Here is a 57,671-nt window from a genome sequence, read left to right as displayed (position 1 = left end):
AATGAAGACGTACTGCAAGGACGCAGTACTATTACCATCCGCGAAGGAGGTCTTGGTATTTCGCTCCGTAGCAAGGCACCGATTTTTGACGATGGTGGACAGGTGATCGGTATTGTCTCGGTCGGTTATCTGACTCGCCACCTCGATGTCATCACCCTGGACAAAGTGCTCAATATCTCTATTGTCATCATATTATTACTGGCGGCGCTGTTTATCTTTTCCTGGTTTTTCACTCGCAGCATTAAAAAGCAGATTTTTTCGCTGGAACCTCGCGAAATTGGTCTGCTGGTACGACAGCAAAAAGCCATGATGGAGTCCATTTATGAAGGGGTGATAGCTCTCGACAGCGAACGGCGTATTGAAGTGATCAACCAGGCGGCACGCCATTTGCTGGACTTAAGCCAATCCACCGAGGCCCTGTGCGGACAGACCATCGGCGAGGTGATTGCTCCGGTCACGTTTTTCACCCGGAAAGTGATGCTGAAAAACGATACGCATGACGAAATCTGCCACTTCAATCAGCTAACGGTGATCGCCAGCAGGGTACGCATTATGCTGGAGGACAAGTTGCAGGGATGGGTTATCACCTTTCGTGATCGTAATGAAATCGACACGCTGAGCGTTCAGCTCAGTCAGGTAAAACGCTATGTTGATAATCTGCGCATTATGCGCCACGAGTCACTAAACCGCATGACGACACTTTCCGGTCTGTTGCATATGGAACGCTATGATGAAGCGCTACATTACATTCAGTCGCAGTCGGAACACGCGCAGGCACTGTTGGACTTTGTCTCTGCACGCTTTAGCTCACCGACATTATGCGGGTTGCTACTTGGTAAAGCCGCACACGCACAAGAAAAAGGCATTGCACTGATCTTTGACCCACTGTGCAGTATGGAAAAGGCTTGCCATTCTCTTGGCGAAGCCGAGCTGATTTCGATCATTGGTAATTTGCTGGATAACGCTATCGAGGCCACTCAGCGCGCTATTCCGCCCCATGCTCCGGTGGAAGTGTTGATCCTGCTTAATCGTCGGGAACTGATTATTGAGGTAATGGATCACGGTATCGGTATCGACCCGGCGATACGTGAACGGATTTTTGAACGCGGGATAACCACCAAACGCAGTGGCGATCATGGTATTGGTCTGTATCTCATCGCCAGTTATGTCACTCACGCGGGTGGTTCGATCGATATCTCCGCTAACCTGCCATGCGGCACCACTTTCTCTGTGTTTATTCCTGAAACGAGCAATGCCGCCCCTCACCCCGTTCTCTTCATGGAAGATCAAAATTATGTATCATGAACTGATAGATGTGCTGATAGTAGAAGATGAAAATGTACTGGCTCAACTTTATGCCGAGCTGATCAACAAACATCCGCGTTTGAGACTGGCGGGAATGGCCTCTTCCCTTGCTGAAGCGCGGGTGTTGCTGAACAGGACTTCATCGCGGCTGATTCTGCTCGATAACTTTCTTCCGGATGGCAAAGGCATTACGCTTATCAGTGATCCACTGATTATTCGCGCCAACTGTTCGGTGATTTTCATCACCGCCGCCAGTGATATGGACACCTGTAGCCAGGCTATCCGCAATGGCGCGTTTGATTACATTCTTAAACCCGTCTCCTGGAAACGTTTAAATCAGTCGCTGGCGCGTTTTGTGCAATTCACCGAACAGCAGCAAACATGGAAGATTGTCGACCAGCACAATGTTGACTCACTCTATCAACTGCAGGCGAAAAATTACCGCAAAGATAACAGCAGTAAAGGTATTGAAGAGAGTACCCTGGCGCGGGTGCAAAAATTGTTTGAGCATCAGGCCACGCGCTGTTTTTCAGTGGATGAGGTGATGAACGAAACCGGACTGAGTAAAACCACCACCCGTCGCTATCTGGAACATTGCGTGGAAATCGGCTTCCTGACCGTGGAATGCAAGTACGGCAAAATTGGCCATCCGCGGCGAATATACCGGCGTGTCCACGTGACAGCGTGATCTCCTCATGCCGATGTATGAGAACCACGACATCCAGTGAGCAGGCATAACGGGGAAAATTTGGTAATGCAATCCCCGTCAGTCTCGCTGAATGGGAGTAACATTCGTGCCAACCTTTGTGTTCCTGGTGCCCAAAAAAACAGCCCGATATCGTCAACGATCATGCACCAGGTTGCTCACGGGCGGAAGGCATATTTATCTTATGTTACTGCTGGAATCGGATTTAAAGGCCTGATGCTGATAATCTCTAAAATAGCTCCGTCTGGATTTCATCGTTAGAGATCCGAGAACTCATCTGACTGGGTTAGACTAAACAAAATAAGTTGTTAACAGGAATAGAAAGACTGAAAAATAAAAGAATACCTTACTTTTTTTATCTATCACATTCCAACTTTTCGGTGCTATAAGGCGAAAATTTCTCATGCGAAAGATATCTAATTTTTGTAAATACATAGTTAGGAATGTTGCTCAAACATGAGCAGAAGTAATGTTATTTACTCATAGCATTTCAATAAAAAACTTAGCATTTAACCAAAAAGAAATAAAAATATTTACATTGACAGCTAAAAACCATTTATTCACCCGGCAGGGCTATTCTCTCCGAGAGAGTAATCCATTGAATGTCGGTGATAGCGGTCTTCAAAAAATATTTTTTATTTTTTTAAATTATTCTTTAACTGATAAATATGTGGAAGGATTTGCATTTCAGCGGTGTTTTCACCATAAACAAAAATTCTTTATTTTTATATGTACAACTTTTCATACCATACTGTTTTTTGAGGCGGATCAATGATAGTTCTCGGCAGTATAAAGCATAAATTTCACCTTGCCGTCTTGCGCTGCCGGCACGACTCCCTTTTCAAGGTAACGCAGCAACATATCAACGGACAATTGAGCATGACGGCGGGTATTCTGGTCGAGGGTCAGCGCTAACGTACCTTTAGCAAACAGCGCCCGGGTCGTGGCATAAAGCTCGTGGGTTATCAGTATGCAGGAGTCGGTCAACCGGTGGCGTGCCAGCGCCTCGCTTACCTGGGTATTGCCCAGCCCGGTGTTGTAGACCCCCACCACCGTTTTCGACTGCACCAGCTGTTTTTCCAGCAGTTTACTGATCGTGTTCCGGCTCTCCTGCCCGGCCAGCGCTTCCTTTAATACAAGGTGTGGAAAACGTTCATGCAACACATCACGAAACCCCTGGATCCGTTGCTGGTGCGCGCTGTACTCAAATCGCCCGCTGACCATAATCACCTCACCTTCCCGCTTTAGAAAATTCCCCATCATCAGTCCCGCCGTTCGGCCCGCCTGCAACTGATTAATCCCCACATGACAAAGCCGCTCAGCACCAGGTAAATCTGTCACCAGAGTGACCACCGGCACGCCTCGCCGTTTGCATACGCTCAGTGCGTCATAAATCGCCGGATGTTCATGGGCAAAAACGATCAGACCGTCACACCGCTGGCTACTGGCAATAATGTGGGCGGCGAGCTTATCCGGGCGAGATTCTGGAATGAAAGTACGATGCAAAACAATGCGCCGGTAGCCGAGAGCGGTCGCTACTGTGGCAAAGTCACTGGCCAGTTGCTTAAAGAAGAACGAATCATTGCCGCTCAGCATCACCTCAATTTGCCATGGCTGGCGATGCTCCTCCGGCAGAATGCGCTTCAGCCCGGCTTCTCGTGCTGCCTGGAGTACTTTTTTCGTCGTCCGTGGCGAGACGCCGCCGCGTTCATTCAGTACGCGATCCACCGTTGCCACACTGACGCCCGACACGCGCGCCAGTTCGTCAAGAGTCATGGTTTTCATTGGTTATCTGTTGAGGGAAATCCGTCAAAACTGCCCTGTTTCAGGGTAAGCAAACGCGCTAATTTGGCAATGACTTTATTGCTGAACGGTGATCTGACAGACAGGAATGGCTCATGACAGAGAAAAGAATTTGCCCTGGATGATCCTTTCCTCATGCGCCACAACGCGGCGTGACTAAAGTAAAATCCCCCAACGGGGTGGGTGTTCCGCCAGACGGTCAAACTCAGCGTTCTTCGTTAAAGACAATACCCAGTTGTCTGCGCACCTCATCCATCGTCGATACCGTGATTAACGACGTCGCCAGCGGACGAAGCGGAGAATCAGTACGCCCCTGGCCGATACACCAGGCGACGTGTTCCGCCTCATGATACAACTGCTGATAACGATTTAACGGCTCTTCCCAACGCAGGGTTTTATTGCCCTGACTGGAGGTCAGGACAAAACCGCCCGGTGCGTAAAACTGTCCGTCGAGCACTATGCTGGCGTCACGCCCGGCAATCACCGCTCCACCAGGCGTATTGCTGAACAATGTGGTGTGCAATACTGAATGCATGCCATTGGGGTGTTGCATCAGCATAGATACCTGCCCATTAACGCCCTGCTCTGCTGACTGTCCGCGAGCAATAATTTCTGCGGGTGCGCCGCCGCCCACCATCACGCTCAACGACACCAGGTAGCTGCCCAGATCGAGCATCGGCCCCCCCGCCAGGTCGGCGTTAAAAATGCGGTGATCCGCAGTAAAGAACTCGCCGTGATCGGCAATCAGCGTATGCAATTCGCCCAACGCGCCGTCAGCCAGCAACTGGCGCAATACGTCATATTTCGGCGTAAAATCGCACCACATCGCTTCCATACACAGCACGCCCTGCCGCTGCGCCTTCTGCTGTAATGCCGCCCCCTCGCGCGCATTCAGCGCCAGCGGCTTTTCAATCAATACATGTTTGCCCGCCCCCAGCGCTTTCATACCGTCGGGGAAGTGATGGTTATGCGGCGTGGCAATGTACACCACATCCAGATCTTTCAGCGCCAGCATCTCATCAGCATCGCCAAAGGCCTGCGGTATTGCCCACTGTTCAGCAAAGGCGCGGACTTTATCCAGATGGCGCCCCGCGACGGCAACCAGTCGCTGAGTGGTTTTTTCCTGCAATGCTTTGGCAAAATGCGCGGCAATCCAGCCAGGACCAATAATGCCCCAGCGCAGGACGGGAACCGCCTGCGGCGCCAGGCCCCGAGGTTTAGGTAATGAGGAAGGGAACATCGCAACTCCTTCTTAAATTGCGTATTTAGTGGCTTTTCGCCACGGTCACCCACTGCTGCGAAACCATCGACTGTTCAATAGCCGTGAGAATTTGCTGGTTGTGCAGGCCAAAGGCGAAATTGGGGAAACAATCCTCCTCGCTACAAATCCCCTTCACCAGGTCATGCACCTCAATCACCTTCACATCAAAATAACCCAGTCCCCCTCCGCCAAAATCAAAACCGAAGAAGCCGGAATAAGCAGGGATCTGACTGCCCGCGTACAGTGTCTTGAAACCGCGATCATGCCGGTCATCGTTAAAACGATAAACCTGCAACTCATTAAAACGCTCACCATCCATATACAGCGTACCTTTCGTGCCGGAGACCTCCCAGTAAACGCCAAAAATACGGCCCGCCGCGATGCGTGAGGCCTCAATTACACCGGAAGCGCCGCTGTCGAAATTCACCAGGCACTGGACCTGGTCGTCATTCTCCACCGCGCGCCATTCGGCGTGTTCATCCGTCTGACTGGCATAACCGGCATCCACTGCCGGTACCGGACGCTGGCGTAAGTAGGTTTGTGCGTTAGCGGTGACATTGCGGATCCCGCCCATCAGGAACTGCGCGACGGAAAGCGTATGCGCGCCTAAATCCCCCAGCGCCCCGCTGCCTCCCAAGGCTTTTGAACAGCGCCACGACCAGGGCAGTGTGGGATCGTTATAAAATCCCTGATCGAAAGTGCCGCGAAAACGCACCAGCGTACCGATTTCGCCACGCTCAATAATCTGTTTTGCCAGCAAGGTCGCCGGCGTTTTGATGTTGTTGAAGGCAACCATGGTTTTTACTCCCGCCTGACGGGCCGCCTCAACCATTTCTCTCGCCTGTTCCGCACTCACCGCCAGCGGTTTTTCACAATAGACATGCTTGCCTGCCGCCATGGCCGCCAGCGCCATGTCATAATGCAGATGGTTCGGCGAGGTAATATCGACAACGTCCACGCGAGGATCATTCACCAGGTCACGCCAATTACCATAGGCCTTTTCCGCACCAAAACGATCGGCATTTTGCTGTGCCAGTGGTTGATTCTGATCAGCCAGCGCATACAGACAAGGCCGTTTGGGCAAGTCGGGATACATCATCGCCACGCGGTGATAAGCATCGGCATGCGCCTGTCCCATAAAGCCCGATCCAATCAGGCCAATATTCAGCCTCGCTTTCATTTGGTGGTCTCCTCAGTCATGAAAGTCTGCTGTAGCCAACGGAAGGCGCGGCAAACGGTAGTGAATGGTTCAGCCTGTTGTGGGTCCTGCTCGGCTTCGATAATCAACCATCCCTGGTAACCCGAGTTTTCGACAAATTCAATCAATGGCGCATAGTCGATGGCCCCCTCGCCGGGAATGGTAAACAACCCCGCACGGACCGCCTCGTTAAAGCTCAGATCTTCATCATGAACCCGTTGCAGCACCTCGGGTCGCACATCTTTCAGGTGAATATGCACAATACGACGACCATATTCTTTTAGCAGCGTGGTAATCTCCACGCCACCGGCAAAGGCGTGCCCCGTGTCCAGTACCAGGCCGACGCAGTCATCGGTGTGCGCCAGAAAATCCTGTAATTCGCCGTGGCGCTCCACCAGCATCATCAGGTGGTGGTGATAGGCCAGTTGCAGCCCATACTCACGCTGCAACGCCGCAGAAAATGCATTCATTTTGCTGGCGTAATCACTCAGATCCAGCAAGCTTAATGGCGGAGACAACGACATGGGCTGATCCAGCGGCGCCTCACCAGGCATCCTGCCACACTCGCCGTAGACCATCACCTTCACGCCCAGCGCCTGCAATAAATGGGCATGAGGCGCCACCGCCTCCAGTTCCTCTTCTGTCGTACGTTGCGCCAGAAACCCGCTGTACCAGCCCGAGGCCAGCTGCAATCCCACCGCTTGTAATAACGGCGTCAACGCGGCAACCGTGCGGGGAAATTTACGTCCGAGCTCAATCCCCTGATACCCCGCCTGGGCCGCCTGCCGAAGACAGGTTTCCAGCGCAATATCCGCGCCAAAATCCTCCAGCACATCGTTGGTCCAACTCAGTGGGCTGACCCCTGCCCGCATACGTGAACTCATGAGTAACGCTCCTTTCACAGGACACCATGGCGTCACTATAGGAACAGCCGAATGACAGAAGTAACCGCTTCAATGATGGTAAACCCTCATTTGGCGGCCATGAGGTGAATGAATTGTTAAAATTGTGATCTATATAACATTCGCTGATGTTGTCGCCTGTGTGGCTCTCAATGCGCCGGGCTAACCTCCCCTGCCGAAGATGCCAAACAGAGGCGACAGAAGGTGCTCATTAATGAAAATGCTTCTTGTGCAATCAATGAGCTGGAGTTTGACCCCGCCTCAGCGTTGAGCGCAATCCATCCCCCCATATCTGACTGGCATTGAAAAAGATAAGACACAACAAGGGATCGAGGTCTGTCCGCAAGTATTAGCGCCAGCATAAAAAGAACCATCATTCAGCTATCTCTGCCATACTTCAAACTATCGGGGCACTGGCGATGCCAGCACATCCCAGTTAGCGACTGAGGGAGATAAATTATTTTTATATATATCATTATTAATATTTTTTGAACGACCACCATACCCGACATACAATATTCCTGCACTATTTCATGTGCTATTAACCCAGGCATAACGATGTTAAAAAATGCCAGCTTACTAATATTAACATTGAATAAATGGTCCTAAAAATGAGCGAACCGATGGTAGTAAAAAAAGCCAATATGCCTGATAGCAGCATGATTAATTTTAAAATAATCGTTAATTCCACTTGTCAATTCGTCAGTAACAGTACCTGCTATTCCTGGTAAATCACCCTGTTGACAGATACCCAACGGGAGCGCGCTGTCTCAGGGCTCGACGTGATTCATAAGCAAAAATTTAACACTTCACCTTAAAGGTGAAGCCCTCCTTATCATCGCCAGTAGGGGGAATCTGTAAAATAATTCTACAACGCTAAATCGTTTTATAATTGGTCTCACAACATAAAAATACCAATAAAACATTTTGTTTTAGTTTCTTATAGATGAGCCCTTTAACATGCCAGCAGAATATTATTATGTTACGAAGCAAACTGATCAGACCAACTTTCATTTACTGCACCGCAGGGGATGTATCAAACTACCGCCCCCAAATTCACTGGTCTTTATCGGTAGCCTTTATAACTCATTACAGGCATTGACCGTTGCCAAAGTTCGCTTTGGTGAAAATGTCAAAACCTGTTACTTCTGCTGTCTGTCGCATCCGCAAAAAAAACAGCGCTGACCACGGCAGTTTCGCCCTCAGTCAACCCGTCACCGCAATCCCCTGCCGGATTCGCGCCCGGGGATAAAATAGCGCGAACAGAGAGTCAGACGCATCGCCCAACCCGGTCGCGAAGAGGTCTTCGTTCGCCATATGATTCAGCCTGACAGTCTCATCCCGTCATCGACGCGCTGACACAGTTCAAAAAACACCCGGACGTTTTTTGGAACTGCAACTCGAATGAGCAGGGAAGATACAGCGGAGACTGAGTACATACAAAATCTGAACAATGCCTGGCCTCAGAATGCCAGGAGACAGAGTGACAGAAATTTAAAAATCCCCACCACACTCATTTTCGCGATATACATCACAAAGTTAAAAATAACTTTATTACCCCCTGGTATATCGGGATAATATGAGAGGATTCTTATTAACCACAACTCAAAAACATGATTCCCAGGCCGTTAACTATAAATTATTTTACAATCAAGAATTGTCCTGGTCTTTATTTTACAACCATTAACCTCCCGGATGACCTGAATGACTTAATCCAATAACAACCACTTAAGATAACCAGTTAATATTCAAGTAAAATAGATAATAATGATATCATCATCTCAAAATTAGTTAATGAAATCACCTTGGTGATTTTTAACATTATCAAAACAACACACCTCATTCACCCGATTAAATTCTGCAATCCCCCATAAAAAAAGCATGTCATCCTGATAAATTTATTAACTGTCAATTCAGTGAATAATTATATAAAAACAAGAAAAAAAGAAATATAAAACCATATCTCAATAAAAAACAAACCATAAAAACCAAATTACCCCTGAATTAATCACCATGCTAACTTTTGTCGTATGGTTGAGGTATTTCCATAAGAAAAGGTAATATGAATCGTGTTCATAAAAACGACAGGACAGCAGGACGCATCTGAAACATCGTCATAGATGGATGCACAATAATGGAGGCTGTAACATGGATCATCAACATAGTAGAAGGCTCTTTGGCTATGTGATAGAAAAGGATATTCAGGTCCATATCTTTCAAAATAAAGTAATCAATATCAAGCAGTTAACGAGGAATAACAACCAGTCTGTCGTACTCATGAGGGAAACGATGATGCGGCTTTTTATTTATCTGCTTGAAAATTCTAAAGGTAACATCATCCAGCACGAAGATATTTTATTGAACGTCTGGGACAAATATGGGCTCAGCTCATCATCTCAACGCTTGTGGCAAGTGATGAAAAGTTTGCGGAATAAACTGGCCAGATTAGGACTCTCCGAAGATTTTATTACTCGTGTAGAGAGCGGTCCACTCCGGGGATACCACATTGCCGAAAATAAAGTCAAAGCCATTTATTATTATGAATAATAAGGTGTTGTCGTCTGCCTGACCCCCTCGCATAGTTGGGAGGGAATACGGAGTCTGCTCAACGACTTCAGGGGGATGCGTGTAGTGGCTCCATTCTTCCCCTCTATACAACTGGGAGCCTGCGGTCTTGCTGCCTTCATCCCTCCCGAATTATTTAGGGTAAGGCGAGGACACCGTCATTTTTTTTGTGTTATACCTTAACGCATTCACTTTGCAGGAGAAAAATGCCAGGGTGTTTTTGAACGGCGTGCAAAATCAGTAACTGCATCAACCTGATGCCTGCGCAATACCACATCATCGACAGCACTAAGGGGTATTCTGGCGATGAAGATAGCAGAAGGGCTCCCGGAGTGGATATCCAACAGACCGGAGGGAGTGAAAAGTATCCGTCGCTACGGCAGGCGAAATTTTGGCGAAAGCCCACCATTCCCTTTGCCGGACGTCGGTTCTGCTCAACAGTCGTTAGCGCGACTGGCCCGCTATATCCAGTATCGTCATATCGAAAAAAGCGAGGCTACCCTCACTTTCATGATTACTGAAACAAGACCTGAAGCACGACCGCACTTTTAAGGATAATCAATCGCAGAGGGAATTATGTGCATCTATATTATTTCTGATGATATTTTTTTTGTCAGTGGACTAAAATATGTACTTTCCGCTAACGATGTGGAAATAAAAGAATTTAGTTATGCTGACGGATTAACGTTTCTTTATTGTGGTAAATTCAGACAAGATGATATTGTTGTTATCGATGTCAACTATACCAGCACCACCCCTACCCCCAGGATGACCCAGCCAACCGACTACTTTGGCGTAAACCTGGTTTTTGTTGTTGACTTGCCTTTACTGGGGGAATACAGCGGTTTTCATCCCTACTGGCTGGTATCCAAAAAATGCCCATTTAAGAAAATTATGCCACTGTTGAAACAGCTCACCACCCATGCTCATAAGCAGACGGACCATCTTTCCAAAAAAGAAAATATTGTACTCAGAGAACTGGCGGGAGGACGTTCAACTCATTTTATCTCAAGGAAACTCAACCTGTCGGTCAAGACCATCAGCTCTCATAAACAAAATGCTTTTCGTAAACTGGGCATGGCGAGGATGAACGACATGTCGCTGCTGTGCTACCGCCAAATCATCACGCTGTATGCCGAGTTTAACCGCTCGTCTGTCAGGCAGGCTGGAGGCCCCAGGTAAGCAAAAGTGACTCGCAGAGGTGATACTATGAGCAGGCCAGTTGGAGACCTGCTCTTACTCCACCCGGTATAAGCCGACTCACTCTGTTACATATTCAACAAATGTCACACTTTAACCGGCCAGAATGTATCTTTCGGGTCGTGATTTATTGCGTAATCTTTATCATTAGGCAAGCCAAATGAACACATAACGCGATTGCCTGGTAATGAAGCTTAGAGATTTTGACGAAGAAAAAAAACTGTTTGTTCGCAGGGCAATCATCGCCTTTGGGGTGGTCGCGGCAGGGTTCGTCACGCTGGTGGTGAACCTCTATCATCTGCAGATCGTGCAAAATCAGTATTATCAAACCCGTTCTAACCAGAATGACATCAAGATGATCCCTATCGCACCGACGCGCGGTATTATCTTTGACCGCAATGGCATTCCGCTGGTGAAGAATGTGACCTGGTATGATATCGAAATCCTGCCGTACAAAGTGCAGGACATGAAAACACTGCTGGCACAGTTGACCCCGATTGTTGACCTCACCCCGGATGATATTGATACCTTCACCCGCGCGCTGCACGCTAACAGCCGTTACAAACCTGTCGTGCTAAAAACTGAGCTCACCGATGAAGAAATCGCTCGCTTCTCGGTGAATCAGTACCGCTTCACCGGCGTGGTTATCAACAGCTACGAAGATCGCCAGTACCCTTACGGGCCGGACCTGGCTCATGTGATCGGCTACGTTTCCAAAATTAACGATAACGACTTCAAACGGCTGGATAAAGAAGGCATCAGTGAGAACTATGCCGCCGATCACAACATCGGGAAACAGGGTATTGAGGGCTATTACGAATCAGTACTCCACGGCAAAACAGGCTACCAGGAAGTCGAAGTGGATAACCATGGCCGGGTGATCCGCGTGCTGAAAGAAGTCCAGCCAGTCGCCGGTAAAGATATCTATCTGACCCTGGATCTGCATCTGCAACAATATGTTGAAAGCCAACTGGTCGGGCAACGTGCCGCGGTACTGATCGAAAATCCAAAAGATGGCGAAGTGCTGGCGATGGTGTCCAGCCCCAGTTACGATCCTAACCCGTTTGTGAAAGGTATCAGCTATAAAGCCTACAAAACGCTACTGGATAATAAAGACCTGCCACTGATCAACCGCGTCACCCAGGGTCTTTATCCGCCAGCTTCCACCGTTAAGCCGTATATGGCGATGTCGGCCTTGTTAACCCACGTCATCACTCCATCGACGACCTTCTTCGGCGCCCCCACCTGGACGCTGCCGGGTACCCAGCGTAAATATCGTGACTGGAAAAAAACCGGCCACGGTATACTGGATGTGACCCACGCCATTGAAGAGTCCGCCGATACCTTTTTCTACCAGGTGGCGTTTATGATGGGGATTGACCGGATCCACACCATGCTCAGCCAGTTCGGTTACGGCAAGCCCACCGGTATTGACCTGAATGAAGAATATAGCGGCCTGCTGCCAAGCCGCGAATGGAAACAAAAAGTACATAAAAAGGCCTGGTATCAAGGGGATACCGTCTCAGTCGGCATCGGTCAGGGTTACTGGATAGCCACGCCGATTCAGATGGTAAAAGCGCTTGATACGTTGATCAACAACGGGCGGGTCATCCAGCCCCATCTGATGTACGAAGAGAAACAGGGCAAAGAGGTCGTGCCATGGAAACAGACCCTCCCCAGCCAACAAATTGGCGATCCCAACTCGCCTTACTGGAACCTGGTCCGTCATGCGATGTTCGGCATGGCCAACGCGCCCAACGGCACCGGCTATAAGTATTTCCATACCGCGCCTTACGGCATCGCAGCCAAGAGTGGCACCTCACAGGTATTCGGGCTGAAACAGAATCAGGTCTATAACGCGAAAATGATCCCGCAACGCCTGCGCGATCATATCTTCTACACCGCTTTCGCCCCGTTCAATGATCCTAAAGTGGCGATGGCGTTGATCCTTGAAAACGGCGGGGTTAACGGGGTAACCGCAGCACCATTGGCAAGAAATATTCTCGATCATATCTTCCTTCCGCCGGATGTCGCACCAATGCCGGAGACCGCCGATCCCTCCAGCAATACCACCGCACAGTAGCCAGGGAATGGGGCGAGGTGCACAGCGGAATGAGCTGGCGCCCCCCTTCTCTCTTAACAGAGATGACCTTTTTATCGATCGAGGCCGCCCTCAGGCCTGGCTACTTTATTGCCTGAACCTGCCTCTAACGCCGCAACACAATTTGCGGTACGGCGTCCTGACTATAGTGATGTACTTGCAGATCAGCCTGATACCAACGGGCTAATGTCTCTTCGGTCATCACCTCTGCTGGGGAACCACTGGCAACCAATGCTCCCTGATGTAACAACAGCATTCTGTCCGCCCACAGCGCTGCCAGATTCAGGTCATGCAGCACACAACAGACCGTTAGTCGCCCCTGACGGGTGAGCTGGCGCAACAACCGCAAAACATGTTGCTGATGGTAAAGATCCAGCGCCGACGTCGGTTCATCAAGAAACAGCCAGCCTTGCGGGCCATCATCATGCCAGAGCTGCGCCAGTGCCCTCGCCAGTTGTACCCGCTGCTGTTCCCCACCGGAGAGCAAACGATAGTCGCGCTGCGCCAGATAGTCACATCCCGTCAGTTGTATGACCTGGTCAATCATCTGCTGGTCAAGTCGGCCCGGCCACGGCGATCGCCCCATCGCCACCACCTCTCTTACCGGTACCGCAAACTCAATGTGGCTTTGCTGACGCATCACTGCCCGACAGCGGGCCAACTGGTCGCGCGGACAGCATTCAATCCGTTGACTGTCAATCAGGCAATGACCCTGACTGGCGGACAAATAGCCGGTGAGTATCCGCAGCAGGGTGGATTTCCCGGCGCCGTTAGGGCCAATGAGCGCCACCATTTCCCCCGGTTGCAAGGTAAGTGAAACCCGGTCAAGTAGCAGACGTTTCCCCACCTGATAAGACACCCCAACAGCTTGTAAAACGTTACTCATAGCGACCCACCTGGCGACGCAGGATCAGCCATAAAAACCACGGCGCACCGAGTAAGCTGGTCAGCAATCCCACGGGCATTTCTGCCGGTGCCACCATCGTGCGGGCCAGCGTGTCGGCTATCAGCATTAACATCGCCCCTAACAATGCGGCACCGGGCAGCAACCCGCGATGATCGCCTCCCATCACTAAGCGGATCAAATGCGGCACCACCAGACCCACAAAACCAATCACCCCGCTGACCGCGACCGCCGCAGCGACCAGCAAAGCGCTGAGCGCCAGCAAAATACGTTGGGTACGCCGAACATCCACCCCCAGGTAATGAGCTTCTTCATCTCCCAGTTGCAACAAATTGAGTCGCTGAGCCTGCTTCTGAGTGGCCAGCATCGTCGGCAGGATCAGCACAGCGCAAACCGTGACCGTTGACCACTGTGCCTGGCCTAAAGACCCCATCCCCCATAACGAAAGCTGGCGTAGTTGTTGATCGTTACTGATCCAGGCAAGAACGCCCACCGCCGACGCACAGATAGCATTGATGGCAATGCCAGCCAGTAGTAACCTGGAGAGCGTGGTACTGCGATAACGGCTGAGGATAAAAATAATCACCGCGACCGCAATACTGCCAGCGAAGGCGGCCAGCATCGGCCACCATAAGGCCAGCGCGGCAGGGAGCGCGACAGGAATCACAATGGCAAAAGCCAGCATCAACGCAGCACCGCTGCTAATCCCCAACAAACCAGGATCAGCCAAAGGATTACGAAACAGCCCCTGCATCACCGCACCGGAGAGCGCCAGCGCCGCCCCGACCAACACCGCAAGAAGCACGCGTGGCAGACGGATATTCCACCAGACTTGCCAGATAATGCTGTCAGCTGGCGCATGCCAGAGGATCGGCAACGACAGGCGCATCGCGCCAATGTTAGCCGCCAGCAGCACCATCGCCACCATCAGCAACAACATCAGCAGCAGTCCGCGCCGCACCTTCACTGTTTTCATTGCATTATGGCTTCCGCGGCTTGACGTAATTTAACAATCGCACCCGGCGTCTGCAGGCCAAAACCCAACAACGCCATTTCATCCACCACCAACAGGTTATGATTCTTCCCGGCTGGCGTCAGCGACAGACCGGGCAGCTGCCAGATTTTATCCTCGCCCCCCATCGCTTTCAGGCCATCTTCGCCAATCACCACCAACTGCGGCGCGCTGGCGACAATACCCTCCTGGGTCAGTGCCTGATAATGCGCAATATTACCCATAGCATTCTGTAATCCTGCGCTACGGATAGCGCCATCGGCAGCGGTCCCTGTCCCGGCGGCCAGCGCCTTCATCCCTGAGTGATTCAGGATATAAAGCACTTTAACTGGCAGCGGTTTGTTCGACACACTGGCCAATTGCCTGTCAACCTTCGCTTCCAACATTTTTCCCTGCTCTTCACAATGCAGCACACGGGAAATCGTGGCAATTTTCTGATGGATAGCGCTCAGCGAAGCTTCACCTGTCACCGTCACCACCTTTACGCCCACCTGCCCGACTTGCTGTAAAGCAATCGAGGGCTTCGCCAGCGCACTGGCAATAACCAGCGTGGGCTTCATCGCCAGGATCCCTTCCGCATTCAGTTGGCGCATATAGCCCACATCCGGCAGTTTAGTGACCACCGCAGGCTGCTGACTGGTGGAGTCTCGCGCCACCAGGCTCTGCTGCGCATCCAGCGCGTAGATGATTTCCGTCACATCACCGCCAATCGACACCACCCGCTCTTCCGCCATTAACGAAAAAGGCAGCGCCAGCAACGCTATCAGCCAGGTTTTCATGCGGCGGCCCCAACACCATCAGTCAACAAGGCGATTTGCTCGCGCCAGCGAGTCTGTTCTGGCTCCCCTTCGGTACGCTGACCATACAACTGGGCAATCTGTGTACCGTCTGCAGCGAACAATTCCAGACTGGTCACCATGCCATTAGCCGTGGCTTTATGAGTGACCCAACTCTCAGCGATGGCGTCTTCTATCAAGTGCATAGTGAACGTTGGCGTGAAGATATTCAGCCAATTTTCCATCGGCATCAGCTTCTCCACAACGCCGGTGAAGATCTGCACACATCCCCGATTCCCAATGAAAATCATGATCTCGTTGCCGTCATTTTGCGCCAACTTCAACAACTCACCCAATGTACGGTTATCCACCTTTTTCGCCAAATCATGACTCACCGCGCGAAAAGCCTGCTGACGGGAGATATTATGCCGCTTTAACAGGCCAAAGAACTGGTGCACGTCAGTCATTGCCCGCCATTCCTGTTCGATCAACGCAGAGTCTGGATACGGGTTAAACGCCGCCGGTAGCACAGGGCTAATGACCAGTTTAGGGGCATTTTTAGCGGTGAAGTCAGTCACCAGCGCCTGCCAGGCCGTCATATTGGTTTCCGGCGTGGTGTAAATTTTCAAGATTGCGTCACCATACGCATCAAAAATCTGGATGCTGTGACGCTCGCCACGCGCGGTTTTCTCATGCAGCGCAAAGGCGCTTTTCCACTGCAAAGGGAATAAGCGTTGGTCAAGGGCGCGCGGGTTAAGGATCAGTCCAGCGTGTGCCCCCGCCTTCAGATGCAAGTTTTCGTAACGTCCCACCTGTTCATGCACAGCATATTCATTACGGGTAATGGACTTGGTTTCTCCTACGGCTTCCAGTGAGGACAACAATGCATGGAAATCAGGCTTCAGGACCACTGCGTCATCCTGAGTGCGGGCCTGGGTTAGCTCGGCTTCACTGACACCCAGCAACCCCGCCAGTTCACGGGCATATTTCTTCGGCTGCTCTGCTTTCAGCACCTGATAACGTTGATAAAGAGTACTCATTTCCATTTTGTTCTCCTTCGGGCCCCGCGCCAAACCGCTGGGCTCACATGGTCAATAAAAAAGCCAGACGATTAGAAATCGATATTAACACCCAGTTGGAAAGTACGACCTGGCATCACCGCCAGTGCTTTGTCGTAAGCGTCCTGAGACGTTGTTTCCGTCAGATTACGGCTACTGAGGTAATCCCAATATTTACGATCAGTCAGATTGTAGATCCCGCCGTTAATCTTCACGTTTTTCGCCACCTGCCAGTACGCGGTCATATCGACCATGCCGTAACCCGGCACACGCATATATTCACTGCTGGCCTCGGTGAGGACGCTACCACTGTTGCTGTAGCTTTCGCGGTTGGTATCCGTGGCACGTTTACCTTTCACAAAGGTCGCGGTCACCGCAGCGCCATAACGTTTAGCTGGGTCATCCCATGCCACCCCCACAATCGCTTTCATCGGCGCCACGCTGTCAAGGTCGACATAGCTGTCGCCGTTGTAATCAGACTTCGATTTCCCTTTGCTGTAACCCAGAGCAAAAGTGGCGCTCAGGCCGTTGACCTCCTCAAACCAACTGCCGAAATTCAGTTTAGTGCTGAGCTGACCGCCATAGATATAGGCTTTATCACGATTTTCAGCGGTATACGCGGTATAGATATTCGATGGTACGTTGGTAAACTGATCAGGATGACGTGCGCGGGTGTAACGCGTATACGCAATAAAGTTTTTATAGGTGTTGTAGAACATCGCCGCATTCAGCGACACCCCCTCCACCACCTGCCCTTTCAGGCCCCACTCGAGGTTATTGCTGGTTTCGGTCTTCAGGTCACTGTTACCAATGAGCGCATACTGTGCGGAACCGGCATAGCTGGAACCGAGGTTCCATGAACCATACAACTGGCTGGCGTTAGGGAACTGAGCGCCACGTCGGTACATCACGTAAGTCATCAGCGTCGGCGTCAGATCATAGTTAAAGCTCAGCGATGGCAGCAGTTGGGTATCGCGGTTCTTTTTACCGTACAACGAGTGCAACTGAGACTCGGTGAGCACACTGCTGCCGATGGTCAGACTATCGAGGTTCTCAGGCCTGGTGGACTGATGAGCCACGCGCACACCCGGCACAATGCTGAAGTCATGATCAGCAAGATTAAAATGAATCTGGTCTTGTACATATCCCCCCAGGATATAACTGTGGCTGTCGGCATCCGGTTGCATGATCACATTGTACTGGCTGGCGGCTGGATCCTGACGGAATGGGCGTTTAGTATCACTGATACTGCCATTCAGGCCGCCGCTCAACTCGTGACGTCCCAACATTTTTGCCATCTGGACTTCAAAGCCATAGGTGTCAACATCGTAATCAGAATATACCCGCTGCATCGCCGTCGCACTGGAAGGCATATACGTATTGTCATGGGCCTGGGTCTGTTGGTAGTAAACGCGCGAGGTCAGGCTGTCGACAAAGGCATTGGCTGGCGTCCATTCATCTTTCAGACTGAGCCCCCAGCGACGTGTATTGCTCTGCTGCCGGGCGGTTCCCCAGATAGTATCGCCGCTGTTATTCCAGGTGTCGTAATGGGTATGGTTAGTCTTATCGTAATAATCCACAGTACCGGTCAGTTTGTGCTGATCATTAGGTTGCCAGATAGCGGAGCCCAGCAATGCATTGGAATGCCAGTTGGCCGGATAAGCATCAATCGTCCCACTGTTGTTTCGGGTTTCCTGGCCGTCACGACGACTGTAAACCAAGACGCCGCGCAGCGTTTCGTCTCCGGCTGCGGCAGTGATGCCATTATGCCAACTGCGGTTGGCGGAGTCGTAATCCGACTGATAGCCAAAGTAGGTTGACTTATACGGCGTCAGATAATCATCCGCCGATTTCGCCATGAAAGAGACTGCGCCGCCAATGGCATTATTCGCCTGAGAAGAGGAAGTCGCCCCAGCGTCGATCTCAACCCGGCCATAGATATAAGGATCGATGTAATCGCGCCCGATACCAAACGTGTTCAGCCCGGCACGACTGGCGTAGCTACGACCGGTCGCCGCGGGTTGCGGAATACCATCAATATCCAGCCCGACACGGTTGCTTTCCAGACCACGAATGTTGTAACCGGTGTAGCCGCCGCGGTCGAACCCACTCTTGCCTGCCGAAGAACCGCCGCTTACGCCAGTAGCGCTGATCAACGGTTGGTAACGCATGATGGAACCAAAATCATTGGTGCCTTTTTTCTGCATTTCTTCGGCAGTAATGGTGGTCTTACTGCCCGCTTCTTTCACCTGTCCTGGAGAAACCACCACCATCTGCGGCTCAGATGGAAGATGTTTTTTGTTGTCGATCTCCAGTGACTGACCAGATGTCGTGCCCACTAAGGGCGTCTCCGTGGCAGTCTCTGCCCCGATGGAAATACCGGAAGCCGCGAGTGTGCCAAACAAGACAGAGGTGTGGATAATTCCCTGAGAGGAGAAATATTTACGCATAATTTAGTCAGCCTTTATTAATTATTAGTATCGACTCATACATTGCTGCCGCAGGCGTAAACCGCAAAAAGAGCAGGCACTTGCTGCGCGTTATATCATGTCGATCCTTGACCTATAGTTACGAATGAGAATGATAATCATATAGATTACATATAGCAATAATCTCCATACTTAATTCACAATTCCCCAAAAAACGCTGTTGACAGCCTTATCCAGCCGCCAGAAGATGTGAGTTCTGTTCTCTGAGGGAAGACACCATGAAAACCGCTCCCGCCGTGGCTATCCACTACTGTTCCCAGTGCAACTGGTTATTGCGCGCAAGCTGGATGGCGCAGGAACTCCTGCACACTTTCAGTACCGATCTGGCCTCGGTCACCCTGGTGCCAGGCACTGGCGGCATTTATCAGATAACGCTCGACGGGCAGTTGATTTGGGATCGCAAAACGGATGGCGGGTTTCCACAAGTGAAAGAACTGAAGCAACGGGTACGGGATTGCTGTTTCCCAACGCGGGATTTAGGGCACATTGATAAGGCATAACAGCTTAATTTAAAACAATAAAGGCAAATATGACCAACCACACATGGCACGTAGGCGAACTGAAAATAACCAAACTGTTCGAGCAGATCTTCAGCCTGCCTGCGGTAAAACTCTACCCAGAGGTGACAGAAGAACAGCTGCAACATTTTGCTGACGGCATGACGCGGGAAAGTCCGCTGGCAATGAGTGTGCACAGCTGGCTGGTGGAATCACCGCAGGGACGCTTTCTGATTGATACCGCCACCGGTAATGGTAAATCGCGCCCTTTCAGCCCAATGTTCGATCAACTGAACAGTCCGTGGATGGATAACTTCCTGGCGACCGGCCTGCGTCCGGAAGATATTGATTATGTCCTGCACACCCACCTGCACACTGATCACGTCGGCTGGAATACCCGATGGGATGGCGAACGCTGGGTTGCCACGTTTCCCAATGCCAGATGGGTTATCCCTGAAGGAGAAATCGCCTGGTATCAGACGCCAGAGTCCGTTCCGCGCGCCATCATTTTTGCTGACAGCGTGCAACCTCTCATCGAGGCCGGAAAAGTAGCCACCATCACGGATAACGGTGGAGAATATTTGCCCGGTATTCACTTCCTGCCGACCCACGGCCACAGTATCAGTCATATGAGTATCGCCTTTGCATCAGCAGGACAGATTGCGCTGTTCACTGGTGACGTCATGCACAGCAAGCTGCAAGTCTCCCACCCGGAACTCGCCTCAGTATTCTGCCGGGATAAAACTGCAGCCCATCACGCCAGAACCTGGCTGTTTGACTATGCGATCAAACATCAGGCCACACTGTTTACCGTCCATTTTTCCGGCAGTGCCGTGGGACAACTCAGCCCGGCGGGGGAAGGCGCGATCTGGACTGAAATGTGATGTAAATCACATCATCCTTGTGTCATTAACCTGCTTCACGGTAGACTCAACGTGCGCTGTCTGGCCCTGCCGACAGCGCGACGACAATCACCATACAGGCCCGCCCTCATGGCCTGAAACGATAAAAATAAACGTTCTTATCTACCCTGCGGAAAAACCTGCGCGCCTGTCGCCTATTGTGTACAGGCACTGGCATTCATCGCTAATTTTAAGTGCATTGTCATGAACATTGTGAGCTCAAATCCTGTTGCGGCGCATGCCATTGGCCCGCGACTCTTTGCCTTGTCTCTGGGCGCTTTCGCCATCGGCCTGAGTGAATTTGTTATTATGGGCCTGCTGCCGCAGGTCGCCAGCGCCCTGCACGTCAGTCTGGCGGAAGGCAGTCGTTTTATCAGCTACTACGCGCTGGGGGTGGTGGTCGGCGCCCCGCTGTTTTCCCTCAGCACGGCGCGTTTGTGTCGTAAACACCAGTTAATGTGCTTTATCACCCTGTTTCTGTTGGGCAATGTCAGCAGCATGCTGGCGAGTAACGCGCATGGATTGATGATCTCCCGCTTTCTCAGCGGCCTGCCGCACGGGGCATTCCTCGGTGTGGCGGCGCTGACTGCCGCTTCGATGGTGGCGGAACATCGCCGCGGCCAGGCCGTTGGCAAAGTGATGCTGGGGCTGACGCTGGCCTCGCTGCTGGGCAACCCGGCAGCCACCGTGCTGGGCGAACATCTCAACTGGCGCTGGGCTTTTGCCTGCGTGTCAATATTGTCTCTGGTTACTGCGCTGCTGATCTTCAAGTTGTTTCCGGCGCAACAGCAAGAGGAGCGAAGTTCACCGCTGAAAGAGCTTAAGGGACTGGTTAACGTGCGTATCTGGCTGACGCTGGGTATCGCCGCCATCGGCTTCGGCGGCATGTTCGCCGTGATCAGCTACATCACGCCGATCCTGACGCTCAGCGCCCATCTGTCGGCCTTCTGGTTACCGTTCGTGTTATTCGCATTTGGTCTGGGAATGGTGCTGGGAAATCTGGCCGGCGGCAAGCTGGCCGATCGCAGGATTATGTTGTCGATTTTCTGCATCCTGACGTGGAGCGTCATGGTGTTATCGATCTTCCCGCTGATGGTCAGTTCCGTTACCGGCATCATGTTTGGGGCTTTCCTGATCGGCACCAATCTGGCGCTGGGCACACCGCTTCAGGTCCGCCTGATGCAGGTGGCCGGTAAAGCCCAAACGCTGGCCGCGACGCTAAATCACTCGGCATTTAACATCGCCAATGCACTGGGCGCCACCCTCGGCGCTTATGTGGTGCAACAGGGACATCCAATGACCCAAACCGCCAGCGTTGGGGCTATCCTGCCGGTGATGGGGATGGTTATCTTTATTTTCGCACTGTTGAAAGAAGTGGCCGATCGCAAGCAAACCTCCGTGAGTTCCACTGACTTACTCTGACCCTAAACGTTATATCGCTACCGTCCGATCATCCGGGGCTGAGGCTGAGAGGGAACGTGAGAATAACGTCGGGAGACGCTTTTCCCGGCGTTATTTTTTAATAAATTTAGTCACTATCAGCATCACAAGCCGTCGTGGATTCAGGCCGTAACGCGGTAAAGATAACCAGGGTGGCAATCAGCAACGCCAGCGTACTTCCCATGAACACGCCTTTCACTCCACTGGTGTTGAAAATCATCCCACCCGCTGCCGCGCCAATGGTAATGGCCAGTTGGATAGCCGCGACCAGCAGTCCTCCGCCGCTCTCAGCTTCTTCCGGCATAGTACGGGTTATCCAGGTCGACCAGCCCACCGGCATGGCGCCAAACGCCATCCCCCACAATGCTACCAACACCGCATCGCTGATTGGGGCGGAACCCAGCCCGACTAACGCCACGCCCAGTACGCCCATCGCCAGCGGCATACCTGTCAGTGTCAGATACAGATTGCGTTCCAACAGTATGCCGGCAATCAACGTGCCGGCGAAGTTAGCGACGCCAAAGCCCAGCAGAATCATTGAAAGCTCATTAACCCCCACGCCCGTGACGCTTTCAAGAAAGGGGCGAAGGTAGGTGAAGAAGGCAAAGTGGCCGGAGAATATCAGAATAATCGCCAACAACACGGTCTGCATACCCGGACGCTTCATCAGTGCGAATAACGAGCTGGCTTTACTCAATGGGTTCGGCGGCATCCTGGGCAACGCAGCCATCTGCCAGCCCAGCGCCAACAAGCCAATAAAAGAGGCGGCGACAAACACATTACGCCAGCCGAGCAACTGGCCGAAATAGCTGCCCATCGGTGCGGCGACAATCGTCGCGACCGACACGCCGCTAAAAACAATCGATAACGCGCGCGGGATCATCGCTTCCGGCACCAGCCGCATCGCAGTGGCGGCAGCCAGCGTCCAGAAGCCGCCTATCGCAATCCCCAGTAGTACTCGTGCGGCAAGGATAAACGACAGATCGGGCGCGAAAGCCACCAGCAGATTAGAGACAATCAGCATCGCTGTGAAAGCCAGCATCACCCAACGACGATCGATCCGGCGGGTAGCGATAGCGCTACAGAAACTGGTCAGTAACGCAAAGATCGCTGTCACCGTCACCGTCTGGCCTGTCATCCCCTCGGTCACGCCAAGACTGGCAGACATTGGCGTCAGCAAACTGGCTGGCAGAAATTCTGCGGTCACCAGCCCGAACACACCCAGTGCCATTGAAAAGACGGCGCCCCACAGAGGCTTTTCATTAGCCGGAATGGCCGGTTGTTCTGTCGTCATCGAAAGTTTTCCATCAGGATTGAGAGCGTCTCAGCGTAAAAGGCTGGCGTCGGATGGTCTATGATATAAGATACGCAATTATTGATTATTCGTCCGAAGGCTGAGTCATGAGCACTGAAAGCCACGATCTTGCCAATGAACTGCTGCTGGGCATGCGGCTGCTGGGCGTGCAGTACAAACGTATTGAACTAGCCGCTCCGTTCGGCATTGGCTTTATCAGCATCCCTGGACGCGCCCAATTTCACTTTGTCAGCCGCGGCCAGGCGCTGCTACGTACGGGTAACGGCAACATTTATTCACTCAACACCGGTGATGCGCTGCTTCTGCCGCAGGGAGTTGATCACGTGTTACTTTCCTCACCCGATGTGGCTTGTAAAGATATTCGTACCTTCGTCGGCACCCCGGTGTGCGCCAACGTTTGCTGCGTTAAAGCCTGTCCTCTGGAGCCGCAGATGCCAACCACGCTGATTTTCAGTGGTTGCATGGAGTTCGATCTCGGTGGGATGCAGATGCTGGTCAGCGCCATGCCGGAAGTGCTGCTGGCGGATACGCTCATGCGCCAACATCCGGAAGTACAACCCATGCTGGAGGCGATGGAGCGGGAATCGCTGGCCCGGCGCGCAGGCTATGCAGGGATCCTGTCCCGATTAGCTGATGTCGTGGCGGCCTTGATCGTCCGTGCCTGGGTCGAATCCGGCTGTGGCAATACAAGCGGCTGGCTGCAGGCACTGCGTGATCCACGGTTGGGGAAAGCGCTGGTCGCCCTGCATCGGGAACCGGGTAAAAACTGGACCGTCGCGCAGTTGGCAGCCGAAATGGGCAGCTCTCGCTCGGTATTTGCCGAACGTTTTCTGGCCGTTACTGGCATGCCCCCGCTGCGTTACTTAACAGAGTTGCGCATGCAACTGGCAATGCAGTGGATAGGACGTGATGGCGAAGCCATTGAAACCGTAGCCTGGCGCCTGGGTTATGGCTCGCTGGCGGCATTCAGTCGCGCCTTTAAGCGCATCACCGGGACGACACCCGGCACCCTGAAGCCACGAATGCGTTCAAGATACGTCACGATGCCTTAATAAGGCCTGGCGTCCGGCGCGCATCACGCACCATAAAGGCAATGGCAACGTGGTTGCCAGCAGCACCCACAGCAAGGCATAAACGGAATCAACCCCCTCATTTTGCAGGTTGATAAACAATTTGACCGGGATCCCCTGGGGGAAGTAGCTGAACACCAACACGATGCCGAACTCGCCAATCACCCTGACCCAGGTGATCGCCAGCGCCGCTGCCAGCCCTCTTGCCGCCTGCGGCAGGGTCAGTCGCCAGAAAATTTGCCAGACCGATGCCCCCAACGTCTGGCCCGCTTCTTCAATATCCACCGGCACGTTCTCAAACGCAGCGCGCGCAGACAACACAAAATAGGGTAACCCGCCATAAATCTGGGCGATAACAAAGGCTCCAGCGTTGTTATTTAACGCCAGCCCTATGGCGGAAAGCGCCTCGCCTATCGAACCATAGGGCCCAAAAACCGACACCAACAGGATCCCCATCGCCAGGGGCGGGGCCAGCAGGGGCATCAACACCGCCACCTCTACCATGCCTCGCCAGCGGGAGCCAGTTCTCGCCAGCCATAACGCCAGCGGTAAGCCAAGCAGGATAATCAATGGGATAGCGATAGCGCTCATCCCCAGCGAGGTGGCAACCGCCTGACCATCACCATACGCAAGGTGAAAACCGGACCACGGGGTTATCCACGTCAGGGTCAAAAAGGGAAGCAGCAGCAACAGAACCGCTGGCACCCCCAGCCACAGCGAACGCAATTTACATTGCCCCGCCTTTTGGCGCGCCGTAACCGTTTTTCTCAAACAGTGCCTGACCCGCTTTGCTCTGCATAAACTGGACAAACTTCTGCGCCAGTTCCGGATGTGGGGCATTTTTCAGCACTGCGGCGTAGAACACCAGCGGTTGAGTGTGCAGCGTTTTTTTCTGACCTTTGGCATCAGTGATGTCAAAGCTCACTTTGCTGTACCAGTCAGCATCCATGTCAGGATTGCTCAGATTAATTTCATCCGGCAGGGTGATATAAGGCAGATGCGCAGAACGGGTGGCGCTCTCATAACCAGAAGAAGCGTCAATCTGTCCCGCCTCCAGCCGTGTCAGCAGGCCACCTTCCGCGAACACCTGCTGTGGGTTTTGCGTTTCGCCCAGAATCTTTTCCGCCAGGCCCGGCTGTTGATAATAACGGCTGGCCAGCATCATGGTGAAAATGATGTTCTGCCCCTGAGGATCTGTCGCCGGATCGGTACGACCAAAACGCAGTGAGGGGGTTTGCAACACTTGCCACCACGGCTGCGCACCTGGTCTATGGTCACGAATGGCATTAAAAGCCCCGGCGTATTTTCCTTTCGGGTTATAAGCAATCACCATGCTGGTGCTGGCGACCGGCACGGCTTTATCCACCAGCCCCGCTTTTTGCAACACGGCTATTGGCCCGGGAGTGATAGAAACAAACACATCCGCCACCACTTTTTTGCTGGCCAGCAGATTAGCCATCCCATATGCCCCCTGCCCCTGGCCCTGATAATTCACCTGGTTGGCTTTGGCAAAAGCCGGACCGAGGGCTTTGTCCATTACCACGCCCATCGAACCGGCATAAGTGACGCGAAAATCCTCCGCGGCATGGACCACCGGGGAGGACAGCGCAAACAGTACGACAACCGTTCCTGCCAGGCGGATCGGATTCAATATTTTCAAATCAAACATCGTTGGAAACTCATCGTTATATAGTTAATGATATGACGATAATCTACACCCTGAGTCATTCCAGTTACAGGGTAAAACCGCTAAAAATGTTTTTGGTTTCCGACAAGGGATGGCGCCCGGCAAACAGCCCTCAGGGGGTTACCCGTCAGGTAGGCGGAACCGGCTCACGTCAGCAGCACGCTGGTAAGATGAAAAATGCCGGGAAAGTATCAGTCTGTCGTAACATTTATCCACTGTTCTGGCGCTATCTTTACTTTTCACCGCACTTTTTAGCGGGGCGCCATCAGCACGCTTTAGGCTATTATTAATGCCATAATGAACCTTTTGATTCATAATAACCGACAATCTTGAGCCGATGATCCCGATACCCTCTGTTGCTCCCTTTCCTGTCTTTGACGGACATAACGACGTGCTGCTGCGGCTATGGTTGCAACCGTCGACGGATGCTGCCATGACCGATTTTCTCCACGGCTCACTGAGTGGACATCTGGATATGGCGCGGATGCGCCGGGGCGGTTTTGCGGGTGGCTTATTCGCCGTTTTTGTCCCGCCAGCGCAGTATGCTAAGCAGCATAACGCCGCGTACCGCGAAGAGCAGCACTGCCCGCTGGCGATTACTGAGGCGCAAATAGCCCTGTTGCATCGCATTGCCGCGCAGTCTGCTGGTCAGGCCCGCATCTGCCGTAGCGCGGGTGAAATCGAACAGTGCATCGCGCAGGGAGTGCTGGCCATGGTGCTGCATATTGAAGGCGCTGAAGCGCTGGACGCAGAATGCAGTCAGTTAGATAGCTGGGTAGCCGCTGGATTGCGCAGTATCGGGCCGTTGTGGAACCTGCGGAATGTGTTTGGCACCGGCGTCACGGGTGATTTTCCCTGTTCACCAGACAGCGGCGAAGGGCTGACTCCCGCCGGCCTGAATCTACTGCGGGTCTGTAATCAGAAAAAATTGCTGATCGATCTTTCCCATATGAATGAGCAAGCCTTCTGGCAGACCGCGGAACACAGTACCGCGCCGCTGGTCGCCAGCCATTCCAACGTGCATGCGTTGTGCCCACAGCCACGTAATCTGACGGACCGCCAGTTACAGGCGATTGCTGAAAGCAAAGGGCTGGTGGGTGTTAACTTCGGCAACGCGTTTCTGCGCGCCGATGGTAAACGCGACCAGAATACCCCGCTCAGCGAGATTGTCCGTCATCTGGATGCCCTGATCGATAAGCTGGGTGAAGACCACGTCGGGCTGGGATCGGATTTCGATGGCATCAGCGTGCCGAATGAACTGGGCGATGTTGCCGGGTTACCGCGTCTGGTCGACGCCATGGCCTCAGCAGGTTATTCCACCAGGCTGATTGAAAAAATCTGCTGGCGTAACTGGCTACAGGTACTGAAAAAAACATGGGGAGAATGAGCGCATGACGTTTCATTATCTCTCATTCCTGCGGCTTACAGGGTTGACCTCGATGTGACATAGGCGCAACATTTGCGCCGCCAAATCGTCGATATTTGACAATAAGCTGATTACCTGCCGAACTTAACGGCAGACATTTGTTAATAACAAGAGGAGTTTTACCATGTGGACTAAACCTGAATTTGTTGATTTACGCCTGGGCTTAGAAGTAACGCTGTACATCTCTAACCGCTAATCCCTTATGCCCACAACAGTGGGCATTTTCTTTTATTTCTTAGCCTGGTCTACACATGCAGATTAACGTGCTCGGTTCTGCAGCGGGTGGCGGTTTCCCTCAGTGGAACTGCAACTGCAGAAACTGTCAGGGCGTGCGTAACGGCACCATAAAAGCCTCCGCGCGCACCCAGTCTTCGATCGCCATCAGTGATAATGGCATCGACTTTGTCCTGTGCAACGCTTCGCCGGATATCGCGCATCAGATTGCCGCCACGCCTGCGCTGAACAAAAAAGGCGTGCTACGTGGCACCGGGATTGGCTCGATTATCCTGACCGACAGCCAGATAGACCATACCACCGGTCTGCTAAGTCTGCGCGAAGGTTGTCCGCATCAGGTATGGTGTACGTCGGAAGTGCACGATGACCTGACCACGGGTTTCCCGATTTTCAACCTGCTCAGTCACTGGAATGGTGGCCTGGTCCATCATCCCATCCAGCCCGGAGAACCTTTCTCTGTCGCCGTCTGTCCCGCGTTGAAGTTCACGGCTATCCCGCTGCTCAGCAACGCGCCGCCCTATTCGCAGTACCGCAATAAACCGCTGCCTGGCCATAACGTCGCGCTGTTTATCGAAGATAGCCGTAACGGTAAAACCCTGCTGTATGCGCCGGGTCTGGGCGAAACAGACCGCGCGCTGATGGGCTGGTTACGCCGTGCCGACTGTCTGCTGATTGACGGTACGCTCTGGCAGGATAACGAGATGGAGACCACCGGCGTTGGACACCATACTGGCAGAGATATGGGGCACCTGGCGCTGGCGGAGGAACAGGGACTGATAGCGCTGCTGTCCTCACTGCCGGCGGAACGCAAAATCCTGATTCATATCAATAACACCAACCCGATCCTTGACGAAGAGTCGGCTGAACGTCAGGCGCTGACGCAAGCCGGAATCGAAGTCAGTTGGGACGGGATGCAAATTGACCTTTAGTGAGATGAAGATGAAGCCAGACACCATGACGGCAGAACTGATGACGCCTGAGGCGTTCGAGCAGGCGTTGCGCGCCCGGGGCGCTTATTACCATATCCATCATCCATACCACATTGCGATGCACAACGGGCAGGCTAACCGCCAGCAAATCCAGGGTTGGGTGGCAAACCGTTTCTATTACCAGACCAGTATCCCGCTGAAAGACGCTGCGATTATGGCCAACTGTCCGGACCCACAAACCCGGCGTAAATGGGTGCAACGTATTCTCGATCACGATGGACACGCAGATAACGAAGGCGGTATTGAAGCCTGGCTGCGGCTGGGTGAAGCCGTGGGACTGGATCGTAAAAGACTGCTGTCGGAAGAGATGGTACTGCCCGGCGTGCGTTTTGCGGTGGATGCCTACGTCAACTTTGCCCGTCGCGCCGTCTGGCAGGAAGCGGCCTGTAGCTCACTGACTGAGCTGTTCGCCCCGCAAATCCATCAGGCGCGGCTGGATGGCTGGCCGCAGCATTACCCGTGGATTGAAGCGGCAGGCTACGACTATTTCCGCAGCCGTCTGAGCCAGGCCCGTCGTGATGTTGAACACGGTCTGGCGCTGGCGAAAGCCTACTGCACCACAGTCGAGAAACAACAGCGCATGCTGCAAATTCTGCAGTTCAAGCTGGATATTTTGTGGAGCATGCTGGATGCGATGAGCATGGCCTATGAGCTGCACCGTCCGCCTTATCACACCGTGACCGACCAGGTGGTCTGGCATCATCAGAGGCTGCTGTAATGGAGATTAACGACCAGCATATTCCGGCTTTTCGTCGCGGCTACCGCCTGCAATGGGAAGCGACGCAGAACTGCCATGTGATCCTCTATCCGGAAGGCATGGCTAAACTGAATGAGAGTGCCGCCGCCATCCTGCAACGGGTGGATGGCGTGCGCCCGGTGGCCGCGCTCATCGCTGAACTGAACGTGGCATTCCCGGATGCCGGCGGAGTGGACGACGATGTGAAGGCATTCTTCGGCCAGGCTTTTGAACAAAAGTGGATAATTTTCCGTGAACCAGCTTAAACCTCAGATTAACCCGCCATTGTGGTTGTTGGCGGAACTGACCTACCGCTGTCCATTGCAGTGTCCGTACTGCTCCAACCCGCTGGATTTTGCTCAGCAAGAAAAAGAGCTGAGCACTGCGCAGTGGATCGAGGTCTTTAAACAGGCCCGCCAGATGGGTGCCGTACAACTGGGCTTTTCTGGCGGCGAGCCTCTGGTGCGTAAAGATCTGCCTGATCTGATCCGGGCGGCGCGCGAATTGGGTTTTTATACCAATCTGATCACCTCCGGTATCGGCCTGACCGAGAAAAAGATCGATACCTTCGCACAAGCTGGACTGGATCATATCCAGATTAGCTTTCAGGCCAGCGATGAAACGCTGAACGCCGCCCTGGCTGGCTCGCAAAAAGCCTTCCAACAAAAGCTGGCGATGGCCAAAGCGGTAAAAGCACATGGCTACCCGATGGTGCTGAACTTCGTACTGCACCGGCATAACATTGATCAAATTGATCGTATTATCGACCTGTCTATTGAGCTGGAAGCCGATGACGTTGAGCTGGCGACCTGTCAGTTTTATGGCTGGGCACAGCTAAACCGGGAAGGTCTGCTGCCCACCCGCGAGCAAATTGCCCAGGCGGAAGCAGTGGTGCAGCGCTATCGGGAAAAAATGAGCGCCAGCAGTAATCTGGCTAACCTGCTGTTCGTCACGCCAGACTATTACGAAGAGCGGCCCAAAGGCTGTATGGGCGGATGGGGGGCGATCTTTCTCAGCGTCACCCCGGAAGGCATGGCCCTGCCCTGCCACAGCGCCCGCCAGTTACCCGTGCAATTCCCGTCGGTACTGGAGCACACGTTGCAGGAAATCTGGTATGAGTCCTTCGGTTTTAACAAATATCGCGGCGTCGACTGGATGCCGGAACCTTGTCGATCCTGCGATGAAAAAGAGCAGGACTTTGGCGGTTGCCGCTGTCAGGCCTTTATGCTGACCGGCAATGCGGATAACGCCGATCCGGTATGCAGCAAATCGCCGCATCATGGCAAGATCCTTGAGGCACGCCAACAGGCCAATTGCAGCAATATCCAGATCGACCAGTTGCAATTTCGCAACCGCGTTAATTCTCAGTTGATCTTCAAGGTCTGAACCCACGCCAATGAACCCGCCAGATCAGCAGTCCCTCACGCTGGAGAACGGATTAGGTATCACCCTGATCCACGATCCGTATGCCACGCGAGCCGCGGCACTGATCCAACTGGCGGCAGGCAGCCATCAGGAACCGACTGAGTGGCCAGGTCTGGCACATCTGCTGGAACATGTGCTGTTTGCCGGTAGCGAGGGATTTCAGGACGAACAACGCTTGATGGCCTGGGCACCAGCACAAGGAGCCAGACTGAATGCCACCACGCTGGCCAGTCAAACCGCGTGGTTCTTTGAGATAACGCCTCCGCTGCTGGCTGACGGTCTCAACAGACTGGTTGATATGCTGGCAAGACCGCTGCTGAGCGCTGCCGCCGTGGAACAGGAAGTCAGGGTTATCGACGCGGAATACCAGATGCTGACCAGCCACAACGCCACACGGTGTGAAGCCGCGCTCAGCCAGGCATTTGTCGCTCCTCATCCTTTCCACCATTTCCACGTGGGCAATCTGGCGCACTTTGGCGAGGATCTTCCCGCGTTGCGTCAGGCATTACAGCAATATCATCAGTGTTATTTCCGGGCGCCGCATTTACGATTGTGGCTACAAGGCCCACACCCCATGGCCGAACTGGCCGCGCTGGCGAAGACTCTGGGTCTGGCATTCAGCCCGGTATCGACGGCCTCAACATCCCGCTCAGTTGTGGGGCAGGAGGCGGGATCCGCTCTCCCTGCCGTCCCCGTTAATGATGTTCAGCCGCCAGCGCCACTCATCCTGCGCGCTGAACGCGCTTTTGCCCTACAGAGTCCCGCCGCTGAGCAACTGTTGTTGAGCTTTCCGCTGACCCAGGTCGCGCCAGCAATGCTGTCGGTATTACGGGAACTGCTGACTGACCCGGCGGCAAACAGCCTGCTTTCTACGTTACAGGCGTTGGGATTATGTCATGACATTCAGTTGTGGGAGCCTTACCGTAGCCCGCAACAATCGCTGCTAAGTGTGGTGTTTCAGCTCAGCGCTCCCCACCGTGAACAATGTGCCGAGATTGAGGCCGTGTTCCGCCGCTGGCGACAATGCCTGGCTGACCTGACCCCGCAGCAGTTAGCGCATTATGCCAGTCTGTCGCAACGTCACTTTGCCCGGCAGACGCCTCTTGACCAGCTACGGGCGCTGGCCTTCGGATTTCCGCCGGTCACCACGGCGATATCGCCTCCTTCCGCGGCACATCCACCAGTCTGGCTGGACAACTGGCATACGCTGCTGGCGCAGTTGACACCGGAAAACACCACTCGGCTGTGGCTGACAGCGGATGCCTCTCTCCCCGTCACCCACGCCCAGGGTTTTGCGCTGCGTTCCGCCCCGATCGACTGGCCGCTCCTGCCTGCCGCTCAGGATGCACACTCCCCCCGGCAGTCAACTCACGGTGACGGCGACGTGCTGGCGAACATGGCGTTCCACCAACCTGGCGCCACGCTGCCATTGCCTTCCCTGCCAGTAGCGACCACCGCATTACAGGCGTTCCCGGCGAACGGCGAGGCTACGCTGTTGCTCAGCCCGTTTGCCGGCCAACAACTGGCACCGCGCAAAGCCGCGCTAATCGCCGCCACCCTGCAACCGGTCATGGCAGAGTGCCAGCACTACGGCGGAGAGCTATACTTTTCACAGCAGCAGGGGATCTGGCTGCTACAACTCAGCGGTAGCAGCGAATTACTGTTGTTCAGCCTGGATAAAGTACTGACCGCGCTGAACATCCCCCCGACAGCGGCTATCGCCCAGAGCGAGCGACTGTATCGTCAGACCCGCCAGGCCCTTGTCAGTGATATCGCCGTGCGCTGCCTGCTAAACCAGTTGCCAACGCTGCTACAGTCCCCGACAGAAGATGACGGCGAGGTCATATGGCAAGCGGCATTGTATGGTGGTGATCGAGAATTGCATCAAGCATTGGCGCGTTTGCTGTCACGTTTTCCCGCCACCTTGCACGCTCACCGCCCCAACAACACGCCGGCATTACCCGCCCGTAAGGAATACACCTTTACCACACAAAGTCACGATGCGGCGGTGATTGTCTTCTGCCCGCTGGCAACGTTTAGCCCATTAACCCGGGCGACAGGGCAGTTGCTGGCAGCACTTTTCGCCCCGCGCTTCTTCCAGCGATTGCGGGTAGAAAAGAATATCGGTTATGTGGTCAGTTGCCGTTTTCACCAGACCGCGGGCCAGGCTGGTTTGCTGTTTGCCCTGCAATCCCCCACCATCCCGACAACGGAGCTTTATCACTGCATCCGCGCTTTTATCGGTGAAATGGCCGAGGTTATCGTCACTTTATCCGCAGAAGAATTGCAGGAAAAAATACGCGCCCTGCAACATGCCCTGCCGGTGCTGCCAGCCGGTAATCCGGCGCAATGTGTGGAGCACTGGCTGGATCATCAACTGACTATATCGCCATTAACCCAGGAAATTTATCCACAGATTTCAATGACAAATTTACGTCAGGCGCTGCAATATTTAAGCGAAAATCCTCATCATTACTGGCTTCTGAGCAACACCCCTGCCCACTCCCGGTGCTGATGCCTGTGCAACGATTACATTCCGTATGGTAGTCGACTCCGCCTCTGGCAGCGCCATTTTCGCATACGCAGACCAGGCAGGGCGTGGTTATCCTGCTGACATTAAGCGGTTTTCACAGCAGGGCGGTACGTATGGCTGGCAGAGCAAAGCCAACCACAGGCCGTCAGACATGACAGAAATAATCAAAGGCACCGGAAAACGAGGGGGTTTTCCGCCGTCAGTAAACAGACACTAACGTTTCTTCTGATAGCGTGTCGGCCAGATATTTTCTGGCTTTTCGTCCAGCGCCTCGGCAATCAACTTTTCCCCCTTTGGCCAGGGGCGACGCAATGCATTGGCTAAAGTGGAAGATGCCAGTCCGCAATCACGGGACAATGCCGATAAATTAGTTCCTTTTTTTCGCAGCCCCGCAATGATATCTGCGGGGTGCCAATCCTGTTTACGCATAATTCATCTCAGCATGAAGCTTAAAAAAGATCCTGATTGTGGACTATAAGTCACCAATATTCCATAACGCTGTTTAAATGTGACTAATAGTCCGTGGACTAATAGACTGCAAAACGCAATGCTGAACGCATGGAAAAATTGCATGCCACAAAAATACTTTTTGGTAAAAGGGTAAAGTTTCTCAGGCTCCAGGCCGGCCTGTCACAAGAAGCACTTGCACATAAATGTGGACTGGATCGTACTTATATCAGTGGCATTGAACGTGGTTTGCGTAATCCGACGCTGGAAGTCATCGCTATTCTTGCCGAAGGATTAGAAATTGAAATTAAAAATATAATAGAGTTTTGATTTGGAAAAATATAATCAATAATTTCCAAAAATAAATAAAAAACAGCTCAAGTGATATTTAAAAGTAAAAAACGTCTTTTCTGTTCATCTCCCCACATCAATTTATTTATCTGATATAAGCCTCACAGACGGCAATCCACAGCAGTGGCGGCAACATCAGCGATACAGTTCAAAATACGCGGGCATTTTGACCGGTAACCGGATTGATATCTGAAATCATTTACCCAAAAGACGACAAAAAAACCAAAGCACCTCAAGCTGGAATCAGGCGCCTTTGTGGAAGAGGACTTCCGCCAGTACTTCAGCGGTGTGCTTTACAGCCTGAAAACCACCGCCGGCGATGGCGATACCCACGTTCTGATCGAGCATCAGTCGACCCCGGATAAACACATGGCGTTTCGGCTAATGCGCTATGCCATAACGGCGATGCAACGCCATCTCGAAGCAGGCCATAAAAGACGTATGGCCGCCCTGACCCTGCGGCAAAAACCTATCCATCAGTGTGACCTGGCAGAACGGGTGGACAGACTGGCGCCCATACTGCTGGCCGGATATCTTTCTTCATCACCGGTGGTATGATCTTACCCAGCAATAGTGGACACGCCACTAAGTGAGTAAACTCTCAACCAGGAGGTAGCTCACATGACAAAACCCGCATCAACCACGAAGAAACCCCGTAAGCAGCATCCCCCCGAATTTCGTCAGGAAGCCCTGAAGCTCGCTGAACGTATCGGTATCGCTGCGGCAGCCCGCGAGCTCAATCTGTATGAATCGCAGTGATACAACTGGCGGAGTAAAAATCAGCAATCCTCCTCTGTCTCTGAGCGTGAACAATCCCAGACTGCCAGCGTATACGGATGAAGCGGAAGCCCGCCATCCACAACACTCGAATAGCTTTGCCACACCAACCACATCACCGATCAGACGCATCATTAGCGGGTTTACCCGTTGATCATTATTGTCGAAAGTAACATCAAGGTATCTCCGTGAGAGATAAATGTCCTGTCGCATTAACATCGGGTGAAAACAGCACAGGCCATTCTCAAGCATCTGATGATAAATAAATGCGTCTCACTCTCTCTTTAGAGGAGGGACATTAATCAACCCAGGAAAAATAATTATTTTCGTTCCTTCCCTATCGAAAAACAATAATAAGAATGGTTATCAAAACCATTTAAAAACAGGAATGATTTTAATGATGGCGATAATAATTATCACTTATCTTTCATGGTGTTAAGTTAATGACTTTCTGCATAAAAACACCGATGAACAGTTTTTATTTCTGTAACAGTCATGCATAATGTACTTAACTATTCTTACTAACTTCCCTGTTTAAATATGGAGTCGCTATGCTGACCACCGAAATGACTGAGAAATTGAATGATCAGTTAAACCTCGAATTCTTCTCTGCCAACCTCTATTTACAAATGAGTGCCTGGTGTACCGATAAAGGCTTTGAAGGTGCCGCCGCGTTTCTGCGTGAACACGCGACGGAAGAAATGCAACATATGCAGCGCCTGTTTAACTACCTGAGCGATACTGGCGCCATGCCAATTCTGGGCACTATCGCCGCACCGCCTGTGGCCTTTAACTCTCTCAACGACGTGCTGGAGCAGGCTTATCAACATGAGCAACTGATTACGGTTAAAATCAACCAGTTGGCACACGCGGCCATCACGACTCAGGACTACTCTACCTTTAACTTCCTGCAATGGTATGTGTCTGAACAGCATGAAGAAGAAAAACTGTTCAAATCGCTGTTGGATAAACTGGCCCTGGTCGGTTCCAGCGGTAAGGCGTTGTTCTTCGTGGATAAAGACCTGATGAAGATGACCACTGGCAGCACTCCGGCTTAAGTTTCAGTTCGTGTTTTCCGCATGCCGGCATAAAACGGAACGCTTTAATATCCGTCCAATAAGCGGCCAGAATATATCGTACTTTAAACCTGATACGGGCCACCTTAAGGTGACCTGTATCAGGCTTTCACCTCACATCTACTGCCCTGGTGGCTTTTGCTGTTGGTCGGGCTCTTTGCGCACAACAGGCGGGGCTATTTTGCGCAGTTCTTTCACCTGATCCACGGTAACCGCAGAAGCATTGTTGCCCCAACTTCTGCGTACGACGGTCGACAGATCCGCGACTTGCTGATCATCCAGACGCCAGGCAAAATCCGGCATGGTTAATCCGCTCACCGCCTGATCAGTAACAGCGGCTTTACTGCCTCGCAATATGATACTGACCAGTGATGACAGATCGTCGCTCAACAAAGCCGGGTTATCGGCCAGTGCCGGGAAGGTATTGCGGTAACCTTTACCGTCAGTACGGTGACAGGCTGCGCAATTATCCATATAGACTTGTGCTCCCGGTTGGCTCATATCCCCTTTTACCAACGCTGCCTGCGTTCTCTCATCTGCTTTGGGCACCTGCGCTTGCGGGTCAGATGATTTCAGACTCTTCAGGTAGACCGCTATCGCCTGCAGGTCCTGGTCGCTAAGATACTGGGTACTGTGCTCAATCACCTCGGTCATCGCGCCAAAGGCGGCGATGTTGCCAGTCCAGCCGGTTTTCAGAAAATTGACCATATCCTGCTGAGACCCGTTCCCCAGACCTTCTTGCTGATTACTGGTCAGATCCGGTGCATGCCAGCCCTCCAGCGTTCCACCGGTAAGATAAGCCGCATTGTGCTGATCCCGCGCCTTTTCCTGAAAACCAATCCCGCGCAGCGTATGGCAACTGCCGCAGTGCCCCAGTCCCTGGACCAGATAAGCCCCCCGGTTCCATTCCGCACTCTGACTGCTGTCCGGCAGAACCGTTTTATCTGATGGCGGTCTGAAAAACAGACAGCGCAACATTTGCTGACATCTGACCTTAATGCGCCAGAGCCGGCAATCGTGCGTTGTTTACTCATCGGCAGCGAGAACCTGCCTCTCACTGGGCGGAAATTTAACGCCACGGCAGTACAGACGAAACAGTCGGGCGAGGTGAGCCCCCATTGGGGTCAGCGTGGTATCCTTACGCTGGATTAAATAAAACACCGCTGGCGGTATTTTTTCTTTGATATTCAACGCTACCAGTTGATTGCCAAGGACAGGATCTGCCATCACGTCCCGCGACAGGACGCTAATAAAATCACTCTGCGCCACCAGGCTGGTACAGGCCATAAACGTTTCACAGGTTACCTTGATCGAGGGTGCCATCCCCATGCCGCTAAAGCGCTCGTGCAGGAGCCGATAATGGCTGCCTTTCGGCGTTGGCATGGTCCAGTCGCCATGCTGTAGCTCCGCCAGTGAAGCGGCATGCTCCAGTGGATGCCCTTTACGCACCACCACGCAATACTCACGTTCCATCAGCTTTTCATAGTTCAGCTCATTATCCAGATAACTTTGGTCATAGCTGTTGATAGTGAAATCCAGCGCCCCCTGACGCAGTTCAGGCAACATCGACACCAGTTGCCCTTCCACTATTCGCACCTTAACATCAGGAAACTGGCGATGAAATTGAGTTATCACCTGCGGCATCACCGTCCTGGCGATACTGCCCCCAATCCCGATACTCACCGCACCACCGCGCAGCCCCAGACGTTGCTGAATATCCTCCTGCGCCACACGCAACTCCTGCAAAATCAGACTGGCACGCTGAAAGAAGGCCTCCCCCATTTCAGTCAGTTCAACCCCCTGTCGACGGCGTACCAACAGCCGTGCGCCAAGAATTGACTCCAGTTCCTGGATCGATTTGGTCAGGGCGGGTTGCGACAGATTGGCCGCCCGGCTGGCGGCGCGAATGCTCCCCTGCCGGACAATGTCAACGAAGGCTCTGAGTTGATGAAGTTTGATCGTTGCAGGCATAACGCTCCGGGCACAGTGATAACTGTTATTTATCAATATAAAGATATTGTCATCTTCTGCCCTGTGCCGCCAGTGTGTACAGTCGAAAAAAACACCACCTTGTAGTCGCTCCCCCGAGAGGTAAAAGAATGGATCACGCTGTTGATGACTTTGTGAGAGAAATAACGCCACGTCTGCAGGCCTGGCGACGCGACCTGCACAAATTTGCCGAATCCGGCTGGCTGGAGTTTCGTACCGCCACGCTGGTGGCCGAAGAGCTACATTGCCTGGGCTATTCTCTACAGTTAGGTAAAGAGGTTATCGATGCCGAATCCCGCATGGGTCTGCCTTCTGCTGAAGTACTGGCGCAGCAGGAACAACGGGCTATTGAGCAAGGGGCGCTGCCCCAGTGGCTGCCTCATTTTTCCGGCGGGTTTTGCGGCATCGTCGCCACACTGAAAACCGATCGTCCTGGCCCGGTGATGGCATTCCGTGTGGATATGGATGCGTTAGATATGTCAGAACGGCTGGCGCAGGATCACCGGCCGTTTGCCGAAGGCTTTGCTTCCTGTAATGTCGGTATGATGCATGCCTGCGGTCACGACGGTCATACCAGTATCGGCATCGGCATGGCGCATGTGCTGAAACAGTTTGAATCCCGGCTGTGCGGCACCATTAAACTGATTTTCCAGCCGGCGGAAGAAGGCACGCGTGGCGCGAAATCAATGGTGGCGGCCGGCGTGCTGGATGATGTGGATTTCTTCACGGCCAGCCATCTTGGTCTTGGCATCCCGGCGGGAGAACTGATTTGTGGTTGTGACAGTTTCCTCGCTACCACCAAGCTGGACGTGACATTCCGGGGAGTCGCTTCACATGCCGGAGCGCGACCAGAGGAAGGAAAAAATGCCCTGCTGGCCGCCGCTCAGGCGACCTTAGCACTGCATACTCTACCGCAACATAGCGCGGGCAGTTCACGGATTAACGTCGGCGTGTTGCAAGGGGGGAGCGGACGGAATGTGGTGGCTGATCATGCGCTGATGAAGGTGGAAACTCGCGGAGCAACCAATGAAATCAACGATTTTATCTATCAACAGGCGCTTCAGGTTCTGGCCGGTGCGGCGACAATGTATGGCGTACAGCATGAGGTCAGGCTGATGGGCGCCGCCCGCAGTAGTCAACCCACTCAACCCTGGGTTAACTACATCCGCCAGCAAGCCCGTCAGATCCCCGAACTGACCTCGCTGGTTGACAGCAAAGAACAGGCCGCCGGTTCAGAAGACGCCACCTATATGATGGAACGGGTAAAAGAAATGGGCGGCCAGGCATCCTACCTTATTTTCGGTACGGAACTGAGCGCCGGGCACCACAATGAGAAGTTCGACTTCAATGAAGAGGTGATCGCCATTGCGGTGAAAACCCTGGTGACGCTGGCCTGCAATATTCAACATTTTCGGAAAGAATAGCCGTTAACGCACAGAGCAGGCTGAAAACGACAACGGCGGTCGCCATAAACAACCTGGCGACCTCCTGTTGCAGATTGGGCTTCCACTCTGTCGGCCCCGAAAAAGGGCGGAACTCATCCGCCCAAAAACGACAGATAATTATCTGTTCAACCGCCATAAATATGCTGACCGCTGCTGGCAGCTGCGGACAAATTCAAACGCTGCCAAAAATTCTGCTCCGGCGTGGAACCCGATAGCGGATAACCCGCCTCCAGCGCCGTTGACACCATCAGATGCCGACGCTGGGCCGCGCTGAGGTTTGGCAATGGCCCTTCCAACAGCACTTCCGCCCCCTCAGGCACGACCAGTGGTGCTGGCAGCACTTTTTCCCGCGGCAAATTCCAGCTCATGGAGAGGTTATAGAAAGTTATTATCTGCGGCGCGGTATAGGGATCTGCCGCGCCCTGCGGTTTAGCGCAGACGGCTAGTGAGGTACCGCACTCTTTTTCCAGTGCCGTGCGCAACTGCTGACGCGCGTCGATAAACAACACGCGATACTGCGGGTCATTCAGGTAATGAGCAACATTACGCTGCGCCGCCATCCTCGACCCTATCAAGTCAATCGGGTAATGCACTCCCAGCACCATACGGGAATAACTGTAGCGAGCCGCACGATCCAACAGCGGGACGAAACGTTCAGGCAGCATCTCCCCCAATAACACAGCATCGGTATAGGCGGTGTTGGTATGACCGCTTGGGTAGGAACCTTGCGTCGCCTGATAAGGCATGTTGTCTTTGACAACGGCGGTATCGGGTACCAGGTGAATGGTATTGCCAGGGATCAGGAACGGACGTGGATTATTGAACGCTTTTTTCGCCGCTCCCGTTCCCACTTCGCTGGCTTTAATCAACGCAGCGGCTTTGCCAATCTCCCCCTTGTTATAAGCATTCAAAAACGCCTGCCCCAATTTAGGCCCCAGCGCATCAGCAAGGAAAAACAGGTAATTCTGCCCTTCAGCATCGATCAACGCCTGCGTCCGTTGCCCCTGACTGGCATTCAGGTTCACCTCTTCCACTGTTTTCAGGCTGGCGGCAATAGTCGTTTTCGGCAGGGCCGGGAAGGCATCCAGCAGTTTAATATCCGCCTGCTGGAGCGATTTTTTATCGAAATCATAGCCGCTGTCCTGCAGCCATTTTTTATCAACAAGCGGCTTGCTCTGTTTTGCTTCGGCTAATTGAGCGCGGGTCAATGTACTGGCATCCCCTTTCAGCGCGTTGATCAGCGCCTGCTGAATGGTGGCGGAAAACGCGACGAACTGCGCGTTATCGCTAGCGGGTGTGGTGCTGTCCACCATCGCGTTAATTTGATCCAGAGGGATAATGACTGATTTTGCCTGAACCAGTTGGCTAACCAGCAAAGCGACCGCCAACAGTGAGTAACGTGTACGCATTACCGTTCCTTATAAAATTGAGTGGATGAGAGATAACAATTATGCTGGAAGATAAGTGTGACAGAAATATGACAACAATGAGTTTCGTCATCAAATGATCAGCAACATATGACCTCACACCTCTGCGGCCCCGACGACATTATCGATATCCTGCATCAATCATTTGCTACCACAGGAACACTGTCAAGAGAGGGCATTTCGACTGCGCAGGTCGGCATGACAGGACGTCGAGCATGAATGTGCGGCGTTATGTGGGCACAACCAAGATCATAAAAACAAGGGAAAGAGGGGGGGACCACAGGTGCGACCAACACACCTGCGGCTTGAAGCATGACAGTCTATTTCATTTAAAAGCATAGACTACGCCAACACGCAGACGCAATTGCCGTTCGCTGGATATTGATGAACGATTGATATCACCAAAAGTAATATAGGGAGACCACTCTTTTTTATCCCCCATAAAATAATTAAATTGCAACTCCTGTTCGTAATTATAATGTTTATTGGCGAAGAGATCTTCATCACCGTGCTGATAGATTATTTTGTAGACCAGTTGCCAGTCGTCTTGTGAATAACTGAAATACCCATCCACCCGGTTGACCGTGCGATGTCTATTCGTGGTACAAACCACACCAACTGTGTCACAGACACTGTCATGGGCATAATCTGTTAATTCCAGACGATACAACCCACCGATAGACCAGTGTTCATTGATGGTATACCAGGGAGAAACACCGAATTTCCATTCAGTACGGCTGGAGTTAAACTCAGGCTGTATCAACGGTATGATTTTCCAATTTCCTATTTGGTACGTTTTCGCCAATGTCATTTCCACAGCATTAAGAACCTCATCCTGGTAATATTTATCCACAGGATTGGAACCACCCGTTTTAAATTTAACATCAGCAGAAAAAGAATAATTAGCCGGTAAGGTTGTCGAAAATAACAACCTGTCGAAATGTGTCCTGTCACGTACACGATACTCATGACGATAATCAAACGAAACATTCGTTAAATCCACATCAGCATAAGCGCTACCATAAAATGAAAAAAACAAAACAATAAAAAATAGCCCATTATTGGATATTTTCATTTTTCACATCCTCATTTACCTTATTGTCGTCCATGTCCATGTATTTATTCAGCCCATCCACCTAAAACAAGTCTATTTCCCTATAAGCATCACGCACTGAAAGTAATAACATCGTACATCACATCCTCCCCTGTTTTTCCAGGGAAATATATTATTACCGGATAACAATAATTCCCGATTAATCGGTACACACGCCAAATGGTAGCGACCATTTCGCAAAGCGACACGGTCTTATTCCACCTTAAATAATTAAAAAATATAATAATCAGACATCGATAAAAACATTTGTCCATTCTCTTTATTTTTTCATCTCCAACCTTCTGTTTTTTGCCATCAAAGAAAGAAAAATGGCACTCACATAAAGAATAAGCAGACCTTAATCATAAAAATGAAATGTTGTTTCAATTTTATTTAAAGTAGATATAAATCTCTAATTAAAATCGCATTAATGGACTGTATTTTGTAACATCAACCTCCTTTTCAAGAGGAATATTGCCCCACAACTCTGGCCCCGAGCCCCACATTGCAGGACAAACGCGCCGGCGAACAACGAGCTCAAATCTCATCATCGTGAACGGACATGACGACGGAGATCACGATTCAACATTTTTATTCCACTCACCGCACAATTTACCGCTATTTCGGCGTATGTTGCCTCTTTTCGCCAACGTGATACTGGCTATGTATGAAGTAAAACTGGTTTTGTTGCTGTTACAGCAGATGTGCGTGTTTTTGGTGATCGCCTGGCTAATGAGCAAAACGCGCCTGTTCATCCCCCTGATGCAGGTGACAGTACGTCTGCCGCACAAGCTACTGTGCTATGTCACCTTCGCCATTTTTTGCATTATGGGGTCCTGGTTCAGCCTGAATATTGCGGACTCTCTCGCCAACACCCGCGCCATTGGAGCCGCGATTGGCGGGCTACTGGGCGGTCCACTGGTCGGCGGACTGGTCGGTCTGACCGGCGGACTGCACCGCTACTCCCTCGGCGGGATGACCGCACTCAGTTGCATGGCCTCCACCATCACCGAAGGGTTGCTGGGTGGTCTGATGCACAGTTGGCTTTTCAAAACAGGACGCCCCGATAGAATCTTCAGCCCACTGACGGCGGGTGCTATTACTTTTGTTGCTGAACTGCTGCAGATGGTGATCATTCTGCTGATTGCCCGCCCATTTCAGGATGCGCTGCATCTGGTACAAAACATCGCCGCGCCAATGACGATAACGAATTCTCTGGGCGCCGCGATGTTTATGCGGATTCTGCTGGATAAACGCGCCATGTTTGAAAAATACACTTCGGCCTTTTCTGCTGTCGCCCTGAAGGTGGCCGCATCCACCGAAGGGATCCTGCGCCAGGGATTTAATGAAGAGAACAGCCTGAAAGTGGCACAAGTGCTCTATGCCGAACTGAAAACCGGAGCGGTCGCTATCACCGACCGGGAAAAATTGCTGGCCTTCACCGGTACAGGAGATGACCACCATTTACCCGGCAAAGGCATTTCTTCGCTGCATACCTTGCGGGCCATCGCCACCGGTGAGGTGGTTTACGCTGACGGTAATGAGGTCCCTTACTGCTGTTCTATCCATCCTGATTGCAAACTGGGCTCCACATTGGTTATCCCACTACGCGGAGAAAATCAGCGGGTTATCGGCACCATCAAACTGTATGAAGCCAAAAATCGTCTGTTCAGCTCAATCAACCGCACGCTGGGCGAAGGGATCGCGCAGTTGCTGTCAGCCCAGATTCTGGCCGGTAAGTTTGAACAGCAAAAAACCCTGCTAACGCAGGCTGAGATTAAACTACTGCATGCCCAGGTCAATCCCCATTTCCTGTTCAATGCGCTGAATACACTGCTGGCGGTGATCCGCCGCGATCAAGAGCAGGCCGGACGGCTGGTACAGTATCTGTCGACCTTCTTTCGTAAAAATCTCCAGCGACCATCAGAAATTGTGACGCTGGCGGATGAAATTGAGCATGTGAATGCTTACTTACAGATTGAAAAAGCGCGCTTTCAGGCACAGTTGACGGTACAGATGCAGATCCCGCTGGAGTTGGCGCATCATCAGTTGCCGGCCTTCAGCCTGCAACCGATTGTTGAAAATGCAATTAAACACGGGACGTCCCAGCTACTTGGCACTGGGAAAATCGTTATTCAGGCCCGGCGGGTAGCAGCGCATCTGCTCCTGACCATTGAAGATAATGCCGGCCTGTATCAGCCACAAACTGACAGCAAAGGATTAGGGATGACGCTGGTGGATAAACGTTTACGGGCACAATTTGGCGACAATTATGGCATCAGCATCCACTGCGAGCAGGAAAAGTTTACCCGTATCTACCTGCGACTGCCGCTGGAGGAAGCATGCTAAAGGTATTGATTGTCGATGATGAACCGCTGGCGCGGGAGAACCTGCGCATCCTGCTGGAGGATGAACGTGATATTACCCTCGTCGGTGAGTGCGCCAATGCCATTGAGGCGATTGGTGCCGTACGCCGACTTGAACCGGACGTTCTGTTTCTGGACATTCAGATGCCACAGATCAACGGGCTGGAAATGGTGGCGATGCTGGATGACCATCATCGCCCTTATATCGTGTTTCTGACCGCTTTTGATCATTACGCGGTGAAGGCGTTTGAAGAACAAGCCTTTGACTACTTACTGAAGCCGCTGGCCGCCGATAGATTGCGCAAAACCCTGACCCGTCTGCGGCAGGAGCGGCATATCCAGGCTATTTCACTGTTGCCAGAAAGTCAGCAACCGTTGCAGTTTATTCCCTGCTGCGGACATAGCCGGATTTATCTGCTGCAGATGGATGAGGTGGCATTTGTCAGCAGCCGTCTGAGTGGAATTTATGTCACTAATAATGAGGGTAAAGAAGGGCTGACCGAACTGACGTTACGCACACTGGAGAACCGGACCTCGCTGCTGCGTTGCCATCGCCAGTATCTGGTGAATATGGCGCAGCTGCAGGAGATTCGTCTGCAAGACAACGGTCAGGCAGAACTACGGTTACGCTGTGGACTGACCGTACCGGTCAGTCGTCGTTATCTTAAACTGCTGAAAAAAAATCTCGGTCTTTGAAAGCAGAAAAAAGTGCCTGCGGCAACTGCCTCTGTTCGCTCGTCCTGCGCTATCAGTAATTAGCAGCAGCGCATGCCGCCCTTGCCGTCTCCACCGTAACGCGCCTGCTGGCGCTCACGGAAAAACTCTTTATAGCTCATCACCGGTTTATCCGGATGCCGGGTCCTCATATGCTGAACGTAGGTATCGTAATCCGGGATCCCGACCAGCATCCTGGCCGCATGGCTAAGGGATTTGCTGACTGATCCTAAATGAACAAACATAATGATTCCTGAAGTTAAAGCCCTGCCAGAGCAGGGCTGGGAAGGTTATCAGTGACCAGAAGAGACTTTCACCCCCTCTGGAGGGATGGCGACATAAGGTGTCTCTTTATCAGTACGCTGCGGAGAACGCCTTGCCTTCATCGCCGCGCCAATACCGTAAAAAATAATGCTGTACACCACCACCAGGAACAGGATGCTGAGCGCCGCATTAGTATAGTTATTGACCACAATATGGCTCATATCCGCCATTTGCCGGGCGCTCAGTTGCGCGCCCTCAGCCAGCAGGCGAGCCTTGTATTCCCTCGCCATATAGAAGAATCCTTCCATCTCCGGCCTGCTGCTGAACAGTTTCATCCCCAGAGCCCAGGTGGTGCAAACCAGCAGCCAGATCGCCGGAATGACCGTCACCCAGACGTAACGACTGCGCTTCATTTTGATCAAGATGACCGTCACCAGCACCAGCGCTATCGCCGCCAGCATCTGGTTCGAAATACCGAACAGCGGCCACAGGCTTTTTACCCCACCCAGCGGATCGACCACCCCCTGATACAGCAGATATCCCCACAGGCCGACACAGCCTGCGGTACCGATTACCCCGGCAACCAGCGAGTCGGTTTTCTTCAGTACCGGGATAAAATTGCCCAACAGATCCTGCAACATAAAGCGGCCAGAACGGGTACCCGCATCCAGCGCGGTAAGGATAAACAGCGCTTCAAACAGGATACCGAAGTGATACCAAAAACCCATATCCGCCATCGGAACGATTTTGTGAAAGACCATCGCAATCCCTACCGCCAATGTCGGCGCCCCACCCGCACGGTTCAGCACCGACGGTTCGCCAATATCTTTAGCGGTCTGCAGGATTTGTTCAGGTGAAATCACAAAACCCCAGCTACTGACAGTCGCCGCCGCATGAACAGTGACGTCATGCAGTTGCGCCATAATCGCCGGCGCCGCGTCGCTCCCCAGTTCATGAAGATTGGGCATGGTGATACCCAACCCGGACGGTGGGGTATTCATGGCAAAATAGAGACCCGGCTCGATAATGGAGGCGGCCACCAGCGCCATCATCGCCACAAAAGATTCCATCAGCATCGCTCCGTAGCCGATAAAACGCGCTTCAGTTTCCATCGCCAACAGTTTCGGCGTGGTACCAGAGGCAATCAAGGCATGGAAACCGGAGACCGCGCCACAAGCGATAGTGATAAACAGGAACGGGAACAGCGCGCCTTTCCACAGTGGGCCGGTGCCATCAATATACTGGGTCAGGGCAGGCATTTTCAGGTCAGGATTGAGGAGGATAATCCCCAGCGCCAGCCCGACTATCACCCCAATTTTCAGGAAGGTGGCCAGATAGTCACGCGGCGCGAGTATCAACCAAACCGGCAGCAACGCAGAAACAAAGGCATAGCCAATCAGCGTAAAGGTAATCGTGGTGTCTTTAAAAGTCAGCGCCGGTCCCCAGTACGGGTCGTGAGCGATAACACCGCCAAACCAGATTGACGCCACCAACGCGAGAATGCCGATAACCGAGACTTCCCCGACCCGCCCTGGGCGGATAAAGCGCATGTAAATCCCCATAAACAGCGCGATAGGGACAGTCGAACAGACCGTAAACACCCCCCACGGACTTTCGGCCAGCGCTTTCACCACGATTAACGCCAATACCGCCAGGATGATAATCATAATGACAAAGCAGCCAAACAGGGCAATCGTTCCCGGTACCGGTCCCATTTCCTCCTTGACCATTTCTCCCAGCGAAGCGCCGTTGCGGCGAGAAGAGATAAACAACACCATAAAGTCCTGTACCGCACCGGCGAGCACCACGCCGGCCAGCAGCCACAGCACCCCGGGCAGATACCCCATCTGCGCGGCCAGCACCGGCCCCACTAACGGACCCGCACCGGCGATCGCCGCAAAATGGTGGCCAAACAACACAAATTTATTCGTGGGGACATAGTTCAGGCCGTCATTGTTGATGACAGCGGGTGTCGCGCGGGTCGGGTCCAGTTGCATGACCTTTTGCGCAATATAGAGGCTGTAATAACGGTACGCCACCAGATATACCGAAACCGACGCCACCACAATCCACAGTGCGCTGACGTGTTCGCCCCGACGCAGGGCGACGGTAGCCAGACAGAACGCGCCAATTATCCCGATCAGCGCCCAGGGAAGATGTCGAACGATCTTTTTACTCATCATCATTTGCGAAGCCTGATATCAGATTAAAAACCAAACCACGGAAGCGGACCGTCCAACTGACCCAAACAACGTTTTCAGGAGGATACAGCCACGCCAGACTGTCGTTATTGTGGCCAATTTTTTCTTCTGGCAGGAGGATAAATAGCTGAACGGTTGTTTATCCGGGTTAAGCGGCACGCTGTCACCATCAGCGGTATACCGCTGTTTTTCAGCACGTGAAATAGTTGACAGGCATCACACTGCGCACGATGAATAATGCCGGGATATGCGTGATGATAACGTGATTTAATCGTCGAGCTGCAATGGGGGCAATTGCGCAAAGACGCTGAGCAATCCGGCACTCCACAACTGACGGATCTGCGAAAAGTAGGGATGTCTTTCGGTAATATGGTACTGCTGCGCCGTACTGAAACTGTCAGCGTGATACATCATCACGTCCAGCGGCAAACCGACCGAGATGTTACTCGCCAGCGTGGAATCCATCGAAATCAGCGCGCACTGCATCGCCTGATCCAGCGGCGTATCAAAACGTAGCACGCGATCGATAATCGGCTTGCCATACTTGCTTTCGCCAATCTGGAAATAGGGCGTATCAGTGCTCGCCTCAATAAAATTGCCTTGGGGGTAAAGCTGGAACAGTCGCGGCTCCTCCCCCTTAATCTGTCCGCCCAGCAGCAACGTGCCGCCAAACTCTTCACCGTCACGTTTGATAACCCCCCGCAAGGTTTCCCCCACCAGCAGGGCGACATCGTACATATTGGTACAGCTCATCAGATTAGGTCTGGCGGCATCCTCGCAACCCCGTCGCAGCAGGCTCAATACACTTTGGGTGGTCGCCAGATTACCGGCACTTTGCAGTACCAGCATTCGCTCATCATCCTGCTGAAAAACATGCAGCTTACGGAATGACGAAATATGGTCGACTCCCGCATTAGTACGGGAGTCGGAGACAAAAATCATTCCTGACGATAAACGCATTGCCACACAGTAAGTCATAGTCTGCCTGATTCAATTTACTGCTGCGAATTAACCAGTTGCACCGCAGCCACTGCCAACATGTCTTCACTTCCGCCGCCCAGCCGCATTCCTCTGACCGGGCAGGCATCCATATAATCCACTCCGACAGCCAGCTTCAGGTGCTGCCGGGTACTGCGGGTATTATTGGTAATATCAAAACTGTGCCAGCTCCCCTCGACCCAGGCCTCGACCCAGGCATGAGTCGCCACATGCCCGGCGGTATCAGTATAAAGGTAACCACTCACATAGCGAGCAGGGATATGCAAGCTACGACAACAGGCCAGAAACACATGGCTGTGATCCTGGCAAACCCCGGTGCCCGCCGCAAATACTTTCGCCGCCGTATCGGTCACCAACGTACTCCCCGGCTGGTAAGGCATTTTCAACAACAACTCGCCCATCAGCCGCTCAAGGCTGGGCAATGGCGCTTCAGGACGGAAATAGCGCAAGGCGAACTCACGAATAGCCTGATCAGGCTGGGTTAGCGGGGTGCTCCGCAGAAACACCAGCGGCGACAGCACGCTGTGCGGATCGGCCGTCGTCTCCTCTTCATCCAGGATTTCCACTACACCCCGCGCCTCAATTTCAATCGATTGATGCGGCGTATCCAGCGTCAGCACATGCAACACGTTGCCATAAGTGTCGGTGGTGCACATCGCCTGCGTGGGCAGCCGTAGCTCCCAGGAAATGATGGTCTGATGCACTGAATCCTGCGGGGTCAGGCGCAGGTACTGGGTGCTCTGTTTCACCAGGCTCTGGTAACTGAAGCACGTCTTATGGGCAATATCCAGTTTCATTTGGCCTCCAGGTAAGTCTGTTGAATACTTCCGGCAATATCGTTCAAGTCGCTCAGGAAATTACGCAGCCAGTCATGTAATCCAGCGCTAATCAGCGTCTCGTAGCTGTTGAAGCGCAGCGCGGCATGCAGTATCGTCACCAGCAAACGGGGACGGTTTTCCCCACTTCCGCCGATCAAATCCAACTGTTTGCCGATCTCCTCAAGGCAGGATCGTAGTGATCTCGGGCTTTCTTCGCGCAGGATCAGCAGCTCGTTAACGCTGGCGCTGGCCAGTTGCTGCTTGTAGATAGTGTGATAAGCCTCACGAGCGGAGACGGAACGTAACAACGTGTCAAGACGGTAATATTCCCGTACCGAATCCTCGTCCTGTCTGGTGAGATACTGCGTAACATCCAGCAACCGCGCCGTACAGTCAGCCCGCTCCAGCAGAGTACCAAGACGAATAAAACTCATGGCATCGCCACGCATCAACGTGCCAAACATCGCACCGCGAAACAAATGCGAACGCTCTTTCACCCAATCAAAAAAAGCATCCGCTCCACGGCTGTCCACCCCTTTGCGGTTCAGCTTACGCAGTTCAATCCAACTGGAGTTAATACTCTCCCACACTTCTGAAGACAAACTGCCGCGTACCGCATGGGCATTATTCCAGGCGGCCTCCCAGCAACTGAAAATACTGCCGGGATTACGTTGGTCAAGGACAAAAAAGGTAAACAACTGCGGCATCGCCAACTTGTCGTTCAGCGTCCAAAACAGCTCACTGGTGCTGGTCAGATTAAGCGGGACCCGCAGCTCATCATCGTGGCTGTTGCGTACGGGCATCAGCGACAGTCGGTTGGTGACGTCCAATACCCGGGCGATATTTTCAGCCCGTTCTAAATAGCGGGCCATCCAGTACAGGCCACTGGCTGTGCGACTCAGCATGCGTCATCCTCCAAAACCCAGGTATCTTTGGTGCCACCGCCCTGAGACGAGTTCACCACCAGCGAACCTTCGGTCAACGCCACACGCGTCAATCCCCCCGGCACCAGCCGAATTTCCGCGCCGCTGAGGGCAAAAGGACGCAGATCAATATGTCGGGGTGCCAGCCCTTGTTCAACAAATGTCGGACAAGTGGAGAGCGCCAGCGTATGCTGGGCAATGTAGTTTTCTGGTCGGGCTAACAACCGCGCGCGAAAATCAGCCAGTTGCTGCTGGCTGGCTACCGGGCCAATCAACATGCCGTACCCCCCGGCGCCATGAACCTCTTTCACCACCAGCTCCGGCAGGTTAGCCAGTACCCACGACAGTTCATCTGGTCGGCGACACTGCCAGGTCGGTACGTTGTTCAGGACCGGTTCTTCAGACAGGTAAAACCGCACCATATCCGGCACGTACGGGTAGATGGATTTATCATCCGCCACGCCGGTCCCTATCGCGTTCGCCAACACCACATTGCCAGTGCGATAGACCGACAACAGCCCCGGTACGCCAAGCAGCGAATCCGCCCGGAAGGCCAGCGGATCAAGAAAAGCATCATCCACCCGGCGGTAAATGACATCCACTTTGCATGGCCCGGCAGTGGTACGCATCATGACCACGCCATCCTTCACAAACAGATCGGCGCTTTCCACCAGCTCCACCCCCATTTGCTGCGCCAGAAAACTGTGCTCAAAGTAGGCGCTGTTAAAGCGGCCAGGCGTCAGTACCACCACCACAGGATCATTAACCGGCGAGCTTTCCCGCAGCGTTTGCAACAAATGAGAGGGATAGCGTTCAACCGGGGCTATACGTTGCTGCGCGAACAACTCCGGATAAAGCCGCATCATCATTTTACGGTTTTCCAACATGTAGGAAACACCGGACGGTGTACGCAGGTTGTCCTCCAACACGTAGTATTCGCCATCACTATTACGCACCATATCCACACCACAGATATGCGCGTAAATATCACGGTGCAGATTCAGCCCCTGCATACAGGGTTGATACTGATCGTTGACCAGCACCTGTTCCGCCGGGATTATCCCTGCTTTCAGAATCCGCTGTTCATGATAGATATCGTGGAGAAACATGTTGAGGACCTGTACCCGCTGGCGGATGCCATGGTCCAGCATTGCCCATTCGCTGGCCGGAATAATGCGGGGGACGCTATCGAATGGGATCAAGCGCTCGGCACCGCCATCCTGTCCGTAGACATTGAAGGTTATCCCGACGCGGTGAAACAGCAGTTCGGCCTCTTCTCTTTTGTGGGCGATAGCCTGTTGATCGGCCTGCTTCAGCCAGTGCCAGTAATCGCGATAATGCTGGCGATATTGGCCATTGCTCAACAGCATTTCATCATAAAAGCCTGATACGGGTTCATAGCCTTGATTCATGATTTCCCTTCCACCGTCAGTGAGCCTGTTAGAGATGTGCACAAAGCGTGCCAGTACGATGACGCGCGAGTCATACGACATCGTCGGAGCACTGCGGCTCAGGTGAAATAGCGTCTCAGGCAGAAAACGCGGAGCGGCGGAAGCACCACCATGGTGCATTCTGCCGCCAGCCTGATCCCTGAAGGCGTGGGAGCTGATTTCAATCAGAAAAAAGCCGGTAGGAAAAATGTCCCACCGGCCTGACGTCTAAACGTATTATGTTGTGCCAGCAATGTAACCGCTCGGCGAACTCACATTGCGCCACTGAAGTAACATTATAGACTGGTCGATATCAGCTAAAGCTATTTTCGGCGTAGGGCAACAACTCGCTGATCCGGTTGTTGGGCCAGGTAGGCAAGCGCGTTAATACGTCACGTAGCCAGATATAAGGATCGTGGTCGTTGAGTTTCGCGGTTTCCAGCAGGCTCAGGATAGACGCCATCCTTTGCCCGGCGCGCAGCGATCCGGCAAAAAGCCAGTTCTTGCGGCCTACGGCTACCGGACGGATGCAGTTTTCCGTGCGGTTATTATCGATGGGTACCCGGCCATCGTCCAGATAACTCAGCAACGCCGGCCAGCGTTTCAGGGTGTAATCCAGCGCTTTGCGCAGTGCGGAGTTGGGCGCGGCCTGCGGCTGTTGCGACACCAGCCACTGATGGAAGACCTCAAGCCGGGGTTTCGCATAGCGCTGTCGCCACTGGCGTTTTTTATCCGCCGGACGCTGTTTGATTTTACGCTCAAGTTTGTACAACTCACGGATAGCATCGAGAGGCAGTTTGGCTACCGGGCTTTTGTTGGCAGTGAACAGTTCGAAGAACTTGCACCGCGCGTGTGCCCAGCAGTCGGCCTCAAGTGCCTAGCCGCTGTCGAACAGCGCCTGGTAACCGGCATAACCGTCCACCACCAGGGTGCCGCGCCAGCCCTCAAGGAGGTCGCGGGCATACTGTCCGCTGCGTCCCGGCTGACAGTCATAAAGCACTATCGACCGGTTAGCACCCCGGGCGGTGATATAGGCCCGGAGGTAACCACGCCGGGTTTTACCCTTGCCGGGGTCGAGGATGGACAGCGGGGTTTCGTCGGCCTGGAGCACATTAGGTTCGGGTAATAATGTGACCAACTGCTGCTCGATATCGGCGGCATCGGCCTCGATATCTTCATCGAACAGTCCGCGCTGTTCACCCCGGAAGGCTTCACTTTTACGGCCAAAACGCCAGTGACGGGCATTTTTCAGCGCCTCTTCCAGTTGCTGGATATAACCTGCCTGCGTCTGATTACGTTGCATGTACTGCTCAAGGTCCGCGAGTAATTTCAACGCCAGAGAGCGCAGGTCATCGGGGTTTTGTGAAGTCAGCAGCAAGTCGATATCCATGCCTTTATTTTATCAAGAAAGGATATTATTGTCATTTAAAATCAATGCCTTAATTAATTTTTATCTTTATTTCCATTGAGTTAAATCCAGCCCGTCGACGCGTTTCCAGTCGATGCCTTTCATCAGCCAGTCGAACTGTTCCGGCGACAGCATCCAGGCGACATCCCCCTGTTTCGGCCAGATAAAATGCCCCTGATGAAGGCGACGAAGACACAGCCAGACGCCGTGCCTGTCCCAGCGCAGGACTTTGATACGCGAGCGCGCTTTGTTGCAGAAGACAAAAGCGGCTTCCCCTTGCCAGGGTTGGTGCAGGTGGTCGGTAATGTATTGGGTCAGGGTATCAATCCCCCGGCGCATATCGACCGGCTCCCACGCCAGCCAGATGTGTTGCGGCGTTAACACAGCGGTAAGTGTCAACGAAGTTGTCACCCCTGACGTTCGTTATGCTGCCTGTTTTTCCCGTTCCGGGTTCAGCGTTTTAAAGCCCGACGACGGCCACTGCGGCACATATTTCAACGTCCGGTACAGTGATTCAACGTACGCATTGTCATTGCTCACCCGCGGCCTGCTGTGCGACGGCGTGATTTTCAGCTCTGCAAGCTTTACCTGCAGCGTCTGTGACTTCATTGCCGCCCCGTTATCTGCGTGCAGTACCAGAGGGTGTCGCCAGCAGCGCTCCCGCAACACCGTCCTTTGCATCAGCGCCGCTGCCTGCTCGCCGCTTTCCGTTTCATACACTTCCGCGCCGGTGATTTTACGGCTGAACACGTCCTCAATCAGGTACAGATAGTACCAGCGTCCGCGCACTACCGACGGCAGCCCGGTGATGGACTTCTCCATGGCGGCGCAGCACCCGGTAAAAGGTTGATTCACTCGCCAGGTAAATACCGCTGTCTGCCAGACGCGGCACTATCTGAGAGGGCGGCAGGCTCGCATACACCGGCTGATGGCAGACCTCCCGTATCTGTCGCTCTTCCTCCGCACTGAGGCGATTAACGGGCACCGGCCTGACGGCTGTCGTTCTGCCATCCTCATGATGCTTTTGCCAGCGTCGCCAGGTGCGCAGGCTCAGGCTGACTTCCCAGCAGGCAACGGCACACCGGGCACCGGCAGCTACCGCCTCGTTAATCCACAGAATGAACTGCTGACGTTCATTCTTCGGGGTCAGTCGTCCCCGTCGGTTTCCCCGTAGTAATCCCTGAGCTTTTTTCGCAGCACCAGTATCGCGGCCGCCTCCGCCAGCGCTTTCTCCTTGCGGGTCAGCTCTTTCTCCAGCTGTCTGATGCGTTTCTGGCTCTGCTTCAGGGCTGCCTTATCATCCGGCACGGAGGTCTGTAAAAATGCCTGCTTCCACTGCGTCAGTTGGTCCGGATAAAGGCCCTTTTTACGACAGTACTCCGCCACTTCCGCCTCTGAAAGCGTGGCCGTCTCCACGATGGCGGCGAAGCGGGCCTCCGCAGGCCACTGTTCACTGTTTTTGTCAGCACCGGGCTCCGGTTTTCCCTCCTGTTTAGCCTGATTACGCCAGTTATAGAGGGTAGCTTCAGATATTCCTTCCATCTGCGCAACGGCGGAAACGGTCATGTTGTAAGGAGGCAGCAGTTTAGCCAGCGTCGCGGCCTTCGCTCAGGGGAAATTCGTTTCATTTGTCACTCCACTGCCCTCAGGATGATTTTTCAGAGGGGGTGACAACTATCCTGACACTGAGGGACAGGGACAAGGCCTGCATCACGGCCCGCAACTGAGCGGGAAGACACCGGACCGAACACCCGTTGGGAAGGTTGAGCGTCACCGTGTCGGCGTCGTTATTCCCTAGCATAACCCGGCGCGCAGGAATGAATGCTGCGGGAGCGGTCACGGTAGCGTCATCGTGATGATGTTTGAGCCAGTAATAAAAGGTGGCCAGGTTCAAATCGTGTTGCCGGCAATAGTGTTGTTTAGTTAACCCGCTCTGTTGCCAGGCGTCGAGATGCTGTTGCCGTTCAAGGTGAGAATAGCGTTTTGCCATATTTTACCTCAGGTTCGTTTTATTGAGTGAAGGCAGCATGTGGCAGCAGAGTTTTGTTAACAATATGAGTTTGCCGGACGCTTACCTTTTTCTTCCAGCGCTTTCAGCCGTTTTTTGAAATTCTCAAGGCTGTGGCGCAGCCAGACTGAACGAACGCCGCTTCCGGAGATAAAAACACCTTGTTTACGCGGCTCGTTGCTGGTCCTGTGCTGGCCGTGAGCCGGGAATGCGACAGCATAATCAACAACACAGCCCGCTCAGTGGTCATCGGTTCGGTTCTTAAGGTTAGGAGTGCGACGGCTGCGATTAATCAGTGCATCCACGCCACCTTCATCAGCCAGTTCGCGATAACGATAAAACGTATCACGCGAGACACCCATGATTTTGCAAGCCTTCGACACATTGCTGAGTTCTTCAGCCAGGTTCAGCAAACCGGCTTTGTGTTTGATAACGGGATTGGTAGTATGATGCATGAGAGTTACCTCGTGTTTTGTATAAGGCTTCGACCCCCATATCAAAACCGGTAACTATCAACCTTTCAAGGCCATGTGTCAGATCAATACATTTAAGGTGCATAGATAATGCACCTTAAATTATAAATCAATTAACAAAATCTGAAATTATTAATGAAGCATTCACCCCGCCAAACCCGAATCCATTTATAAGAACATTTTTTATAGATGTTTCTTTCGGTGTGTTTGTTATAATGTTTAGTCCATCAGTACTATCGTCCAAATCATCAATATTTATTGAAGGAGGAGCAATTCCATCATTAATTGCTTTAATAGAAAATATTGTTGCAGCTGCACCGGCTGCGCCTAACATATGACCAGTAGAAGATTTGGTTGATGATATATAAGTGTTTGAGTTATTAAATACACTTTTTATAGCTGCAATTTCAGCGCTATCGCCGACAAAAGTTGATGTTGAATGAGCGTTAATATAATCAATATCATCTGCTTTTAAATGAGCATCATTAAGTGCTTTCTGCATCGATCTAGCTGCACCGGAGCCATCTTCAGGACCAGAAGTTATATGCCAGGCGTCTGAGGTTGTTCCGTAACCTATTATTTCAGCGAGAATTTTTGCGTTTCGCTTTAAAGCATTCTCTAAGTCTTCTAGTATCAATATGCCTGCTCCTTCACTCATAACGAAACCATCTCGTTGTGAATCGAATGGCCGAGAAGCACGTTCAGGAGCATCATTATAATTTGTAGTTAAAGCCCTGGCTGCGTGGAACCCTCCTAATGAAACATTATTAATACACGATTCACTGCCACCAACTAATGCAATATTAGCGTATCCTGATTGAATAGCTCGGAAACCATCACCAATTGCTTGTATACTTGCCGCACACGCAGAAACTGGTGCTCCAATCATTCCTTTAAAGCCATATTTTATTGAAATCTGTCCTGCTGCAAGGTTTGCTATGAAAGATGGGATCGTAAATGGAGATAGCTTTCTACTTCCTTTTGTAGCAACAGTATTTACTGCATTAGTAATCGAATGAAAACCACCAATACCAGTAGCAACAATAGTTGCTATATCTAGTTTTTCGTCATCGCTTAAAGGTAAGAGATTGGCATCGTTTATTGCTTCCTCCGCAGCAACAAGAGCGAGCTGAATAAATCGATCTGCTTTTTTTTGCTCTTTTAAGGGAATGTAACGATTCATATCTAATCCACCTATGGGGTCGTCTTCATAGGATGGAATAATTCCTGCAATGCGGACCGGACAATCACCATAACTCTCCGGGGGTAATCTTTTTACGCCTGAAAGCCCCTTGAGTAATCTTTCCCATGAGACAGTGCTATTTGCAGCAAGTGGCGATACCAATCCAACACCAGTAACAACGACACGTTTTACATGTTTTCCATTCATTAGAGAACCAACTCCTACCTATAGTTTTTGGGTTTGCGACCTTGTTGCTTTTGCATGAAAGGGTACATCAAGATTTCAGTGTACACGTGTAAGCTCAAAATTAAAACATAAATTGACACTTCTCATATGAGCTAAACTTCACTCCAAAATCGGCTTTGATAACAGGTTGCTTCCGTTGGTCTTGGTATTAATCAAGAAAGAATAATTTAAAGATGAGCTCTAACATATTGTTTTAAATCAAAAATACTATTTTCATGCTAAATGAAATTATTAGCATTTTGGTGTTTAAGTCATTTTTTGGTTATGTATTCAATATGGTGATTGGTATTATGATGCATAATGCTCACGCTCAATAAACGTACCAATGATCCTGTCATGCATTTCAGCTGATTTTGAGTACCCCAGTGTCTTGCGGTTCAGTCGTTTTAGAGTGTGTCCCGTAACTATTTTTTGTACAATCTGGCTCATGGTTTAACTACAAAGAAATTCTTCAATTTGGCTCGTTACGATTTCCCTGATGATGCATGGGCGCTGATTT

At 52.3% G+C, this 57,671-nt stretch carries 49 protein-coding genes and 6 pseudogenes (1 of these 55 running past the window's edge); 25 read left to right on the top strand and 30 right to left on the bottom strand.

The window, feature by feature from the left end; translation table 11 throughout:
• From EH228_RS05115 to EH228_RS05105, 3 genes are all read left to right on the top strand, one after another.
• Nucleotides 1-1,305, top strand: partial view of an ATP-binding protein gene (locus EH228_RS05115; RefSeq protein WP_152320596.1) — the 3' portion only. The gene continues 336 nt to the left of window position 1, outside the view; the window shows 1,305 of its 1,641 coding nt (coding positions 337-1,641); its start codon lies beyond the left edge, outside the window; its stop codon occupies nucleotides 1,303-1,305.
• Nucleotides 1,295-1,993, top strand: a complete 699-nt coding sequence (locus EH228_RS05110) for a response regulator (RefSeq protein ID WP_152320595.1) — start codon at nucleotides 1,295-1,297, stop codon at nucleotides 1,991-1,993. Before EH228_RS05115 ends, EH228_RS05110 begins: the two co-directional genes overlap by 11 nt.
• 487 nt (nucleotides 1,994-2,480) lie before the next feature.
• On the top strand, nucleotides 2,481-2,786 hold the full coding sequence (locus EH228_RS05105) for a hypothetical protein (protein WP_152320594.1): 306 nt from the start codon (nucleotides 2,481-2,483) through the stop codon (nucleotides 2,784-2,786).
• On the opposite strand, the gene EH228_RS05100 is transcribed toward EH228_RS05105, so the two are convergent.
• From EH228_RS05100 to iolE, 4 genes are all read right to left on the bottom strand, one after another.
• Nucleotides 2,780-3,796, bottom strand: a complete 1,017-nt coding sequence (locus tag EH228_RS05100) for a LacI family DNA-binding transcriptional regulator (protein WP_152320593.1) — start codon at nucleotides 3,794-3,796, stop codon at nucleotides 2,780-2,782. The genes EH228_RS05105 and EH228_RS05100 overlap by 7 nt on opposite strands.
• 223 nt (nucleotides 3,797-4,019) lie before the next feature.
• The gene (locus tag EH228_RS05095; protein ID WP_152320592.1) at nucleotides 4,020-5,054 is read right to left on the bottom strand and encodes a Gfo/Idh/MocA family protein; all 1,035 of its coding nucleotides are present in this window, start codon (nucleotides 5,052-5,054) and stop codon (nucleotides 4,020-4,022) included.
• A 25-nt stretch (nucleotides 5,055-5,079) separates the two neighbouring features.
• Entirely contained in the window at nucleotides 5,080-6,255 is a 1,176-nt protein-coding gene (locus tag EH228_RS05090) for a Gfo/Idh/MocA family protein (RefSeq protein ID WP_152320591.1), read from the bottom strand.
• Nucleotides 6,252-7,157, bottom strand: coding sequence for a myo-inosose-2 dehydratase (gene iolE / locus EH228_RS05085; protein WP_152320590.1), 906 nt, complete (start codon nucleotides 7,155-7,157; stop codon nucleotides 6,252-6,254). The genes EH228_RS05090 and iolE overlap by 4 nt, the downstream gene beginning before the upstream one ends.
• Before the next feature lie 2,166 nt (nucleotides 7,158-9,323).
• Between iolE and EH228_RS05080 the strand changes: the two genes are divergently transcribed.
• From EH228_RS05080 to mrdA, 4 genes are all read left to right on the top strand, one after another.
• Nucleotides 9,324-9,722 carry a winged helix-turn-helix domain-containing protein gene (locus EH228_RS05080; protein ID WP_152320589.1) on the top strand — a complete coding sequence of 133 codons (399 nt, stop codon included), beginning with the start codon at nucleotides 9,324-9,326 and terminating at the stop codon, nucleotides 9,720-9,722.
• A 324-nt stretch (nucleotides 9,723-10,046) separates the two neighbouring features.
• Nucleotides 10,047-10,292, top strand: coding sequence for a hypothetical protein (locus EH228_RS05075; RefSeq protein ID WP_152320588.1), 246 nt, complete (start codon nucleotides 10,047-10,049; stop codon nucleotides 10,290-10,292).
• A gap of 24 nt (nucleotides 10,293-10,316) precedes the next feature.
• Nucleotides 10,317-10,922 (top strand): helix-turn-helix transcriptional regulator, encoded by a 606-nt coding sequence (locus EH228_RS05070; protein WP_152320587.1) that lies wholly within the window; start codon nucleotides 10,317-10,319, stop codon nucleotides 10,920-10,922.
• 205 nt (nucleotides 10,923-11,127) lie between these two features.
• A complete protein-coding gene (gene mrdA / locus EH228_RS05065) occupies nucleotides 11,128-13,023 on the top strand; it encodes a penicillin-binding protein 2 (protein WP_152320586.1) in 1,896 nt (631 codons plus the stop codon).
• A gap of 124 nt (nucleotides 13,024-13,147) precedes the next feature.
• Here the strand turns inward: mrdA and EH228_RS05060 are convergent, their stop codons facing one another.
• The 5 genes from EH228_RS05060 to EH228_RS05040 all read right to left on the bottom strand — a co-directional run bounded on the left by EH228_RS05060 (nucleotide 13,148) and on the right by EH228_RS05040 (nucleotide 19,241).
• Complete coding sequence (locus EH228_RS05060) at nucleotides 13,148-13,927, bottom strand: heme ABC transporter ATP-binding protein (RefSeq protein WP_152320585.1); 780 nt, start codon at nucleotides 13,925-13,927, stop codon at nucleotides 13,148-13,150.
• Nucleotides 13,920-14,921 carry a FecCD family ABC transporter permease gene (locus EH228_RS05055; protein WP_152320584.1) on the bottom strand — a complete coding sequence of 334 codons (1,002 nt, stop codon included), beginning with the start codon at nucleotides 14,919-14,921 and terminating at the stop codon, nucleotides 13,920-13,922. Before EH228_RS05055 ends, EH228_RS05060 begins: the two co-directional genes overlap by 8 nt.
• Complete coding sequence (locus EH228_RS05050; RefSeq protein WP_152320583.1) at nucleotides 14,918-15,736, bottom strand: heme/hemin ABC transporter substrate-binding protein; 819 nt, start codon at nucleotides 15,734-15,736, stop codon at nucleotides 14,918-14,920. The genes EH228_RS05055 and EH228_RS05050 overlap by 4 nt, the downstream gene beginning before the upstream one ends.
• Nucleotides 15,733-16,773, bottom strand: a complete 1,041-nt coding sequence (locus EH228_RS05045) for a hemin-degrading factor (RefSeq protein ID WP_152320638.1) — start codon at nucleotides 16,771-16,773, stop codon at nucleotides 15,733-15,735. The genes EH228_RS05050 and EH228_RS05045 overlap by 4 nt, the downstream gene beginning before the upstream one ends.
• Before the next feature lie 71 nt (nucleotides 16,774-16,844).
• Nucleotides 16,845-19,241: a TonB-dependent receptor domain-containing protein gene (locus tag EH228_RS05040; RefSeq protein ID WP_152320582.1), complete on the bottom strand. Its 2,397-nt coding sequence runs from the start codon at nucleotides 19,239-19,241 to the stop codon at nucleotides 16,845-16,847.
• A 257-nt stretch (nucleotides 19,242-19,498) separates the two neighbouring features.
• Here EH228_RS05040 and EH228_RS05035 point away from each other — a divergent pair, with 257 nt between their 5' ends.
• From EH228_RS05035 to EH228_RS05025, 3 genes are all read left to right on the top strand, one after another.
• The gene (locus EH228_RS05035) at nucleotides 19,499-19,780 is read left to right on the top strand and encodes an Rdx family protein (protein WP_152320581.1); all 282 of its coding nucleotides are present in this window, start codon (nucleotides 19,499-19,501) and stop codon (nucleotides 19,778-19,780) included.
• Between the two features lie 29 nt (nucleotides 19,781-19,809).
• Entirely contained in the window at nucleotides 19,810-20,661 is an 852-nt protein-coding gene (locus EH228_RS05030; protein WP_152320580.1) for an MBL fold metallo-hydrolase, read from the top strand.
• A 231-nt stretch (nucleotides 20,662-20,892) separates the two neighbouring features.
• Nucleotides 20,893-22,101 (top strand): MFS transporter, encoded by a 1,209-nt coding sequence (locus tag EH228_RS05025; protein ID WP_193323277.1) that lies wholly within the window; start codon nucleotides 20,893-20,895, stop codon nucleotides 22,099-22,101.
• 106 nt (nucleotides 22,102-22,207) lie between these two features.
• Here EH228_RS05025 and EH228_RS05020 read toward each other — a convergent pair whose 3' ends face one another.
• Nucleotides 22,208-23,413 (bottom strand): MFS transporter, encoded by a 1,206-nt coding sequence (locus tag EH228_RS05020; protein WP_152320578.1) that lies wholly within the window; start codon nucleotides 23,411-23,413, stop codon nucleotides 22,208-22,210.
• 107 nt (nucleotides 23,414-23,520) lie between these two features.
• Here EH228_RS05020 and EH228_RS05015 point away from each other — a divergent pair, with 107 nt between their 5' ends.
• On the top strand, nucleotides 23,521-24,486 hold the full coding sequence (locus EH228_RS05015) for an AraC family transcriptional regulator (RefSeq protein WP_152320577.1): 966 nt from the start codon (nucleotides 23,521-23,523) through the stop codon (nucleotides 24,484-24,486).
• Here EH228_RS05015 and EH228_RS05010 read toward each other — a convergent pair.
• A complete protein-coding gene (locus tag EH228_RS05010) occupies nucleotides 24,463-25,230 on the bottom strand; it encodes an ABC transporter permease subunit (protein WP_152320576.1) in 768 nt (255 codons plus the stop codon). The two genes, EH228_RS05015 and EH228_RS05010, sit on opposite strands and share 24 nt — an antisense overlap.
• A 1-nt stretch (nucleotide 25,231) precedes the next feature.
• A complete protein-coding gene (locus EH228_RS05005) occupies nucleotides 25,232-26,173 on the bottom strand; it encodes an extracellular solute-binding protein (protein ID WP_152320575.1) in 942 nt (313 codons plus the stop codon).
• 355 nt (nucleotides 26,174-26,528) lie between these two features.
• Here EH228_RS05005 and EH228_RS05000 point away from each other — a divergent pair, with 355 nt between their 5' ends.
• From EH228_RS05000 to pqqF, 7 genes are all read left to right on the top strand, one after another.
• Entirely contained in the window at nucleotides 26,529-27,578 is a 1,050-nt protein-coding gene (locus EH228_RS05000; RefSeq protein ID WP_193323275.1) for a dipeptidase, read from the top strand.
• A gap of 163 nt (nucleotides 27,579-27,741) precedes the next feature.
• Entirely contained in the window at nucleotides 27,742-27,813 is a 72-nt protein-coding gene (gene pqqA, locus EH228_RS04995) for a pyrroloquinoline quinone precursor peptide PqqA (RefSeq protein WP_152320636.1), read from the top strand.
• A gap of 55 nt (nucleotides 27,814-27,868) precedes the next feature.
• Nucleotides 27,869-28,780 (top strand): pyrroloquinoline quinone biosynthesis protein PqqB, encoded by a 912-nt coding sequence (gene pqqB / locus EH228_RS04990; protein ID WP_152320574.1) that lies wholly within the window; start codon nucleotides 27,869-27,871, stop codon nucleotides 28,778-28,780.
• Between the two features lie 10 nt (nucleotides 28,781-28,790).
• On the top strand, nucleotides 28,791-29,558 hold the full coding sequence (pqqC, locus tag EH228_RS04985) for a pyrroloquinoline-quinone synthase PqqC (protein ID WP_240116229.1): 768 nt from the start codon (nucleotides 28,791-28,793) through the stop codon (nucleotides 29,556-29,558).
• Nucleotides 29,558-29,842, top strand: coding sequence for a pyrroloquinoline quinone biosynthesis peptide chaperone PqqD (pqqD, locus tag EH228_RS04980; RefSeq protein WP_152320573.1), 285 nt, complete (start codon nucleotides 29,558-29,560; stop codon nucleotides 29,840-29,842). Before pqqC ends, pqqD begins: the two co-directional genes overlap by 1 nt.
• Nucleotides 29,829-30,962, top strand: a complete 1,134-nt coding sequence (pqqE, locus tag EH228_RS04975) for a pyrroloquinoline quinone biosynthesis protein PqqE (protein ID WP_152320572.1) — start codon at nucleotides 29,829-29,831, stop codon at nucleotides 30,960-30,962. Before pqqD ends, pqqE begins: the two co-directional genes overlap by 14 nt.
• A 10-nt stretch (nucleotides 30,963-30,972) precedes the next feature.
• Nucleotides 30,973-33,516 carry a pyrroloquinoline quinone biosynthesis protein PqqF gene (pqqF, locus tag EH228_RS04970; RefSeq protein ID WP_152320571.1) on the top strand — a complete coding sequence of 848 codons (2,544 nt, stop codon included), beginning with the start codon at nucleotides 30,973-30,975 and terminating at the stop codon, nucleotides 33,514-33,516.
• Between the two features lie 231 nt (nucleotides 33,517-33,747).
• Here the strand turns inward: pqqF and EH228_RS04965 are convergent, their stop codons facing one another.
• Nucleotides 33,748-33,963: a helix-turn-helix domain-containing protein gene (locus EH228_RS04965; RefSeq protein ID WP_152320570.1), complete on the bottom strand. Its 216-nt coding sequence runs from the start codon at nucleotides 33,961-33,963 to the stop codon at nucleotides 33,748-33,750.
• Between the two features lie 129 nt (nucleotides 33,964-34,092).
• On the opposite strand from EH228_RS04965, the gene EH228_RS04960 reads away from it, so the two are divergent.
• The 4 genes and pseudogenes from EH228_RS04960 (at nucleotide 34,093) to ftnA (ending at nucleotide 36,167) form a co-directional block, all read left to right on the top strand.
• On the top strand, nucleotides 34,093-34,311 hold the full coding sequence (locus EH228_RS04960; protein ID WP_152320569.1) for a helix-turn-helix domain-containing protein: 219 nt from the start codon (nucleotides 34,093-34,095) through the stop codon (nucleotides 34,309-34,311).
• A 210-nt stretch (nucleotides 34,312-34,521) separates the two neighbouring features.
• Nucleotides 34,522-34,767, top strand: a pseudogene (locus EH228_RS04955) (Rpn family recombination-promoting nuclease/putative transposase); the annotation flags it as partial.
• A 186-nt stretch (nucleotides 34,768-34,953) separates the two neighbouring features.
• Nucleotides 34,954-35,088 (top strand): annotated as a pseudogene (locus EH228_RS20800) (IS3 family transposase); the annotation flags it as partial.
• A 572-nt stretch (nucleotides 35,089-35,660) separates the two neighbouring features.
• Nucleotides 35,661-36,167, top strand: coding sequence for a non-heme ferritin (gene ftnA / locus EH228_RS04945; protein WP_152320568.1), 507 nt, complete (start codon nucleotides 35,661-35,663; stop codon nucleotides 36,165-36,167).
• 138 nt (nucleotides 36,168-36,305) lie between these two features.
• Here the strand turns inward: ftnA and EH228_RS04940 are convergent, their stop codons facing one another.
• Together EH228_RS04940 and EH228_RS04935 are read right to left on the bottom strand one after the other, a co-directional pair.
• Nucleotides 36,306-37,163: a c-type cytochrome gene (locus tag EH228_RS04940; protein WP_152320567.1), complete on the bottom strand. Its 858-nt coding sequence runs from the start codon at nucleotides 37,161-37,163 to the stop codon at nucleotides 36,306-36,308.
• 48 nt (nucleotides 37,164-37,211) lie between these two features.
• Nucleotides 37,212-38,156: a LysR family transcriptional regulator gene (locus EH228_RS04935; RefSeq protein ID WP_152320566.1), complete on the bottom strand. Its 945-nt coding sequence runs from the start codon at nucleotides 38,154-38,156 to the stop codon at nucleotides 37,212-37,214.
• Nucleotides 38,157-38,284: 128 nt separating this feature from the next.
• On the opposite strand from EH228_RS04935, the gene EH228_RS04930 reads away from it, so the two are divergent.
• The gene (locus EH228_RS04930) at nucleotides 38,285-39,598 is read left to right on the top strand and encodes a M20 family metallo-hydrolase (RefSeq protein ID WP_152320565.1); all 1,314 of its coding nucleotides are present in this window, start codon (nucleotides 38,285-38,287) and stop codon (nucleotides 39,596-39,598) included.
• Nucleotides 39,599-39,744: 146 nt separating this feature from the next.
• Here the strand turns inward: EH228_RS04930 and EH228_RS04925 are convergent, their stop codons facing one another.
• A complete protein-coding gene (locus EH228_RS04925) occupies nucleotides 39,745-41,028 on the bottom strand; it encodes an acid phosphatase (RefSeq protein ID WP_152320564.1) in 1,284 nt (427 codons plus the stop codon).
• Between the two features lie 343 nt (nucleotides 41,029-41,371).
• The gene (locus tag EH228_RS04920) at nucleotides 41,372-42,121 is read right to left on the bottom strand and encodes an oligogalacturonate-specific porin KdgM family protein (protein WP_152320563.1); all 750 of its coding nucleotides are present in this window, start codon (nucleotides 42,119-42,121) and stop codon (nucleotides 41,372-41,374) included.
• A gap of 681 nt (nucleotides 42,122-42,802) precedes the next feature.
• Between EH228_RS04920 and EH228_RS04915 the strand changes: the two genes are divergently transcribed.
• Together EH228_RS04915 and btsR are read left to right on the top strand one after the other, a co-directional pair.
• A complete protein-coding gene (locus tag EH228_RS04915; RefSeq protein WP_152320562.1) occupies nucleotides 42,803-44,488 on the top strand; it encodes a sensor histidine kinase in 1,686 nt (561 codons plus the stop codon).
• Entirely contained in the window at nucleotides 44,482-45,201 is a 720-nt protein-coding gene (gene btsR, locus EH228_RS04910; RefSeq protein WP_152320561.1) for a two-component system response regulator BtsR, read from the top strand. The genes EH228_RS04915 and btsR overlap by 7 nt, the downstream gene beginning before the upstream one ends.
• A gap of 59 nt (nucleotides 45,202-45,260) precedes the next feature.
• Here btsR and EH228_RS04905 read toward each other — a convergent pair whose 3' ends face one another.
• The 13 genes and pseudogenes from EH228_RS04905 to EH228_RS04835 all read right to left on the bottom strand — a co-directional run.
• Nucleotides 45,261-45,464 carry a YbdD/YjiX family protein gene (locus EH228_RS04905; protein WP_152320560.1) on the bottom strand — a complete coding sequence of 68 codons (204 nt, stop codon included), beginning with the start codon at nucleotides 45,462-45,464 and terminating at the stop codon, nucleotides 45,261-45,263.
• A 48-nt stretch (nucleotides 45,465-45,512) separates the two neighbouring features.
• The gene (locus EH228_RS04900) at nucleotides 45,513-47,666 is read right to left on the bottom strand and encodes a carbon starvation CstA family protein (RefSeq protein WP_152320634.1); all 2,154 of its coding nucleotides are present in this window, start codon (nucleotides 47,664-47,666) and stop codon (nucleotides 45,513-45,515) included.
• 285 nt (nucleotides 47,667-47,951) lie between these two features.
• Nucleotides 47,952-48,662 carry a proteasome-type protease gene (locus EH228_RS04895; protein WP_152320559.1) on the bottom strand — a complete coding sequence of 237 codons (711 nt, stop codon included), beginning with the start codon at nucleotides 48,660-48,662 and terminating at the stop codon, nucleotides 47,952-47,954.
• 17 nt (nucleotides 48,663-48,679) lie between these two features.
• A complete protein-coding gene (locus tag EH228_RS04890; RefSeq protein ID WP_152320558.1) occupies nucleotides 48,680-49,480 on the bottom strand; it encodes a transglutaminase family protein in 801 nt (266 codons plus the stop codon).
• Nucleotides 49,477-50,406, bottom strand: coding sequence for an alpha-E domain-containing protein (locus tag EH228_RS04885; RefSeq protein ID WP_152320557.1), 930 nt, complete (start codon nucleotides 50,404-50,406; stop codon nucleotides 49,477-49,479). Before EH228_RS04885 ends, EH228_RS04890 begins: the two co-directional genes overlap by 4 nt.
• A complete protein-coding gene (locus tag EH228_RS04880) occupies nucleotides 50,400-51,836 on the bottom strand; it encodes a circularly permuted type 2 ATP-grasp protein (RefSeq protein WP_152320556.1) in 1,437 nt (478 codons plus the stop codon). Before EH228_RS04880 ends, EH228_RS04885 begins: the two co-directional genes overlap by 7 nt.
• A gap of 331 nt (nucleotides 51,837-52,167) precedes the next feature.
• Nucleotides 52,168-53,157 (bottom strand): annotated as a pseudogene (tnpC, locus tag EH228_RS04875) (IS66 family transposase).
• A 153-nt stretch (nucleotides 53,158-53,310) separates the two neighbouring features.
• Entirely contained in the window at nucleotides 53,311-53,646 is a 336-nt protein-coding gene (tnpB, locus tag EH228_RS04870) for an IS66 family insertion sequence element accessory protein TnpB (protein ID WP_152320633.1), read from the bottom strand.
• A gap of 54 nt (nucleotides 53,647-53,700) precedes the next feature.
• Nucleotides 53,701-54,855 (bottom strand): annotated as a pseudogene (locus EH228_RS20430) (transposase); the annotation flags it as partial.
• 52 nt (nucleotides 54,856-54,907) lie between these two features.
• Complete coding sequence (gene tnpA, locus EH228_RS04850) at nucleotides 54,908-55,252, bottom strand: IS66 family insertion sequence element accessory protein TnpA (protein ID WP_240116228.1); 345 nt, start codon at nucleotides 55,250-55,252, stop codon at nucleotides 54,908-54,910.
• 86 nt (nucleotides 55,253-55,338) lie between these two features.
• Nucleotides 55,339-55,725, bottom strand: a pseudogene (locus tag EH228_RS04845) (helix-turn-helix domain-containing protein); the annotation flags it as partial.
• Nucleotides 55,726-55,852: 127 nt separating this feature from the next.
• On the bottom strand, nucleotides 55,853-57,133 hold the full coding sequence (gene fabF / locus EH228_RS04840) for a beta-ketoacyl-ACP synthase II (RefSeq protein WP_152320553.1): 1,281 nt from the start codon (nucleotides 57,131-57,133) through the stop codon (nucleotides 55,853-55,855).
• 327 nt (nucleotides 57,134-57,460) lie between these two features.
• Nucleotides 57,461-57,562, bottom strand: a pseudogene (locus EH228_RS04835) (IS1 family transposase); the annotation flags it as partial.
• Nucleotides 57,563-57,671 lie beyond the last annotated feature (109 nt).

This window comes from Erwinia endophytica (assembly GCF_009295515.1).
Lineage (GTDB): Bacteria > Pseudomonadota > Gammaproteobacteria > Enterobacterales > Enterobacteriaceae > Erwinia > Erwinia endophytica.
The sequence above is the reverse complement of the archived record's forward strand: the minus strand, read 5'-3'. Positions and strand labels throughout refer to the sequence as shown.

Coding starts and splice junctions, on each gene's coding strand:
- EH228_RS05110 (WP_152320595.1), top strand. CDS start 1,295: ATGTATCATGAACTGATAGATGTGCTGATAGTAGAAGATGAAAATGTA.
- EH228_RS05105 (WP_152320594.1), top strand. CDS start 2,481: ATGTTATTTACTCATAGCATTTCAATAAAAAACTTAGCATTTAACCAA.
- EH228_RS05100 (WP_152320593.1), bottom strand. CDS start 3,796: ATGAAAACCATGACTCTTGACGAACTGGCGCGCGTGTCGGGCGTCAGT.
- EH228_RS05095 (WP_152320592.1), bottom strand. CDS start 5,054: ATGTTCCCTTCCTCATTACCTAAACCTCGGGGCCTGGCGCCGCAGGCG.
- EH228_RS05090 (WP_152320591.1), bottom strand. CDS start 6,255: ATGAAAGCGAGGCTGAATATTGGCCTGATTGGATCGGGCTTTATGGGA.
- iolE (WP_152320590.1), bottom strand. CDS start 7,157: ATGAGTTCACGTATGCGGGCAGGGGTCAGCCCACTGAGTTGGACCAAC.
- EH228_RS05080 (WP_152320589.1), top strand. CDS start 9,324: ATGGATCATCAACATAGTAGAAGGCTCTTTGGCTATGTGATAGAAAAG.
- EH228_RS05075 (WP_152320588.1), top strand. CDS start 10,047: ATGAAGATAGCAGAAGGGCTCCCGGAGTGGATATCCAACAGACCGGAG.
- EH228_RS05070 (WP_152320587.1), top strand. CDS start 10,317: ATGTGCATCTATATTATTTCTGATGATATTTTTTTTGTCAGTGGACTA.
- mrdA (WP_152320586.1), top strand. CDS start 11,128: ATGAAGCTTAGAGATTTTGACGAAGAAAAAAAACTGTTTGTTCGCAGG.
- EH228_RS05060 (WP_152320585.1), bottom strand. CDS start 13,927: ATGAGTAACGTTTTACAAGCTGTTGGGGTGTCTTATCAGGTGGGGAAA.
- EH228_RS05055 (WP_152320584.1), bottom strand. CDS start 14,921: ATGAAAACAGTGAAGGTGCGGCGCGGACTGCTGCTGATGTTGTTGCTG.
- EH228_RS05050 (WP_152320583.1), bottom strand. CDS start 15,736: ATGAAAACCTGGCTGATAGCGTTGCTGGCGCTGCCTTTTTCGTTAATG.
- EH228_RS05045 (WP_152320638.1), bottom strand. CDS start 16,773: ATGAGTACTCTTTATCAACGTTATCAGGTGCTGAAAGCAGAGCAGCCG.
- EH228_RS05040 (WP_152320582.1), bottom strand. CDS start 19,241: ATGCGTAAATATTTCTCCTCTCAGGGAATTATCCACACCTCTGTCTTG.
- EH228_RS05035 (WP_152320581.1), top strand. CDS start 19,499: ATGAAAACCGCTCCCGCCGTGGCTATCCACTACTGTTCCCAGTGCAAC.
- EH228_RS05030 (WP_152320580.1), top strand. CDS start 19,810: ATGACCAACCACACATGGCACGTAGGCGAACTGAAAATAACCAAACTG.
- EH228_RS05020 (WP_152320578.1), bottom strand. CDS start 23,413: ATGACGACAGAACAACCGGCCATTCCGGCTAATGAAAAGCCTCTGTGG.
- EH228_RS05015 (WP_152320577.1), top strand. CDS start 23,521: ATGAGCACTGAAAGCCACGATCTTGCCAATGAACTGCTGCTGGGCATG.
- EH228_RS05005 (WP_152320575.1), bottom strand. CDS start 26,173: ATGTTTGATTTGAAAATATTGAATCCGATCCGCCTGGCAGGAACGGTT.
- EH228_RS05000 (WP_193323275.1), top strand. CDS start 26,529: ATGATCCCGATACCCTCTGTTGCTCCCTTTCCTGTCTTTGACGGACAT.
- pqqB (WP_152320574.1), top strand. CDS start 27,869: ATGCAGATTAACGTGCTCGGTTCTGCAGCGGGTGGCGGTTTCCCTCAG.
- pqqC (WP_240116229.1), top strand. CDS start 28,791: ATGAAGCCAGACACCATGACGGCAGAACTGATGACGCCTGAGGCGTTC.
- pqqD (WP_152320573.1), top strand. CDS start 29,558: ATGGAGATTAACGACCAGCATATTCCGGCTTTTCGTCGCGGCTACCGC.
- pqqF (WP_152320571.1), top strand. CDS start 30,973: ATGAACCCGCCAGATCAGCAGTCCCTCACGCTGGAGAACGGATTAGGT.
- EH228_RS04965 (WP_152320570.1), bottom strand. CDS start 33,963: ATGCGTAAACAGGATTGGCACCCCGCAGATATCATTGCGGGGCTGCGA.
- EH228_RS04960 (WP_152320569.1), top strand. CDS start 34,093: ATGGAAAAATTGCATGCCACAAAAATACTTTTTGGTAAAAGGGTAAAG.
- ftnA (WP_152320568.1), top strand. CDS start 35,661: ATGCTGACCACCGAAATGACTGAGAAATTGAATGATCAGTTAAACCTC.
- EH228_RS04940 (WP_152320567.1), bottom strand. CDS start 37,163: ATGTTGCGCTGTCTGTTTTTCAGACCGCCATCAGATAAAACGGTTCTG.
- EH228_RS04935 (WP_152320566.1), bottom strand. CDS start 38,156: ATGCCTGCAACGATCAAACTTCATCAACTCAGAGCCTTCGTTGACATT.
- EH228_RS04930 (WP_152320565.1), top strand. CDS start 38,285: ATGGATCACGCTGTTGATGACTTTGTGAGAGAAATAACGCCACGTCTG.
- EH228_RS04925 (WP_152320564.1), bottom strand. CDS start 41,028: ATGCGTACACGTTACTCACTGTTGGCGGTCGCTTTGCTGGTTAGCCAA.
- EH228_RS04920 (WP_152320563.1), bottom strand. CDS start 42,121: ATGAAAATATCCAATAATGGGCTATTTTTTATTGTTTTGTTTTTTTCA.
- EH228_RS04915 (WP_152320562.1), top strand. CDS start 42,803: ATGTATGAAGTAAAACTGGTTTTGTTGCTGTTACAGCAGATGTGCGTG.
- btsR (WP_152320561.1), top strand. CDS start 44,482: ATGCTAAAGGTATTGATTGTCGATGATGAACCGCTGGCGCGGGAGAAC.
- EH228_RS04905 (WP_152320560.1), bottom strand. CDS start 45,464: ATGTTTGTTCATTTAGGATCAGTCAGCAAATCCCTTAGCCATGCGGCC.
- EH228_RS04900 (WP_152320634.1), bottom strand. CDS start 47,666: ATGATGAGTAAAAAGATCGTTCGACATCTTCCCTGGGCGCTGATCGGG.
- EH228_RS04895 (WP_152320559.1), bottom strand. CDS start 48,662: ATGACTTACTGTGTGGCAATGCGTTTATCGTCAGGAATGATTTTTGTC.
- EH228_RS04890 (WP_152320558.1), bottom strand. CDS start 49,480: ATGAAACTGGATATTGCCCATAAGACGTGCTTCAGTTACCAGAGCCTG.
- EH228_RS04885 (WP_152320557.1), bottom strand. CDS start 50,406: ATGCTGAGTCGCACAGCCAGTGGCCTGTACTGGATGGCCCGCTATTTA.
- EH228_RS04880 (WP_152320556.1), bottom strand. CDS start 51,836: ATGAATCAAGGCTATGAACCCGTATCAGGCTTTTATGATGAAATGCTG.
- tnpA (WP_240116228.1), bottom strand. CDS start 55,252: ATGGCAAAACGCTATTCTCACCTTGAACGGCAACAGCATCTCGACGCC.
- fabF (WP_152320553.1), bottom strand. CDS start 57,133: ATGAATGGAAAACATGTAAAACGTGTCGTTGTTACTGGTGTTGGATTG.